Genomic DNA, 51,471 nt, shown 5'->3' with positions numbered 1-51,471 from the left:
GGCAGGGCGTGTGAATGGGGGGAAGGCCGTAAGCAGGGCTACTAGAAAGACAAAGTCCGTCGGGAAGAAGACGCAAAAGAAGCGGAAGGGAAAGGCCACCAGACAGAAATCCGCCCGCATCAGAAGATAATCAAAGCTGGAAAACCCTGTGCAAAATAGTGCCACTTCCCAAACCCAGTCCTGATTATTAAATCCCTCCATACGATTCCTGGCAAGACCAAGCCATAACTCACACCCCTCAGCCGCCCAGGAAACCTCCAAAACAAAATTCAAGATATTTTACAAAAGTAAAACAGAGCATATAAATTTACTTAATTATTATGGAACTGGAAGAGCTTTTGGATATTATCGATTCTGAAGACCAAGTTATCGGAACGTCCTGCCGCGAGGAAGTTTACAGGGAATGCTACTTTCATCGGGGCTCCCACGTCATAATCACAAATGAAGAAGGGGAGATGCTTTTATCCCTCAGGTCTTCCAACAAGACAATTTACCCCGGCACGCTTGACTGCTCGGTCACAGAGCACGTAAAGGCAAACGAGGGCTATGAAGAGGCGGCCAAAAGAGGCGTTCGGGAAGAGCTTGGGCTTGAAGACGTGAAGCTTAAGCCGCTTCTAAAATTCCGGCTCTGCAGAGAGCCGCACGGAAAGGCGATGTTTGTGCTCTATTCCGGAAAAATCAGGGAAAGCCCAAAAGCCGCAGAAGACGAGATACAGAAAGTCGAGTTTGTCTCCCCTGAGCGGCTAAAGGAAATCCTGGAGACGAATCCCGAAACATTCTCCCCCTGGACGAGGGAAATCATCAAGTGGCACTGCAACCTGCCATCTGCCCTTGAAGTGATTACAGTTTGCCAGTAGATGGTTCTTAGTAAGAAGAGTTTACATAACTCTTGGCATTTGACGCTTGAGACGCATTACCCTCAACAAACCCATTCTGCACCGTTACCTGCTCTTTGGCTCCGGGAAGCCAGAAAATCGCAGATAGGTTTAGAGCGCCCTGGCAGGAATCCTGGCTTTGTGTTTGGTGGTTTGAAGGGCAAAAGCCCGAAATTGAAGCACTAACTAGCAACCCTATGAATGCCAGCAACACAGCCAAAACCACATATAACCTCTCACCATCCTTTCTTTCACAGATAAGTATTTCGATCAGCAGGATAAACAGCACCAGTACCGAACCCAGACCTACTATAAGGATAAGCCGCTCACAAAGCGACAAATCCGTTGACAGTATGTTAATCGAGGATAGTATAAAGGCAATAATCGCAGCGAAGACACCAAGGAATTCGACAAGCTTTACGTTGCCAGCCTCTATTTTTTTGTTTAACTCTTCCTTTGCAGTCTCAATCTTTTCGTTAAGTTTTTTCTCTCGCTCTTCAAGGCGCTCATTGATAATCCTTGAAGTATTCTCCAAGGATTCAGCATTTTTCAAAACATCCTTTGTCTTCAGAAGAAATTCATTTTCAGGAGCATATCTTAACGCTTCCGAGAGAGTTTCCTTTGCAGTCTTTAATTTTCCTAACCCCAGCAAGATATGAACCTTATTCCCTAAAAAAACGGGGCTTTTTGTTTCTCCCTCCACAGCCAGATTTATCTCTTCGAGGGCTTCTTCAGGCCGGTTTAGGTCCTGGAGGATTGCTGCTTTTGTGTTGTGGCTAGCTGGATGATCTTCAATGTTAAGGGCTTTTTCTATTTCCCTGAGGGCTTCTTCAGGCCGGTTTAGGTCTTTGAGGATTAATGCTTTGGTGTTGTGGTAAGCTGGAGAGTCCTTAATCTCCAGGGCTTTTTCTATCTCTTTTAGGGCTTCTTCAGGCCGGTTTAGGTCTTTGAGGATTAATGCTTTGGTGTTGTGGTAGGCGGGATGGTCTTTAAGGTCTATAGCTTTGTTTATTTCCTTGAGGGCTTCTTCAGGTCGGTTTAGGTCTTGGAGGATTGCTGCTTTTGTGTTGTGGATAGCTGGAGAGTCCTTAATCTTCAGGGCTTTGTCTATTTCCCTGAGGGCTTCTTCAGGCCGGTTTAGGTCTTTGAGGATTAATGCTTTGGTGTTATGGTAAACTGGATGATCTTCAATGTTAAGGGCTTTTTCTATTTCCCTGAGGGCTTCTTCAGGTCGGTTTAGGTCTTTGAGGATTTGGGCTTTTGTGTTCAGCAACTCTGGATGCTTGGGATAAACCTTCAGCATATTATTCAAAACCTTCAGGGTGTCTTCTGGCTTTTCGCAGTTGCAGACAATCTCGCTTTTGATAAAATACAGGTTTGGCGTTTTTTTCTTCTTTATCAGCTTGTCGATTTCTGAAATGAATTTTGGGGCAAATTTCTTGCAGGTTTCCTCCCCAAAAACACGCCCAAATTCATAAATCCCATCAGTTTCCTCCAAATTAAACTCCCCCTTAAAATCAAGCAATTTTCGGAATTCCTTCGGGGCAGGAGCCTCTTTTCCTGACCCAATTAGCTCGATTATCTTCTTTATCAGCGGAACGAGCGACTTTCTTGCCATAATTACTATGCATTGAAATTATTATTCTATAGTGAATTATGTCAATTGTAGATAAGATTGAGAAAATGGGACTAATCTTTCGGGGGCTTGAGTATTCTGGGGATGATGACCCTCTAAATCCCATTGAAGGTACTTTACTGACCTATCCCTTATATGCAAATCAGGTAAACCTCATGTTTGAAAACCCAAAAACGAAAGCAAATGTGCCAGTCCACCTGGATTTGGCCAAACGGGAAATTACCTTGTTTCAAGACTTTGATTATGGACTCCTTGGAAAAATGCAATATCCTGCAAAGGACTGGAGCTTAAAAAAATCCAGGTTCAATATTTCCCTGTACCAAAGGCAGCCGATAAGCTCTGAGATTAGTGACATTGTCAGCACAATCAGCGATATCTGTCCAGAACTGGTGACCTGCAATGTATACGAACCCCGCCTTCCTGAAGATATGCAAGAAAAGCTTGAAGAAATATACTCAACGCACCCAGAATGGCAGCCTGCAGAATATCTCAATTAAGCAGTCATTCCTTCTTCTTCTCTTCCTCTCCTTCAACCTTGTACTCAGCGTCAACAACCTTTTCTTCATCTGCCTCCGGCTTCTTTTCTTCCTTCTTTTTCTCCCCTCCTGCCGGGCCTGCTGCACCTTCTGGCCCTCCAGCGCCAAACTGCGGCCCTTCTGCAGATGCCTGGGCTGCCTGCTGGTAAATTGACGCGCCTGCCGCCTGAAGGACCTTCCTAAGCTCCTCGGTTGCGGCTTTCAGCTTTGAAGTGTCTTCAGAATCCAGTGCCTCTTTTGATTTCTTTAGCTCGTCCTCCACATTCTGCTTGTGCTCTGCCGAAAGCTTGTCACCAAGCTCGGAAAGGACTTTCTCAGTTTCGTAGATAGTGGAATCAAGGTTGTTTTTCGCCTCGATTTCCTCCTTTCTTCTCTTGTCTTCTTCCTCGTGGTCCTGGGCCTGCCTCACCATCTTGTCGATGTCGCCCTCAGAAAGCTTTGTCGAAGCGGTTATTGTGATGGCCTGCTCTCTTTTAGTGCCCAAGTCTTTGGCTGAAACATGAAGTATTCCGCTGGAATCAATGTCAAAGCTGACCTCGATTTTTGGCATCCCTCTGGGGGCTGGAGGAATTCCCATAAGGTTGAACTCTCCCAAGCTGGTGTTGTCTTTGGCAAGCGGCCTTTCTCCCTGAATTACATGAACCGTCACTGCCGGCTGCATGTCGACCGCGGTTGAAAAGACCTTGCTTTTCTTTATTGGAATCGTGCTGTTTCGTTCTATAATTGGGGTCATCACGCCGCCTAAAGTTTCAATTCCAAGGGTCAGCGGAGTAACATCAAGCAGGACGAGGTCCTTTATTTCGCCTGCAAGAATTGCTCCCTGTACTGCTGCTCCAAGGGCAACGCACTCCATGGGGTCAACGCCCCTCTCCGGCTTTCTGCCTGTGATTTCCTCGACAAACTTCTGGATAAGCGGCATCCTCGTAGGGCCTCCGACAAGAATCACCTTGCCTACTTCCCCTCTTGAAAGCTTAGAATCCTTAATCGCCTGCTCGACAGGCACCTTGCACTTCTGGACGATTGTGTCTACAAGCTCGTCAAGCTTCGAGCGGGTAATCTTCATCTCAAGGTTTTTGGCACTACCGCCCGACATCGCAATAAACGGCAGGTTGATTTCGGTCTCGAAAACTGCCGAAAGCTCGATTTTTGCCTTTTCAGCCGCTTCCCTGACCCTCTGCATTGCAATCTTGTCGGTTGATATGTCAATATTTTCCTTCTTCTTAAACTCAGAAACAATATAGCCGACAAGCGATTCATCCATGTCCCTTCCGCCAAGGTGAGTGTCGCCTGACGTCGAAAGGACAGTGAAAGTGCCTTCTGCATATTCCATTATCGTAACGTCCAGGGTTCCTCCGCCGAGGTCGAAAATCAGAATCTTGGACTCCTCGTCCTTTTCGAGGTTGTAAGCCATCGCGGCGGCAGTCGGCTCGTTAACAAGCCGCTCAACTTCCAGCCCCGCGATTTTTCCCGCGTCCTTTGTCGCCTGCCTCTGGTTGTCATTAAAGTAAGCAGGGACAGTAATTACAGCTTTTCTTATTGTTTCGCCAAGGAATGCCTCAGCATCCCTCTTTATCTTCTGCAAGATAAACGCCGAAATCTGCTGGGGGGTGTATTCTTTTCCGTGAAGCTTGAATTTGTGGCCTGTCCCCATCTGCCTTTTTGCGCCGCTGACAGTTCCTTCGGGGTTTGAAACCACCTGGCGCCTTGCCGGCTCGCCTACAAGCAAAGTGCCTTCCTTTGTAAATGCAACAATCGAGGGAAACATCTTTCCTGCAACGGTAGCTCCCTCTGCTGAAGGGATAATGGTGGGCTTTCCGCCAATCATTACCGCTGCCTGGGAGTTCGAGGTCCCAAGGTCTATCCCGATAATCTTCTCCTTTGCCATATTCTCAATAATATACATTATTACTTATACAAAAATTTTAAAAGTGAAATTTGCTTGCAAACTCTTTTCGGGGCATTACCAGAATAATGCTGGGGTAGTGCTTTTGTAATGCCTGCCTGACAATCTTCCCTCCAAGGTAAAGGCAAAACGAAACAGGAACGCCGCGCCCGGAATATGAAGTTTACAAAAACTCAAAATTTAAAACGATAGTTTACAGCCAGTTATATGATTAAGGGCTTCTATTGGGTTCATATGCAATGCTTCTCTGAGGTCGCTAAAATAAATCCCTGGCCTATCTGAAGGCCGCTCACTTACATAGGTCCTACCCTGACAAAGTGTGACATACCTGATGCCTGGCCTAACCCTTTCAATACTCTCCTCATCCATAAGACCCGGGTCCTTGCTTTCAAGAGCAGTTACTTCAAAACCGGATACACTGGTGCCACAGGGAATTATTGGAGAACTGCTTACGTCTATTGTGCCCAAATATGTGCCATTATTAGCCATACTTCTCAAATTACTACCCAAATTTGCTTAAGTACTTTCAGAAATCAATCTCCTGGCAAAAAGAACGCATTCCCGCAGCAGTCTTACGCAGAAGCGCTTCCCGGGTTTTCCGGCCTTGCCTTCGAAACAACAACTTTCGAGCTCCGTATGACCTTCCCGTTCAGCTTGTAGCCCTTCTGGAGCTCGGAGAGGACGAGCCCCTCATCGCCCTCGCTTTCCTGCATAAGCATCACTTCATGGAAGTACGGGTCAAACTTGTGCCCGGCCGCCTCGATTCTCTCAAGCCCGTGCTTTTTCAGGACTTTGAGGAGGTTTCCCTGGAGAAGAGCCATGCCTTTCCGGGTTTCCTCGTCGCCTATGGCTTCTATCGCCCGCTCGAACTCGTCTAGCACAGTCAGGAGGTCGCCGACAAGCCCCACATTTGCAAATTTTACAAATTCCAACCGCTCCTTGTCGTAATGTTTTCTGTAATTGTCAAACTCCGCCTGGAGATATTTGAGCTTTGTCAGAGTTTCTTCCTCCCTCTCTTTTGCTTGTTTTAGCTCCTTTTCCAGGTCCCTTGCCGGTTTTACGGTGGGCTTTACTGCTTGCTGCTCCGGCTTTTTTTCCAGCTCTTTTCTGACAATTTTTCTCGGGACTTCCTCGACGTTTTTTGGCATAATCTCTAAAACCATTAAATTACAAATTCCCCTCTAACTTATTATCTTCCAAACCAGCCCCGCTTCTTCTTTGCCTGGTGGCCCTCCATCTCCCTCAGGCATTCCTCCATCTTCCTGCTGACTTTGTCAGGGATTTCTATAATCAGCTTTACCAAAAGGTCGCCTCTTCCGTCCCCATTGATTCTTGGCATTCCCTGCCCCTTAAGCTTAAACACAGTATGGCTCTGTGTGCCCTTTGGCACTTTGATGCTTGCTTTTCCCCCCATTGCGGGAATCTCGATTTCCCCTCCGGTAATTGCTGTCAAAAGGGAGACCTTCTGCTCGAGCCGGAGATTGTCTCCAGCCCGCTCAAACACGTCATGGGGCTTTATTCCAACCAAAACATACAGGTCGCCTGAAGGGGCGCCCATAACTCCTGCTTCCCCCTGCCCGGAAATCCGAAGGTACGAGTTATTCTCGATTCCCGCTGGCACTTTAACAGTAACTTTGCGCTTCTTTCTTAGCCGGCCCCGTCCCCTGCATTCCCGGCAATAATCCTTGGCGACCTTTCCCCTGCCTGCACAGGAAGGGCAGGTAACGATGCTTACGAACTGGCCAAATGGCGTCCTGTGCGCTTTTTTGAGTCTTCCAACGCCGCCGCAGTCGGCACAGGTTTCAAGCTCTCCACCCTTCGCTCCGGTGCCCGAGCATTGATCGCACGGGACTTCCGCAGGAAATTCCACTTCCTTTTCAACTCCGCTAAACGCCTCCTCAAGCGTTATTTCGATATCCTGGCGAAGGTCCGAGCCGGAAAAAGAATTGCTTTCGTCAGAAGAGCCCCTTCTGAACGCGCGGAAAATGTCTCCCAAGCCAAGGTCAGAGAAAATATCGCCAAAGTCAGGCCCTTCGGAAGAATAATCATAGCCCTGGCTTCCAAAATCGGCATTTCCATAGTTATCATAAGCCGCCTTTTTCTGCGGGTCAGACAGGACCTGGAACGCTTCATTAATCTCCTTGAATTTTTCCTCACTTTCCTTTCCCGCGACATCGGGGTGGTGCTTTCTGGCAAGCTTCTTGAAAGCCCGCTTTATGTCATCACTGGAAGCGCTTTTCTCGACGCCCAGAATCTTGTAATAATCCTTTTCAGCCATAAACCATTATCCCCTGAAAATTTGAAGATATATTATCAGGCGCATAAGACACTATTTATAGTAACAGCAGGGAACTGCCTATAATAATCCCCAAAAACCCCCATTCCAGCGATCTGCATGGCTTCGATAAAGTTACAGAAGCATTACAATTGTATGCTCCAGTGAAACTTTTATTATTGCCTACGGATTATAACTATATGGCACTCGAAAAATTTGGCTTATTCGTAAAAACCCTAATATTTCTCTCTCTGGTTCTTGTCCCTTTAGGCATCGCTACGGCACAACAGGCAACGCTTCAAGCCGAACTCGTTGAGCCAGTCTCAGAAACTGTGGTAAGCCAAAACGAGCCATTCACTTTTACGTCAAAAGTTACCTGTGTGCAAGGGACTTGCGGAGATGTGGCAGCAGCGCTTGACCCTGTTGAAGACACGGAGTTTATCGGAGGTGCAATTCCCGCCCAAACCAAGGGCATAGGCAACTGCATCCCTTTTGGCGCGGGAGGCTCATATGGTACGTACAAGGGCTTTGTTTACAAAAATATAGAGCCGTTTGAGGTAAACTCTGGAGACTACGCCTGCTTTGACCTCGGGCGGCCAAATGATGCAGATATCTCCATGGACATTTGGCTATGCCACACAAGCTCAAACGGCGGAACTTCATGCGATGCAGACGGATACCGGCAAATCGTGTATGACGAGCTGGCAACGCCAAGCTTAAGGGGAGACACTTCCTGCGGCACCTGGGAGTTGTGCTTTCCAATAGAAGAAGATTACACTTTCCAGGGCGGAGGGCTTATTGTCAGGTTCAGGTCGACCGGGGCCTTCGCTTCCGACACCTATACCTGCGACCAGGTGCTTTGTTACACCGACAGCTCTGACACCAGCAACAAGTTCGTCCAGAGATGGTACAATGACGGCTCGGGAAGCAGCAATGGCTATATCGGTGGAATCGCGTTTTACGGCAGTTCCAAGGGACTGATTTCAACGGTAACTGGGGCCGAGCCGTTTTACACGACAAGCCCAAACCCACAGACAAAAACTGATGAGTCCTGCCTTGAAAATATGCAGGAAGGGCAGGAATGCACCCAATCATGGACAGTGATTCCAACTGGCGAGCAGGGAAAAACCTATGAGTTTTACACAATCTACTCTTCACCACTTGCGGCAACCAGAAATACCCAAAAAGTGAATATTACAATTTACTGTGATGACACAGATGGCGATGGGCTATGCGCTGACGCCGACAATTGCCCGATTGCTTCAAACTCCGGGCAGGAAGACACTGATGGAGACGGAATTGGGAACTTATGTGACAACTGCCGGTATTTAGCTAACTCCAATCAGGCAGATACTGATAATGACGGCGTGGGGGATGTTTGTGACAACTGCGTAAGCGCCTACAATCCTGACCAGAATAATGCCGATGGAGGCGTGCTTGACGCCTTTGTTATCGTAGGAGATGAACTCGGAAACCGCCATTATATAAAATCAAATAATGACGGAACCTTTGCATCTCCGTTTATTGCAAGCACCCTAGGCAGTTACTCTAGAGGCGCAGCGGCAATTGCCGACTATGATGGTGACAGGGACCTTGACTTCGTGGGCTGCAACAGAGTGGACAACTGGTGCTATTTTGTTGCCCAAACCAGCCCCGGAGTGTTTTCGGCACCCGTAAAGGTCGGCAGCCAGATAAATCTGAATGGTTATGAAATGAGCATGGCCTCTGAAGACTTCAATAATGACGGGCACTATGATTTTATAGTCGGCGGGAATAACCGGCATATCTATTTATTCCTGGGCAACGGGGCAGGAGGGTTCACCACCACCCTAATTACTTCAACTGCTCCAGGAAACTACGGTCGGGGAAAGGATTCCGGAGACATCAACAATGACGGAAACATGGATTTCGTTTATGGAGAATCTTCCGGCGGAAACATCTATGCCTACTACGGTGATGGCGCAGGTGGGTTCTCATCCCCATTCTGGCTTTTCGACACCATCGGGGTCAGCAGTGATCCTTACGGTGTAACCCTTGCAGACTTTAACAATGACGGAAATACTGATGTCATAGCTACGGGCGGCTCTGGCGGGGAATACGGCCTGTGGACCGGAAACGGGGCTGGAGCATTTACATATAAATGGCAGGTGTTTGACACAAACAACCACGGCTCTATAGATAATTACGACTTTGATGAGGATGGCGATCAGGATGTCGTGATAACTACATGGAGTAGCGGCCAGATTAGGTATTACCGCAATAATGGAGACGGACACTTCACGCTTGTGTCTACACTCGCTTCCATTACTTCACTTGGCATTGCTACCCCTCCAACAAGCACTACTGGAGATGAACTGGGCGATGTTTGTGACCCGTGCCCATTCGACCCTTTAAATGACGCTGACGAGGATGGCGTATGCGGAAGTATGGATAATTGCAGGGAGGTCTCCAACCCTGACCAGCTGGACCAGGATAACGACGGCCTCGGTGATGCCTGCGACAACTGTGACTACGCTTATAACCCCGACCAGGCAGATTCTGATAATGATGGCGTTGGAAACGCCTGCGATAATTGCCCTGCCCTTGCCAACCCCAACCAGCAGGATGCAGACAGTGATGGAATAGGAAACTCCTGCGATAATTGCGTTAATGATGCAAACCCCAACCAGGCAGATTCAGATGGAGACGGAATTGGCGATGCATGCGAAAACCTTGAGCCCTACCTTGTGTCTCCGGCTTCAGACCTGGTTGTTTACCAAAACCAGCCCTTCACATTCACCACCGGCGTAGACTGCGTCAGGAATAATTGTGGAGACGTTACTGCAACGCTTGACCCTTTGGCCTTCCCTGTTTCATGCAAGCAGCTCTATGCGAAAGGGACCCGGACAAGCGGAATCTACACCATATACCCTTCGGGAAGCGGATACCCTTATAATGTTTATTGCGACATGGAAACCGATGGGGGCGGCTGGACGCTTGTCGCCTCAACTTACACCGCAACGCTTAATGACATGGGAGGAGCGTATTATAGTGACCTTACAACGCTTAGCCCTGCCTCTGCGCACGAGTATTTGTGGGATGGAATGCTTCCCATAGCTACCGGGGTTGGCGATGACATAAGATTTTCATGCAAGCTAGGGAGAACTGACAGCAACTTTGAAGTTGACCTTGCATTCTACGAACTTGGCTGGTACTCTGAGATAGCCCGCTCCAGCACTGACGCCGGAGTGTGCTTTGAGGATAACAATGGGGCAGGACAGACTATACCGCCGCCAGCCAGGAAAAACATACTTACCGGAGAAACAAGGCCGCTTGGCGACCAGTGGAACTTTGGATACTTTGAAGGGGAAGATATATGCAACGATGATGGAGACTTTACCGTTGACTTCGATGACCGGGGAATGGACAATAACCAGCAGGACGGTACTGACTGGGGTGAAGATGACACCCAAAAAAAATGCGGGAGTGTTTACCCATCAACGGGTGCCTGGTTTATATGGCTTAGGGAAGAAACAAACTACACCGGCGGCTCTGAAAAAGGGGTAGTTCCTATGGCTGAGGGCTCAAAGCCATTCTACACAACAACCCAGAATCCCATGACGCCTGCCGATTTATCATGCCTGGGCGGGATGCAGGAAAGCGATACCTGCGAGCAGAACTGGACAGTAATCCCAACAGGCGAGCAGGGAAAAACTTACGAATTCTTTACATATTATAACTCAACTGCCGGAGGAGACGCGGTAACTGCCAAGGTAAACATCACTATTTACTGCGAAGACTCCGATAATGACGGATTGTGTGCTGACGCCGATAACTGCCCTGAAACAAACAATCCCTACCAAGAGGACTCCGACGAGGATGGAGTTGGAGACGTATGTGACAATTGCCCAACTGCTTCAAACCCCGGGCAGGAAGACGCGGACAGTGACGGAATCGGCGACATTTGCGACAACTGCCCGCAAACTGCAAACCCGGGGCAGGAAGACTCTGACACGGAAGGGAGCGGAAGCAACCTTCTTTTCCAGGACGACTTTGATGACAATACCCTGGACTCCTCCAAATGGACGATGGACCTTGTGGGGGACAGCACTTACCAGGAAACAAACCAGGAAGCAACCTTTAGTATTCTTGGCCAGGGAAGCAGTTCTTCGTACCACATCTATCTTGTTTCAGGCAACATTCACGCTGAAGACTGGGACACCCTTACAGTTGAAGGCAAGTGGGCCTTTAGCAGCTCAGCAACAACTCCTGAAATGCTTTTCCGGCTGATTGACTCTGACACAAGCAATTATGTAGGGGTGGGCTATGCGACCTGGGGCTCCCGGATAATCTATTCTCCCAGCTCATCAAGCCACCCCGAAGAAATAAGGCCTATTCCGAGAGCATATGTACCTTTCAAGCTGGTAATTACAAAAACAAGCGTGCAGTACTGGGAAAGCGAAGTGCTGGTAAATGAATTTTCAACAGCCGCCCTGGCATCAGGCAGTAATTTTAAGCTCAAGATTGGAGGATGGGATTATTCCAGAATTTCAGGGCAATACGCCTATTTTGACGACATAAGAGTGTCAGCCCTCAGAACCATCCAGAGCGATGGAATCGGGGACGCCTGTGACAACTGCCCTTCTGAATATAACCCGGACCAGACAGACTCTGATGGGGACGGATGGGGGGCGGTATGTGAATGCAATGACAACAGCGCAGTTTCGTTCCCGGGGGCAGATGAAATATGCGACGGGCTTGATAATGACTGCAATGAGGAAATTGATGAATCCGGAGATGCTCTTTGTGATAACGGCCTTTGGTGCGACGGGTTTGAGACCTGCGCAGGAATAGACGGCTGCCTTGTGGGGAACGCTCAAGACTGTTCGGGGAACAGCTTTGGGCTCATTGAATCCTGCGACTATGAAGGCGAAAACCCATTCAGGATATTTACCTGGGACTACCGGGCGGCTTTTTCAAGCCACTGCGTTGATGATGGATACAACCTCGGGCACTGCACAACAGGCGACTCGACTGTAACAAGCACATGCAGCAAGGAAAAGTGCAGCGGCGAGTGCGACGCCGAGAACTCCTGCCCCGACACTTCCTGCTCTGAAACCTTCGAGGACTACTGCACTGAAAAGAAGCTTACCGAGTACGATGAGGATAGGGCTATGGGCTCAACAACGATTAAATCTTCCTGCGGCAATTCCTGCCTTGAAGACTGCACCTGCACAGAATGCACGGCCGAGTGCCCTGCGCCTGAAACCAACACTTACTGCGTAAAAGACGTTTGCACGGCCGAGTGCGACACTGATGACCACTGTCCTGAAAACTCTTGTTCAGAAACCTATGGTGACTACTGCACAGGCCTTAAACTCACTGAATATAACGGGAACCGGGAGTTTGACTCGACCACTGTAGAAAATTCCTGCGGCAATTACTGCCTGGAAGAATGCGCTTGTACCAACTGCGAGGTAAGCTGCCCAAGCCCTCCGGAAGAGACCTATTGTGTCCAGGGAATTTGCGAGGCAGAGTGCGACACTGATGACCACTGTCCTGCAACCGAGTGTGACGGGCTTGACAACTGCTACGATAACATTTACAGGGACTATTCTGACAGGGAGAACTCCTGCATTGAGACCTGCATTTGCCAGAGAGAGGAGTGCACGGCTTACGCAGAAGAAGACGACCTTGACAGTGACGGCTACTCCCCAAGCTGCGGAGACTGCGATAACTATGACAGCACAGTTTACCCATTCGCTCCTGAACTTTGTGACGGCAAGGACAATAACTGCGACGGAGAAACCGATGAAACCATTTGCGGCGACCAGACGGACGCTGACTGCGATGCGGTAAATGACTGCTCAGGCGACTTGTGCCTGGGAACAAGCTACTGGGTTGCAATTGTAAAGCTTAACCCCAACCACTTCGACAGCACCAACCTTGACCTAATCCTTACCCATGGGTGCTCTTGCAGCCAGATTCTTGAGATAAAGCCCGGCAAAAACGAAGGGGAACTTCAGATGGGCTGCACAAACGACACCATCAACATCTGGGTAAGCCAAACTGACTGGGCGATAAAAGAGCCAAAGGAGGAAAAAGAAAACCAAGGGAGCAAGAAATAGGGCTTACAAGGATAATACTTCCGAAATCCATATTAATTATGCCAGACCTCTTCGGATTTGGAGAGAGAAAAACGCAGGGGCTCCCTCCAGGCACGATAGTTTACACCGGGAAAAAGAAAGCGGAGAAGGTAAGGATTCAGGTAATAGATTACGATGAAAATTATTTCGATGATAGGTTCGTGAAAATACCGGAAGAATGCGAAAAGTATGTCAAAAGCGACACCATAACCTGGGTAAACGTCACCGGCCTTCACGAAACAGAGATTATCGAGCGGCTTGGAAAAACCTTTGGCATCCACCCGCTCGTCCTTGAAGATATAGCCAACACCGACCAGAGGCCGAAACTGGAAGACTATGAAGACTACCTGTTTGCGGTCTGCAAGATGATTTTCTATAACTCCAGGGGGGAACTGAGAGTAGAGCAGGTGTCATTCGTAATAGCAAAAAACTTCGTCATATCTTTCGAAGAAAGCGAGGGGGATGTTTTCGACCTGATAAGAAACCGCATACGAAGCGGCAAGGGAAAAATCAGGAAAATGAAGTCAGACTATCTTGCCTACGCGCTCCTTGACGCAATCGTTGACAATTACTTCACTGTTCTCGAGAAGGTGGGAGAAGACGTGGAGGACATTGAGGAGGAAGCCATAAATAAGCCGCACCCCGAAACAATCAACAAGATACAGAAGATAAGAAAAGGGCTCCTTTACCTCAGGAAATCAGTCTGGCCTCTAAGGGAAGTCGTAAGCAGCATGGAAAAGACAGACTCAAAAATCATAAGGAAAAGCACAAAACCCTACCTTCGGGACCTCTACGACCACACAATACAGGCAATGGACGTCATAGAGACCTTCCGGGACATAATCTCAGGCCAGGTAGACGTCTATCTTTCAAGCGTAAGCCACAAGATGAACGAGATAATGAAGCTCCTTACGGTAATTTCCACGATATTTATCCCAATGACGTTTATAACAAGCTTATACGGCATGAATTTTCCGAACATTCCTGAATTCGGGCTTAAGTACGGCTACTTTTATCTGTGGCTGCTTCTTTTGCTTATTGCCGGGACTATGATAGCATACTTCAGGAGAAGGGGCTGGATTTAGCCATTCAATAGAGGGCGGCCTTGCAAACAGTCTTGATGGCGCTTTTTTGTTTTCTTTTCTGGTAAGCCAAAGCGCTAAAGCAGGGCGGAAAGATTTGCTATCTCCTTGTTTGCGACGTGCGTGTAAACCTGAGTAGTTCTAAGGTCTTTGTGGCCAAGGAACTGCTGTATATACCTTATATCTGCTCCGCCTTCGAGAAGGTGCGTTGCAAAGCTGTGGCGAAGGGTATGTGGGGTTGTTTTCTTCCTGATTCCTGCCTTTCTTGAGGCATTTTTTACAATCTGTTGTATTGTCCTCTTGTCATACTTCTCTCCGGCATCTGTTGAAAGAATAAGCCCGGACTTACCCATGCAGGAAAGGCCCAAAATCTCCCTGACTTTTGGGTGCAGAAAGACAACCCTCTCCTTTCCGCCCCTGGTAACTTTAAGGTGAATCATATTCCGGTCAAAATCAAGGTCTTCCCAACACAGGCACTTGCTTCATTGAGGCGAAGCCCTGCATAGTAGAGGAGAGCCAGGACCAGCTTATGCTTAAGGTTGGTTTCAGAAGCGTGCATCCTTGCAACCTCTTCCCTGCTCAGAACCACAGGAAGCTTCTGGGAGGGCTTGGCAAGGGTCAGCTTTTCAAAAAACTTTTCTCGAAAGACGTTTTCAAATAGGAACTTTAAGGCAAAGTAGTTGAGGCGCATTGTCGAGTTGCTCCTTTCGGTAAGAGCTAAAAGAAATTCTCTTGGAGTCTTGTTTGAGCTTAGAAACCGCCGCACAATCTTGATGTACGCCTGGCCTGTTTGATAAGAATATTTCCGAAGCTTCAGCTCCTCAATCAGCTTTCCGACAAGGGCATATTTTTCTTCAGAGGAGAGATTCAGATAACGAAAGCCCATATAGATAGTTTAACCGGGATAATATATATTGCAGGAGACATATTCGCTTTATAGCAGATTTGGGTGGGTAAAGCGAATGTTTCGTTTGGGTAATTGGTGTTTTCCCCAGAGGTGATGTCCACATTCCTTAAAATACGCCCCTTCGCTATTTGCAATTCCCCTTAATTCTCCAACATTTCTCTCAAGCACAATTGTTTTCCGGCTATTTTCGGTTATATCATCAATGGCAGTTTTGTAGTTTGTATCAGAACCCCAACTTCCTTTTCTTGGCGCAAATATTGTTTCTGATATATCCCCAAATCGAGTAACCGTTTCCATATAGTGCTTTACTTGTTTGTCGACCACATCAGAATCACCGGCTATCGCCCAGGTGTGTAAAAATGACAGGTATTTCTCATCACCGTCAATAAGGCTAATCAGTGGAGTACAATTATACAGTTGATTAAAGGCAATACTAAACGTTCCGGGAACAATAACTCCTTCATTGCAATATTCTCCTACAACAATTATATCGTTTGATTTATAGATTTCACTTGAGTTGTAATAGTGAACATTAGGAAAGAGATATTCTGGGGGTACATTATCTCTTCCAGAACCAAAGTCAAATGAAGGAATCCTATTAAGGAAAGAATTTCTTATTGAATCGGACCAAGAATCATTATTGAAACTCTGTGTTGCCCGCCTACCCAATTTTACTTCAAGTAATGTTCCGGCCATATTCTTAATTAAGTACTCCGAAACATTTAAATACTAACTAATTAGTAACAACTCATTTGGATTAATGCCTATCTTATCGCATTGGTGACTTCTTCGCCTCGGGCATACCTGAGGCCAGAAAATATGGGCGCTCCAAGTAGAGCCTTCCCAAAAAAGCCCGGCAGGAATGGTGAGAGAGAAGCTTCGCCAAGGTTAAAGGTAGATTGGGGGTATGGGATTCTCAGACAAATATCGTTTGAATTCGGCTCTTTTTGGGCCCAAACCCATTTCGAGAAACTCGGCAATGGGATACTCCTTTAGCGAAGCTACGCACCTGACCTTACTTCTTCTGGATGCGGGTATCCTGGCTCAACAAATTCCTGAGGCACATACACCCTGTCCATAGGAGCAACGTCAAAAGCCAGGAGTAGTGGTGCATCGTCCATCTCCCAACCCTTAAGCTGCAGAGGCAATTCTCCACTGAACAAAACCGGAAATGAGTTGAGGCGGCTCAATCCCCTGGACTTCTCAAAAGCATACCCTAATGCCCTATACGGGCGAGCTGTCCAGGAAATTGCCCTTTCAGTATGTGCGGGCTCTCTTCCTTTGTCAAAAACAGGCATCCCATTTTGAATGTCGGCACAGGTAACCACATTGTCTGCAATCGTACCACTATAGTACCTGAACTTAGGTCCCGGTTCACCCAATTTTTCTATGTTTAGCATATATGTAGTTATTAAAAGCTTTTAACTACCACTTATACATGGTTAATTAATAAACAGTAATAGGTTAAGGAATTTTAGCGGCTCGCCGCAATTCTCCTGAAGCCACATATTAACTCCAAGTGCCTTACAATAATATGGACAAAATAACAAGGTCCACAAAGCCGGAAGAAGACAAGCACATCTTTACGGAGGGGATTGACTATTTCGCTACAGGCAAAGATTCAATCTGGGGGCGTGGCGACGAGGACACGCTTAAGCTTCTGCAAAAAACCGCAATCCAAGGCAGATGGCTAAACCTTGCCGCCGGAGACGGCAGATACAACCAGTTCCTATTGGAAAAAGCTGATTCGGTTACGGCTTCCGACATCGACGAAAGCGCGCTCAGCAAACTATGGCACAATACCCCTGAGAAATACCGGCCCTCTCTTGAAACCAAGGCATTTAACCTCACAGGAAAGTTTCCCTTTGAAGATGCATCATTTGACGGCGTGTTTTGCACAGGCACTTTGCACCTTTTCCCTAGAGACATTCTGCAAAAGGTAATTTCCGAAATTGGCCGGGTCCTCAGGCCAGGCGGCAGGGTAATCCTTGACTTTTCAGCCGACATCAAAAGATTCTCTCCCGATGGAAAATTAGTCACCTTTGGCAAGGAACCCCTCTACACGCTAAACGACGCAAAGAAAACACTGGAGGTTCTTTTCAGGGAGTACAAAACCGAAATGCACGACTCGGCAGTTGTGGAAGATTTTGAAGGGGCAAATCCCCCTTATACGCTGAACTGCAAATTTGTCATTCTGATAGCCAAAAAAAATGAAGGCGCTCGCCCGTGATTATATATTCTGCCAATAGTCTAAATTATGGCAGCAATCAAAAAGAAAAAACCTGAAAGGAGTAGGGAGCTTACCTGGGACCAGATTGGCCAGGCAATTGGGATGAAGATTGAGAAAGGGTGCAGTGACGGCGAATGCGCGCCCTGGAACAAAAAAGAGTGCAAAAGCGGGCCTGGGTGCGGAAGCGCAATTTACGGCCTTGGCTTTCTCGGAGCGCTTGTCTACTACATTACAACCTCGACTGGCTTCTGGATGGCAATACTCGGAGTCATGAAAGCAATACTCTGGCCGGGCTTCCTTGTGTACGGAGTGCTGAAATTCCTCGGAGCATAGTAAGCCGGATGAAAGGCTAACAGGTACATTGTGATGCAGAAATCCAAACTGTCCTTAGCCACTAGTTATTTTCTCTATATTATGGCATTCACAGTCAGGCAAGCCGCAGAAAGCGACATTAAGGCACTGGAAAAGTTCCAGCAAAAGTCCACAGATTATGTAAGGCCCTTCGACCCTACCCTCAAAAAGAAGGGCCGGATTGAATATTACAAGGTTTCGGACCTGATGAAGTCAAAAAAAGTCCTGCTGCTTATCGTCGAAAAAGACGGCAAAATCGTAGCCTGCGGATACGGGGAGATAAAAGATTCGCCCCATTTCATGGAAGAAAAGCAATTCGGGTATGTCGGCTTTATGTTCGTTTTAGAGGAATTTAGAAGGCAGGGCATCAGCAAGCTTATTCTGGATGAATTATTCCAGTGGTTTAGGAAAAAGAAAATAAAAGACGTAACCCTGAAGACCTATTCCAAGAACACCTATGCGATAAAGTCCTATGAAAAATACGGCTTCAGGCCTATGGTTACCGCCATGCACGCTCGGATAAAGTGACTTCTTTTTGGCTTATCTCGAGCAATTAGCTTAATTGAAAGATAGTGGGCCGCTAGAACAGAACTTTGGCTTTAATCTATATACTGATAGGGTAAATATATGGAGCTCGAAATCGCAATATACCTTGCAAGGTTCTGGGGAAGCCTGTTCATGATTCTTGGGGGACTATCGGTTGGAGCGAAGTTTCTTGGGCGTGTCATTAATTACACTGATGACAAAAGCATAACTGTTTCTACCGGCTACATAACCTTTTTGATGGGTTTAGTCACCGTAACGCTGCACAATGTGTGGGCTCCCGACTGGAGAATTGCCATCACACTTTTGGGGTGGGCCACCTTGCTGAAAGGAATCGAAAAGATAGCTTTCCCTGGAAGGATAAACAAGAAAGCGCAGATGTTCAAAAAACATTCTGCACTCTGGGGGGCAGTCATATTCCTAATCGGAGCGTGGTTTTTCTGGATGAGCCTTGGCTAAGGAAACTTATCCCCGAGCCTTTTTGGCCACTTCATCAGAGTAGAACCTGATGCAGATCTCATCAGCAAAGGGGTTGCCAATATTTTCCCGCCTTCCCCTCCTAAAAAATATATATTATGCCAGAGAAAAAAGAGCCTAAGAAAAACGGGATATTCGGCGTGGACTTTAACGTGTTCATGCTTGGTATCGTCAGCTTCCTTACTGACGTCAGCTCAGAAATGATTTTCTCGGTGTTTTCAATCTTCTTTACTGTAGTACTTGGAGCTTCTGCTGCCCTTTTAGGGCTGATAGAAGGCCTGGCTGACTTTGCCTCCTCGTCTCTCGATTACATTTCCGGGGCGCTCTCTGACAAAACCGGAAAGAGAAAAAAGTATGCTGCTATCGGCTACGGCTTTTCTGCGGCTGCAAAGTCCCTGTTGGTTTTCGCCAGCACCGTCCTTTTCGCCTCAGCTTTTCGGGTACTCGAACGCCTGGGAAAGTCTTTCCGGGGGCCGCCAAGGGATGCCTGGATATCATCCCTTTCCACAGACAAAAACAGGGGGCTGTCCTTTGGCCTGCATAAGGCGCTTGACAAATCAGGGGCAATAGTTGGGCCACTAATTGCATATTTTGTCCTTGACTTTTACGGAAGCACAATGGGCACGTTCCAGATGCTTTTTGTCATAGCCCTTGTGCCTGCAATCCTTTCGGTCGCGCTCCTGCTTCTGATTAAGGAAAATCCTGCCTCGCCAAGGAAAAGGGAAAGCATATTCACCGCTCATAAGACCATGAAAAAGGAGTTCCATCACTACCTGAAGTCCGCAGGTATTTTCTCGCTCGTCTATTTCAGCTTTGGCTTTCTTCTCCTCAAGGCATACAGCATCGGCTTTGCAATTAAGGACGTCGTTTTACTGTACGCCCTCTTCAATGTCGCGTTTGTCATCGTCGCCGTCCCGATCGGAAAGCTTGGAGATATTATTGGAAGAAAGAAAATCATAATGCTCGGCTACCTGACTTACGCCATAATGTCGCTCGGTTTCGTCTTTGCCGCAACAAAGCTTGACGTAATCCTTCTATTCCTTCTCTTTGGGGTTTTCTATGCAATCGACGAGGCGCAAAGCAAGGCGTACATTTCAGATATTGAGAAAGACCAGAGGGGAACCGCCATTGGCCTGTACAACTTCGTAACAGGCCTCATTTACCTCCCGGCATCAATTATTGCAGGATTCCTTTGGACAATAAGCCCCTCCTACGCGTTCCTGTTTGCAACAGTCATGTCACTGGCGGCTCTCGCATATTTTTCGCTGAAAAGCTAAAAGACTTGCGACCGATAAATTATGGACACTGCCGATTTGAAAGCCCTGGTGAAAAGCATCGTCGTGAAGGCCAATACTCTCAAGAACAAGCACACCTCTGAAAAAGAGGCATTTGTAAACTATGCCTGCATTTTCTCCCAGAGCAAAGAAAAATACGAGGAACTGCTTGAGGCGGCAGGAAAAATGGGAAAAATCATCAAGGAAACGCCGACAGGACCTCTTTTTCATATTGAGCCGCTGGAAACTGGCTCAGGCACTCTCAGGATCCTGAAGATTCGCGCCCCCGACCTGACAAGGCCAGAAGAGGGAGACGCAGACTTCACAGTTTCTGGCTTTTCGGCTTTTCAGGAAAAATATCTCACCCGGCCCGGATTCAAGCTAATCGAAAGGGAAAAGTTTGTGATGATTGAACTTATGGACCCAACCTTCAGTGTCAGGGCGTACTTTTCAAACCCGCCTCTCGACAGGCAATTGAATATCGGCTGAGGTTTCAATTCCATTCAGCGCTTCTCTCCTTCTTGGCTTTCCGGGATTTTATGTGGCTTTTGGAAAGGCCTGCCCAGGAAAGCATGCCAATTGCAGCCAAAACGGCTTCTCTTTCATCCTCCTCAAGAGGGTACTTTTCCAGCAGTTTTTTCAGGGCGGAAATGGATTTGGCAGGGTCCATAATTATAGAAACAATTGGAAGACCTAACTCAAAAAAGACCTTCCTTAAGAAACACATACCTGCTAAAAGTCTACGCTGAGGAGGAAGAAAACTACGAAGCGTGGGTCAACGAAAAGACTAAAAAAGGATTCCCCATAAGTGCCGCCTCACACCCGGCCCTATACCTCCTCTCCCTTGTGGCTAGCCCGTCTTGCCCTTCTCGCCTCCTTTGTCGGGCCTAGCTTGTCCCATAAAACGCCCAGAAGGACAGCGCTCAGGATGAAATAAATGGCAAGGACGCCGCCCATTGAAAAGGCAAATGAGTAAAGCATTCCCGCGGGTATCAGGACAAGAGCAAGAAGCGATATTGTGATAATGACCGCCAGGTGCAGGAATATGCTCTTGACAATGCTCCCTTTGCCCGGAAGAGTTTCGTAAATGTAGGAGAATATGAGCCCCAAAACCAGGCCATCGACAATCCCCCGGATTATGTTTGCAACAAGCCCCGCGGCAATCACGGGAAAGTACTGCGCGGTGAGTTCCGAGGAGGTGGAAAAGTAAAAGAATGCTACCAGAATTGCAGAGAAGATTTCAATTACGGCGCCCGAGAGCGCTCCGGATTTTATGCCTCTTATAAGGTCTGCCATAAACCAACTAGCAAATTGCAATATTTAAGGCACCCGGGTTAAGCATAACCAATTACAAGCTAGATACCACCAAAAAATAAGTATTTCAATATTAGTCTTTATGGCAGGAAAAGTAGAGTTTCCGCCCCTGAAGGCGGCAAAAATAGCAGACATTTCCGACAGCGCGGGATTTAATACCCTGGCACTGGAGAGAGAAATGGTAGCATATAACGGAGGCATAAATTTATCCCACATAAAGACCCTCTGGAGGCATGACGGCAAGCTCCAACTGAAATATGTCCCCTGCTTTAAAGCCGACGAATTGTATGAAAAAGGCCTGCTCGAAACGGCTGAGCTTTACCCTTCCATCGACGGCCCCTGCTCGATGATAATCAACTCAAAAGAGGAACTTGAAGAAGTAATGTCAAAATGCTACCAGGTCTCCCATCACCACTACATTCTCGGAAAACGGCATAATCTAAAGGGCTTATTTCCAAAGGACTGCTGCGGGACCTCCTCAAGAAGTGTTGCGTTTTCGCTTATGGAGCATGGATTTCCTAATGCCGCTTTTGGCTATTCATTAAAAGCTGGCCATGGGTATGTGTTGCTCCCATTTGTGACAAAAGATGAAGGCATAGAAGGATGCGTAATCACAGACCCTACCTACAACCAGTCTGATGCAGTAGACCCCTGGGTCAGAAATCCCGTATTCATCAAGCTAGGCAGCAAGTGGAAAGACACGACCGAGTGGGGAGATAATGATAACATGTTTCCACAATATGTCCTCGGCCTGGATGTCCTGAAAGAATCACCCCCCCGTATCGACAGTCTCGCCTATTACTGGAATATTGGAAGCCTGTATCTTGGAAATGCGTTTTCAAACCCAATCGATCTGAAACAGTTATGAATGCGGCTCAAAGTCAGTCCTTCATGCTCCTGCTCCTGAGGAGCCGCTGGTACTTTATCGCAAACCTGTGGGCTTCGTCCCTTATCTCCTGGACGAACTTGAGGGCAGTTTCCTTATGGTCCAGGGCAACAGGCGCAGCCCTGCCGGGAAGGTAAATCTCCTCTTCTCTCTTTGCAATCGAAATTACCGGCAAATCAAGCCCAAGCTTCTTTATTTCCGAAAGGGCGAAATTAAGCTGCTCCCTTCCGCCATCAATTACTACAAGGTCAGGCAGTTCGCGGCCTTCCTTAATCAGGCGGGAGTACCTTCTCCTTACAACCTCAGCTATCGCCCTAAAGTCATCGATTCCTGAAACGTCTCTTATCCTAAACCTCCTGTAATTTCCCTTGTCGGGGATACCGCTTCTAAACTGCACCATCGATCCCACCATCGAAGTCCCTGAAAGGTGAGAGATATCAAAGCACTCTATCACTTTTGGCAGTTTCGAAAGGCCCAGCTTTTTTTGGAGGGCCTCTACCTTCTTTGCGTTTCCGTAAAGCATAATCTCGATATTTTTCCTGACAAGCTCCAAAAGCTCGAAGCGCTCACCTTTTTTCGGGACGACAACCTTCACCTTTTTTCCCGCCTTTTCTGTAAGGTAGTCTGAAAGCGCACTGCTTACCTCGTCAGGCACTATTACAAAGCTTGGTATGCGGATTTCAGAGTAGTACTGCACAAGGAACTCCTCCAGGAAATTTTCCCTGTAGTCGAATGAAAACTCCTCCTTGTGGTCAACCGTTCCAAGGCAGGCATTGAAAAGAAATAGGGTGACCCTGCCGCCGTCAATGACATAGTTTAGCACATCCTCATCATAGTCCTTCTGGCGATCCATGTTCTGCCTTTCTTTAAGCTTTTCGAGGGAGTCAAGCTGGTTTTTTAGTTCAAGGGCTCTTTCAAAATTCTGCTGGCGCGCCATCTCACCCATTTCCTCGTATATCTGGGCTTTTGCCTCATCTATGTTTCCGCCAAGGATTTTTCTCACCCTGTCAAATGTGCGCCGGTACTCTGCCGCTGAAATTGTTCCCCTGCAGGGCGCCTGGCAGCGCGAGATATGGTAGCGAAGGCATGGCTTAGTTGGAAGCTTCTTGCACGTTCTTATCCTGAAAGTTTTCCTAAGAAACTTAAGAAGGTAATCTCTCCTTTCCGCTGAAACAAAGGGCCCAAAATACTGCCCACCTTCGCTCTTGTTTCTTGCAACAACAAGCCGGGGGAACTCCTCGTCAGTTATCCTGATATAGGCATACCTTCTCGAATCGCGAAGGTCTATGTTGAACTTGGGCTGGTGCTTTTTTATGAGAGTGTCCTCAAGAACATACGCCTCAACTTCATTGTCGGTAACCACGAAATCCACAGAATCAATATTTTCCACAAGAACCTGGGTCTTGGCATCCAGACCCTTCTTTCGAAAGTAGGACTTGACGCGCTTTCTGAGGTTTTTTGCCTTCCCGACATAAATCACTTTCCCTTCTTTGTCCTTGAAGAGGTAGCTGCCAGGGTTTTCCGGTATAAGCGACAGGTCCATCATAATTGGTCTGGGGCAAGATTTAAGTCAGGCCTTTTTGCAAGCCCCTATGCTCATGCCTTCAAGACGACAAAACTTGCAACATACTCCGAAGTTTCTATTTTCCTTCCCGCAGTAGGATACGGCTCAATTCCGGTAATCTTCACTGAATATCCGGCAATGTTTTTCGTGGCAATGCTTGTGTTTCCGGGACGGTGCGTCAGGTTGAACCTGCTAAAGCTCCTGTTCTCGCGCAAAAGCTCCACGGAAACCGTTGCCTGCCCCATCCAGAAGCATTCCAGCCCGACCGGGCACCTTGAGTCTGCTGTCACATTCAAGAATCTCACTTCAAGCTCTTCTCCCCTTATAAACATGTGCTCTCCCACGCTAAGGTTAAACTCCTCACCCGGCTTGGAAAGTGGGAAATCTACAGGAGAGGATACTTCCTGCCCATACTTCGCTGCAAGAACAATTATTATCAGTGCAATTGCGCCGAAAAGCCAGCAGTACCGGTCTGTTCCCATAATTACCAATACTCTGCTATATTTATGAAAAAGTAGTCCCATCCAACACCAAAATCCCGCTAGTAATACATTTGCGGGTCTATTTCGTATTTGAAACGCTTAAAGGGCTCCGCTGCCGGAATATTGTCTCTTTTTGAAAGCATCTCCTGGAGAATTGCTGCGTGTTGCTTCTCCTCCCCAAGGATTCGGATAATGTCTGAGCGAAAGCTGGTTTCCCTGACAAGGGACAGAATCTCCTCATAAGCATTGATGCACTCAAATTCCGCCGTTATTGCAAACCTCAAAAGCGCCTTTTCAAGCTCAATGTTACTGAGGTGGCGTATATCAGGAGGCAATCTTGCAGGCATATTTCGGCTAAAACTTACCCTTATTAGCCAAATATTATATTTAAACAAATCTGGGATTAGACCTTTACCTTCCTGAAAAGCAGCCCTCCCGCCATGACCATTGCTGCTGAAAATCCGGCCAAAACCGCAAAGCACAGTATAGGATTAATCTGGGATGCGCCAAAAAGCCCGTACCGGATTCCCTCCACTCCATAGGTAAGCGGGTTCAGGTGAGCAATAACCTTCAGGATTTCAGGAGCATTATCTATCGGGAAAACTGCGCCCGAAGAGAAAAATATCGGGAAGAGAACGAAATTCATTATAAGCTGGAAGCCCTGCATATCGTCCATTTTAGATGCGATTGCTATCCCAAAGGCGGTAAGAGAGATTCCGATTAATGCCATAAAGCCGATGCAGATAGCAATTCCCGGCAGGGTGGGCCTAAAGCCGACTATCAGAATCGAGAGGAAAAATATCAGCAGCCCCTGAAGGATTGCTGTTGTTGCGCCTCCGAGCGTTTGCCCAAGCATTATTGCGTTTCTTGAAACCGGGGCTATGAGGGTCTCTTTCAAAAAGCCAAACTGCTTGTCCCAGATAATCTGGATTCCTGAAAAGATTGATGTAAACATGACTGTCATCGCGATAATCCCCGGAACAATGAATACCTGATAGTTCTGCCCCAGCCCCGGAATAGAAAATGAGCTCAGGCCGTAGCCAAGGAGAAGGAGGAAAAACAATGGCTGGCCCAAGCTTCCAAATATCCTGCTCTTGCTTCTAAGATAGCGTTTCATGTTTCGAAGCCATATAGTGTAAACCGCATCCATCATCCTGCCACCTCCAGTAGTTCCTGCAAAGCCAGCGGAAACTCCGTAATCCCGTCTCTTGCTGTAAAGTGCCCCCTGGCGTGCTGAACAATTGTCTTTGCGCCTAGCTTATCCCTGAAAAGCTTTTCCTGTTCTAGCGGAATAAACGGGTCATTATCCGAAAAAATTGCAACAGACGCGCCCAGGATATGCTTCACCTTGCCAAAATCCACATCCCCTTTTATCCAGGATTTTACAATTTCAGATTCCTCCGCGCTCAGGTTAGGCATTTCCAGAATCTGAATCCAGCCGGCAACAAAAACTGCTCCTCCACATCGCTCCTTTTCCTTAAAACTTTCGATAGTCCTCATTATAGTCTGGCACCCCATGCTGTGCCCTATGAAGTAGGTGTCCTTGTCCAAGTGCCCAACCTCTTCACGCAGTTTTTCCACCCATGCCCCCACTTTCGGAAAATTCGTGTCAGGCATCTCGGGGGCAATTACCTTAAATCCATTTTTCTCAAGCTCCCCCTTAATCCAGGAAAACCAGTTCCCATCTGGCTTTTCCCCCCATCCATGAACCAAAAAAACCCTCCTTTCCTTCATCTTCTTCCACCCCAAACCTTATGGCGCATTCTCATAACGTCCGCCGAGCTTGCCTCCTGTTCCCGTATGGTCTTTCCCGTATAATGCAGGAAAACATCTTCAAGTGTCGGCTTGTTTATCGTAAGAAAGCCAATCTTAATCTTGTTTTTGTATGCCTTGTCAAGAATCTCAGGCACACGCTTTCCCGCATCCTGGACGTGAAGCGTAATCTGCCCATCATGGATTTTTACGGACTTGCACCACTTGCAGCCCTTCATAAGAAGCCCAATTTTCTCTCTGTCTTTTGTTTCCATTGTCACAACATCCCCCCCAATGGTGTCTTTAAGCTCCTGGGAAGAGCCAGCAACGATTATTTTTCCGCGGTCGATTATTGCAATCCTGTTGCAGAGCTTGTCTGCCTCGTCCATATAGTGTGTGGTAAGGATTATAGTAAGCCCGTTTTCCCTGTTGAGGCGCTTTACATAGTCCCATATCTTATTTCGGGTCTGCGGGTCAAGCCCCAGAGTCGGCTCGTCCAGGAACAGGACTTTCGGCTCGTGGAGAAGCCCCCGGGCAATCTCAAGGCGACGCCTCATTCCTCCGGAAAAAGTCTTTACCAAAGAGTCCGAGCGGTCATCAAGACCAACGAGCTTAAGGAGCTCATGAGCATTCTTTTTCCTCTCATCAGGCGGCACGCCATAAAGCCGCCCGTGAAAGTCCATATTCTCATAAGCCGTAAGCTCTTCATCCAGGGAGGAGTCCTGAAAAACCATGCCTATAGAAGACCTCACACTATCCCTTTCCAGCACAACATCGAAGCCGTTAACTGCGGCTTTTCCGCCGTCAGGCATCATAAGCGTTGCAAGCATCGAGAGTGTTGTTGATTTCCCTGCGCCGTTAGGCCCTAAAAACCCGAAAATCTCCCCCTCCTGTATCGTGAAGCTGATATTATCCACAGCAGTAAAATCGCCAAATTTCTTTGTAAGCCCCTCTATTTGCACAATGGGCTTTTTCCGTATGGGGCTTCTTTTCCTGGCAGCCATTATTTACTTTGCACGCTTAATACTTCACCATTTCAGCAAGAAACTTTTAGGCAACAGAAACCGGGGCTAAGAGGCAGGGCTAAAAGAAAGCAATATTTCGCTGGAACCGGAATTCCCTCTTTGGCGCCTCATTATTCACAGGTATTACAACCTGGCCGTAAAACTCGGGCATGGGTTTCTTGGAGCCGTCTTTCTCACTTTTCCAGGATATTGTAAGCTCGCAGCGGGCGACCGCAATGCCGTTTTTCCTTCTTGCCTCCCTTATGAGCCCTTCTATCCCTTGCTTAAGGGACTCTCTTGGCGAAAGGTTCTCCTGAACCTGCCTAAAGCAAACAGAATCTATCCTGAAAGGGCCGCTGGATTTGCCGGCCCTGCCGGAGTTCTCCATAAATTCAGATACCGGAACCGACAAAGCAGGGACATCCCCGCCCCGGTACTCCATAAGAACTCCTTCAAAAAGCGACTGGGAATAGGGGCTTTTTAGGTTCGGCCTTCTGGGAAGAGTCGGAGAGTCAATATCCTCTGCCCGGTTCCAACCAAAAATCTTTCCAAGCATATATCTATATACCTAGGTATATTTATATCACAAAATCTGGCAGTAATCCCCTTATAGCTTCTTTTAGAATAGATTTTATGGTTCTAGAGTTCAATGCCGACCTTCATATACACTCAAAGTACGCCCGCGGCACGTCAAATGATATGGAAATTCCTCTTTTGGCAAAGCAGGCAAAGCTCAAAGGAATCACTCTCCTTGGAACCGGCGACTGCATTCACGGGAAGTGGCTTGGCCACATTAAGGAAAACCTGTCCGGGGAAGGCATATATGATAGAGAGGGGACAAAATTTGTCATGCAGACTGAAGTCCAGGACAACCAGAGGGTGCACCACATCATATTTCTGCCTTCAATATCAAAGGCAGAAGAGCTCAGGGAAAAGCTAATGCGCCACTCGTCAAACCTTGACGCAGACGGAAGGCCCTGGCTCAAGCTGAATGGAGAGGAAATCGCAGAATTTGTGATTTCCTGCGGCGGGCTTATCGGGCCTGCCCACGCCTTTACACCATATTTTGGAGTTTACGCGCATAACGACACGCTGCAATCATGTTACGGAAAGAATACAAAAAGCATACAGTTTCTAGAATTGGGCCTGTCAGCCGACAGCATACTTGCAAACGGCATTTTAGAGCTTAAGGGCGTAACGTTTCTTTCGAACAGCGACTGCCATTCTCCATATCCCCTGCGGCTTGCACGGGAGTTCAACCGCCTCCGTTTGGAAGATTTCACCTTTGAGGAGTTTGCTAAAGCCCTTCGGGGTGAAAACGGGCGGGGAGTCATCCTGAACTGCGGATTTTACCCTGAGCACGGAAAGTACCACGCCACAAGATGCAAGACCTGCCTTGCTTTTTACTCGCTTGATGATGCCATAAGGCACAAGTGGCGCTGCCAGAACTGCGGAGGGGTTATTAAGAAAGGTGTTGCCGACAGGATAAGGGAGCTTTCCAGCTATGAAGGAAACCCTAACCGGCCAAAGTACATTCACATCTACCCATTGACCGAAATAATAGCAACTGCCTATGGGATAACAACCCTCTCCTCAAGCAGGGTTTCCAGAATCTGGGAAATGTTCGTGGAAAAGTTCGGAAACGAAATCGAAGTCCTGATTAACGCGCCAATCGAAGAAATTGCCAAAATTGACGAAAAAACCGCCCAATATATCCGGGCGTTCCGGGAAGACAAAATAGAGCATATACCGGGAGGCGGAGGGGTTTATGGAAAGCTTCTTCCGCTCGGCCAGAAGGCAGAAGTCGAGCAGTTTAAGAAAAAGCAGATGAATTTAGGGGACTTTTAAAAATACAAGAAAGGCCAAAATAAAACAAACCTGAAAAAAAGTTTCTAGAACAGGCCGAAAAGCTTCTTTCTCTTTGGCTTAGCGTCTATTGCCGCCACAACTGTTACTGCAGGTGTCATTGCAAGGGCTAGCAGAATCAGATCATCACCGTATAGATAAGGCCCTCCAAGGTACTCCCAAACCATAGCCAAGGTTACAAACATCGCCACATAGAGAATCCCAAGCATCAGCCCTTCCCTTACAGGGTCTCCCATTTTGCAGTTCTTGAAGTAGTACCTTACAGAAATCACATAGGCAGCCACCAGCATCACTGAAAGGAGCAGAACCGACAATATCATGTCTGCCTCAGGCCCAAGCCAGCCCACCCTCTGCTCGACTATGGATTGTGGAAGTAAAATCAGCAAAGGAACACCAAAGTACAAAAGCGCGGAAACGATTTCCTTGCGAACGTCCATAAATATTGATTGGATTTAATAGTTATTTGACTGTTACAAGTCTCCCTGCAGAGTTTATGGTTACCAGTCCTTAAACTTGCCCGTAAGCCGGTTTTCGGGGCGCAGGTTTATGATTTTCCCGTCCACCAAAATCTTCTCTGAAACGAAAAGGAACTTGCAGATTTTCTTCTGGACTTTCTTTGTGCCTGCGGGGGTTTCAATCTCAAACATATTTCTTGTTTCATCGACAAGCCGACCCTCAAGCCCGATAAGGTCTTTATTTGAGCTTTCCACTACCCGGACAGTTTTCCCTATGAACTCTCCCCTTAGAAAATCAATTATTTCTTCCTTTGCCATACTTGCCATACCCTTAAAAAAGAGATAAAGCAGTTAAACAAAACAATCCTGAAGCGAAATGATAAATCCCGCATAAGATGATTCAAACGCTAAAAAATTCGGGTTTGGCTGGTTTTATTCACTCTTCTGCTCGGCTTCTGCCGACACTTCCTCCTGCTTTGCCTCAGACTCGACCCCTTCTGTTTCCGCTTCCTTTGGTTTTTCCTCTGGTTTTGGCTTTAGCTGTTTTGCCCTAAGCTTTATGTTTGCCTCCTCTTCGACATTTACAATGTAGTTAGGCATATCGACGATTGTATTTCCAATGAGAATCCTCCTGTGCACAATGAACTGCCTTGCCTGCTTAAGTGTTGTTGCGATGCCCTTTTTCACGACAAGGGTCTGAAGCCGCCTTTCACAGACATCCTCAAGGTTCAGGTTCAAAACGTCATCAAGCGTGAAGCCCTCGCTTCCGATGCCAAGCCGGGTCAGTTTTGCCATAAGGACCTTTTCATCATTGATGTCGTGTGTTGCAAGAATGTTTCTTGCACGCCTCTTGAGGTTTTTAAAGTACTGGCTGAGCTTCCAGATTTCCCTTTTTCTCCTAAAGCCATACTCTTTCTTAAGCCCTGCCTCGTACTCTATTCTGGCCCTGTCGAACGGCTTAAGCGGCCTTCCAAATGAACTCCTTAGTTTCCTTGGGCTTCCCATATTACTTCTTACCTCCCGCCTTGCCTGGCGCTTCCTTCTTCTTTGAGACTCCTATCGCAGAGCCGCCCCTGAAGTGGGACTTTGTCCGCTGTCCTCTTACCGGCTGGCCCTGCTGGTGCCTTATTCCTCTCCAGCATCTAAGTTTTTTGACAAAATCAATGTCAATTTTCTTCTTGAAATCAAGGTTTGCCTCAACATAATGAGCATCCTCACCGGTTTCCCTTTCTTTTCTGTGGTTTAGCATCCAGACAGGCAAATCGTATTTTGAAGGGTTAAATATAATATCCTCAAGCTTTTCTATCTCTTTCTCCGTAAGATCGGCTACTTTCTTCCTGGAGTCTGCTCCAAGCTGAACCCTTATTGCGTGCGCATACGCTTTTCCGACGCCCTTAATGCCCCAGAGAGCCCTCTCTATGGGTAGGGCGGAATCAACGTCCTTTCTTGCAATTCGGATAATCTTCTTGGTTTCTGCCATAACAATCAATTGAAAAGTTTAAATTAAGGGAGCTTTGGAAAGAAGAGAGTCTAAAATGGCAATTAACCCGAAAGGGAGTGACTTTAGGCAAAAATTAATGCTTAGAAAAGCTTATATAGTATTAATCATTATCTATTAGTGGTAATATGATTAAAGAAACTGGCTCGGAAAATCTCTACAAGGATTCAAGCCTTGTCAGAGCGCTTAATCCCGTTAATGGATGGAAAGACTTGTATCGGGACCTGACTTACTATGACCTATTCCCCGAAAGCCTGCCTGGCGGGAAAACCACTCAAAAGGCGCTTAATGTCGCTGCGATTCCCGCTTCCTTTTATGCCCTAATGGGGACCCCTTTAATAAAGCCCTATGTTGTAGCGCATGAACTTACTCACGCAGCCACTAATATTGCAACCGGAGGCACAAACGAAGAGATAGTGATAGATAGTGCTCTTGGGGGCGACTTCCTTCGTGAGATTTTCCCACTGATTGAATCCAAAGACCTCTCCCAATTAGACATTGCGGGTTATGTAAATCCAGACACTTTTGGCCCCTGGCCTTCTGATGCGCTAGTTGCTATAGCCCCGAACGCCATATCCATGGCGCTGGGAGCTGAATTGCTTTATGAAGCTAAAAAAAGAAAGTCCCTCCCGCTCGCTATTGCCGGAAGCTCTTTAGTTGCGGTTCCTGTTTATCAGCTACGCATTTCATCGGTAGATGAAGAAGTTGTAAAAGCAACGGATATGTTTAAGGAACTTCCAGAAGGGGTCCCCGCCTTTAATGTAGGCGATTTCAGCGCAGCTGGCGGAGAACTGGTCTTTGAACCCTTGAATGCCCTAAGCCGTATTTTTGAAGAAAATGGAGCAGAAGCTGCAGAATTAGTTTACAGCCCGGAAATGTATCCTTATGTAATTGCTATGCTGGGTATTTCTTTCCTTGCAGGAATTGCTGTGGCGGGAACTACCTATGGCCTCGGTCGGGCCGCAGTGAATAAGCTAAGAAGGTGGAAAGGGGGACCTTCTGAAGATGCTCCCGAGCCCTCGCAAGGAACCAAAACCGCAAAAGCAGCCGACTATGCATCGGCTTAATCGGGGAAGGGCAAAAAGATATATTATTTAAACCCTAGTTAATCTATGGCAGATATGGACTTACCTAGCCAAATGGGTTATGACAGGGCGATTGTAGTATTCTCACCAGAAGGGAGGATTTACCAGGTAGAGTACGCTCTCCAGGCAGTAAAGCTTGGAAAGACCTGCGTTGGAGTGGTATTCAAGGATGGAATAGTCCTTGCCGCATATACCCCAGACACAAAACTCCAGCTGAAGGGAAAGGCGACAAAAGTTGCCGCAATCGACAAGCACATGGGCGCTACCGCCTGTGGGTTTACTGGAGACGCAAGGGCCCTAATTGACATCTTAAGGGTGCACGCGCAGATACACAAGATGACCTTCGGGGAGCCGATTGACGTTTTTGTCCTGGGAAAGAAAATCGCAGACAGGATGCAGCTCTACACTCAGTTTGCAGGAGCAAGGCCTTATGGGGTTGCAATTCTCCTGGGTGGCGTAAACGAAGAATCGATACTTTACGTAATAAACCCTTCAGGAACTCTTGACCGGTGGCTTGCAAAAGCCCTTGGAAGAGGGGAGGAAGATGCGCAGAAATACCTGGAAAGCAACTACAAAGACGATATGACTGAAGAACAGGCAAAAAAGCTCGTCGTTTCGTCAATCGAGGCCGGAGAGAAGAAATTCGGGCAATTCGACAAGAAATCGATCGAGATGATGGTTATCCGAAGGGGAGAGCCAATCCACTACTAAAGCCAAAAGAAGCAAAAGCCAATCCAAAATCGACCATTTTTATAAATTTTAAAAGTTTTAAAAATCTTCTCGCCGGCAAGGCCATTGCTTTTACGAAAGGGGGCTTATTTTGGCCTATGCCCGACTTTTGACCTTATCTCAGAAATTATGCTTTCCCGCCGCTCATTTAATCCCTTCATAAATTCGGGCTTGAAAAAGCCGGACCGGTCTGCAAGTTTGAATATGTCCTCTCCAATCTGAACGGAAACTTTAATGCGATTCATCGCCGACTCAGTTCTCCAATCAAGGGTTTCGCGGTGGTTGGTATTGATTAGCTCCAAGAGCTTTTCAAAAGAGTTCATTGCGCTATTTACCAGAATCTCCAAATCTTCCTCTTCGGGAGCTGTCCTGAACCCATCCTCATTATCTTTTGGAATTATGAGCTTGACTCTTAGCAGGTTCTCCTCGAAAGAAGCAAGATATCTCGAAAGGTCATTAAGAGACCTTTTCTTAAGCGCCCCTTCTTCCATCCGGATAATAAAGTCATCGATATTCTGCCTGAAAAGCCGTAATGCCGTCCTAAGGCCCGAAATCTCGCTTCTGAGCGATGCCTTATAAAGCTCTCCGATGATTATATCCTGCTTTACGGAAATAAGCCGTGTTGTTACCGCAGCCAGAAGCAGCCACCCGCAGACAACTTCAATAATGGCAAGTATCTTGAACAGCCCAAAAGGAAGAATGTCTCCATAGCCCGTGGTTGTGGCTGAGATGAAACTAAAGTAGATTGTATCCATCAGGTTATTCACCGAGCCACCATTTTGGTAGATAAGGCTGTTTTCGGGAGTCTGGCCATAGAAATAAATCAGGCCAAATGAAAATATTACGAAGAACCACAGTGCAAAAATTCTCGTAAACGTGAGCTTGTCAACCCAGGTTTGAAGCCGGCGGACGCGCCGCTCCATCCTCTGTTCGTCAACGATAACCTGCAGCTTGTTGGCATCGACAAGGTGCTTTATGAATTGTATGCCCTCTCGTCTGCCCTCTCCGGAATGAATCGCTTCCCTTATCAAAGTGGACTTGTCCACAAATTGGCGGAAAAAGCTTATCCAGAACGGGCTTATTATAAGGGAAAGGGCAATCAGCTGCAGGGTCAACTGGTAAGCGCTTGATGAAATAAGCCCCAGGCCAAGCCCCATTGCGATAAGCACAAAGCTGAACTCTCCAATCTGGGCCAGGTAAGAGCCGCCATAAAGACTGTTTCTCCAGGATTCCCCGCTCCACCTGAAGATAAAGGCATTCAGAATGCTGTTGACAAAGAAAAGGGCAAGCAGAAGCAGGCCAAGCTCAAAAGCGTGGGCGCTTAGGTATTCCAGGTCAACCATCATGCCAATTGAAATGAAAAAAAGCGCAATGAAAAGAACCTTAAATGGCTGAAGGTTTTGGGTAATCCATTTCATCTCCCTTACTGAGGAAATGGACATTCCTGCAATAAATGCGCCAAATGCTGCAGAGAGCTGAAATGACTCGCTCAGAACTGCAATTCCAAAGCACATGGCAAGAGCTGCCAAAACCTGAAGTTCAGGGTCCGATTCTATCCTTTTCCCAAATGGAAGCTTCAAAAATCCGTTCCTGACAATGCTCAGGACAAGAACAATTACAAATATCCCTCCGGCAAGGTTCAGCAGAAGCCCTGTTACGTTTGTCGCTTCACCCGACAGGGCTGACAAAATCATTATCATTGGAATTACTGCCAGGTCCTGCATTACAAGGATCCCAATCACATCCTGCCCAAGCTTTGTGCCAATCTCCTCTCTGGACTCAAGAATCTTGACGATTACTGCAGTGCTGCTCAGGCTTATCACAAAGCCCATCAAAACCATCTGCCCAAGAGGCCAGGAAAATATATGGCCTATAAGAAAAACCACGCCAAGACTGAGAATAATTTGGATGAGGGTTCCAAAAATCGCAAGCTTCCAGCGCTTCACGAGCGTCGAAAGGGAAATGCTTGCTCCTACAAAAAACAGCAGCAGCATAACGCCGAGGTTTCCCAGGCCGGAAATCATGCTCCCTTCAGAAATAAGCTTAAGCCCATATGGGCCAACCAGAACCCCGGCAAGCAGGTAGGCAATTACAGAGGGCTGGCGCATAAATCCCATTATAAGTCCAATTACGAGGGCAGCAAGCGTAATCATTACGAAACCAAAAAGGTAAGGGTCAGCATGGACCATAAAGAATATAGGCGAGAATTTATAATCCGACAGTGCCTGGAAAAAGGGATAAGAAATATCTATAGGTTATTTTATGGAAGGCATAAGAATAGGGCTTGAAGTCCATGTGCAGCTAGACACGCGCTCAAAATTATTCTGCTCCTGCGCAAACGAAAACGCAGAGCCAAACACAAATGTATGCGATGTGTGCCTCGGCTTTCCGGGAACCAAGCCGCGGCTAAACGAAAAAGCGATAGAGCAGGGCATAAAGATAGCACTTGCCCTCGGCTGCAACCTCAACAGGAGATTTCTGTTCTCGAGGAAAACTTACTTTTACCCGGACTTGTCCAAGGATTACCAGATTACCCAGCAGGAGGTAAAGCTTGCAAGAGGTGGGTCAGTTAAAATCAACAACAAAGAGATTCGGCTCCGGGGCATTCACCTCGAGGAAGACCCTGCAAGGATTGTAAGAAAAGATGACTGCTGCCTTCTTGATTACAACCGCTCCGGAACTCCCCTGGTCGAGATAGTGACCGAGCCGGACCTGTCAAGCCCCGCCGAAGCGCGGCTTTTCCTGCAAAAGCTCCAGCAGATTATTGAATACCTTTACGTAACTGACTTTAGAAAAGAGGGATGCATGAGGATGGACGCAAACATTTCCGTCACCCGATTTGAAAACGTTTTCGACCCATTCCTCGGAAGGATGGTCGAGCAGAAAAAAGATGGCGAAAGGGTTGAAATCAAAAATATCTCCGGCATAAAGGACGTCGAAAAGAGCCTGAGCTTTGAGATAATACGCCAGAAAAACGTGCAGGAAGTAAAGAGGGAAACCCGGCTCTGGAATGAGAAGACCAAGACCACCACAAGCGCCAGGGCAAAGGAAGAGGAGGAAGACTACGGATATATATTTGAGCCGGACCTGCCCATCATGGAAATTGATGACGAGCTTCTTAACAAGGTCCAGTCAAACCTCCCGGAGCTTCCTGACCTGAAGAAAAAGAGATACCTGAAAATGGGCACGATTTCTGAGGAGATTATTGACACAATTCTTACGGAGCCCGAAATGGCAAATTACTTCGAGTACCTTTGCGAAACCCACAGCGAAAAGCCAGCCGCGACAATACTTGCAAAATACGTGAAAAAGACCCTCAACTACCACAACATTTCGCTTAAGGACAGCGGAATCGAGATAAGGCACCTGAGGAGGCTTCTCGACCTGCTCCAGGATTACAAGATAATGGACGATGTTGCCGAGCTTGTCATCAGGGAGATGGTTTACGACGCCGTCAAAAAGCAGAAGGTAAGGGAGCCGGACCATGTTCTGCGAGACCTGAAGCTTGACAAGCCCCTGGAAGAAGAGCAGCTCGAAAAGTATGTCCGGGACGTCATACGGGGCAACGCAAAGGCGGTTCGGGACTACGAGAACGGGCATGAAGAGGCATTCAACTACCTCGTCGGGCAGGTGATGAAGAAATCCGGGCGTCATGCGTCACCGGGAAGGATAAGGGAGATGATTAAGGATATGATTTAGTCTAAAGCCAGACTAACACCATTAACGCCTAGAATATACTCTGCAAAAAAGAATTATGGAGAATGATTTTACGATTGCATTCTTACTTGGAATAATCGCCACATTTATTGCAGAAGCAGTTATAGTCCTCTTCAAGCGTGAATTTTATGATAAACGCTATCTAAAAAGAAAGTTCAAAAATATTATTGGTACTTATGTGCACGACAATGGAAAGGTACGAGTAGTACATTTAATCGGAAATGATTTTAAGGCAATAGGTCGGGAACGTAACGGGATTGAATGGGAAAGCCACCTGAGATATCTTGGAAATTCTGTTCTTACCGGATTTTATGACTGGAGACCTACTTCAAATTTGAACGCTTGGGGAGAACATACTTTGCACATACTGCCCAATGGAAATATAAGCGTCATTTGGGTTAACAAGGGTATAGATCACGAACAAAAAGGACGGCTTATTTGGAAAAAGGTGTCTTAAGCTGCCAATAGCTTCTCTTGCGCTTATCAGACCGCTGTTATTCCTGCGAAGCAGGAATAGGGTTCTTTTGGGGGTGTCGGCCCTTTTCTTTCCTAAAGAAAAGGTCTGACAGCGGAGGGAGGGAGTCGCACCCTCTTGGTCCGGTAACCGCTTTTGTTTCTGCGAAGCAGGAATCTGCTTTCTTTGGGTGAACCTCAGCCTTTCTTTTGCAAAGAAAGGGTAGGACTGCAGCCGGATGCATAGCTGTTCTGCCACCTCCGCGTAATTCTATTTGAATTTAAATCAATTAATGCCAGATCTACCGGTGAGCCCTGGAAAAATCATAAAGAAATCGTGCTAAAACTACCTTATTAAATTCAAGTTCGCTTTCTCCGCTTCCTCTACCAGCATCCCTTATCCTTGCAGGGATAACTCTTATCTCGCCAGGAGATGCTTCTATGTGAAATTCAGCAAAATACCTGACTGAATTGGGATAAGGGGTGTCTAGCTCAACAAAAACTCCTGGAGATACCTCAAACGCATTGCAGACCGCAAGGGAAAATTCCAGGTTGGTACTTCTTGGAGTTCTCTCAAGAACCTCCAAAACTGACCTTCTTTTGGAGCCTGAAGGATTTTTGCCCAGATTTGTAAGAATATACCCCTTAAGAAAGTGTTCCTGTGGATCATTAGGCGGAGTCAATATCTCACGGGACAGTTGATCAGCATAACAATATAGCAGATCATGAGCTTCTTTATACGGTTCTGAGGAGGCGCTAAATTCCAAGGAACCTGCATCCCGATACATTTGTGTTCCAGTTTTGCCACCACGAGTCTTCCTTGAGCGTATTTGTTCAACATTTCCAAGAAGAAGGGTTTCTGGCATCTCCAAGTAAACAGAAGTGTCTCTATACCGGCCTTTCTCGTCCAAACAAAGACCGATTGGAAACCTATCTGGAAGACCAGAATTAACGCTACTAAGTCCAGTGCCCATGAAAGTAAAAAGTAATTATTTAAAAAAAACAATAATCTATCTAGGAGAGTATTCTGGAAAATCCTGGGAAAGGCGCTCCATAACCACCTGAAGGTCTTTCTCCAGTTGAGGCGTTTTATATCCTACGGAACTTTGCTTGATGTAAATTCTGCGAGGATAATTCCTAAAATCACGGTCAGAACTAAGTATATAAGCCCCTCCATAAAGAAAGGCGATATCTTCAATATCCATATCGAGCATACGACGCTTTAGCCCAAAAATAGGCTCTTCTCTGACAACACTGGAAATCCTGTGCGCCGTAGCATTTTCGCCAACTGCAGCTATCAGCATCTGCGGTATATTCTCATCTGCAAAGATCAAGTAACTTGGCGGAAAATCCAAGACAGCAGAATAATCCGATCTGCCTGAACTTCCCCCGTTGCATCCTTCCAGTACTTTGAAAAAGAGCAACTCCCCACGATAGAGGTTAGAACCGGGAAGAGTTTTCCTGAAAGGCATAACTAGAGAAAGCAATGCTTTTTTTTAAGCTGGAAAAAAATACGATTGTCTGGCAAAAGCATTACAAAAAACGTACAAAGTTCCAGAAAAAGAAAATAGAGTATCCGTTCGCCCATCACCAATCATCGCCGAAATCGGCTCAATTTTTTGTTTTCGTCATCTAAATGTACTTGTTTTAATAGCAATACTTGAGAAACTTAAATTCCAAAAAACCTAAGGGTATGCATGGCAGAATTGGGTTATCTGGGCCCGGCTTACAGCCACGACTTCTGGGTTGAAAGAGACCCGGAACTGGTATAACTGATTGTAAGCGGAGCCAAAGACTATGAAGCTTCAAAACGGCTGAACGGGTCCAAAAGAATTAGTGCCCTTGAGAGAGCAATGAAAAATTACGAAGACGCGAACAAAAGGGCAGAAAAGCTTCATCCAGACATACACTGGAACTTCTACCCCCAGCTGGCCCGTCGTCTGGTTCCCGTCTACTCTGCGCTTGGAGAAATTTATTGCAAAAGCCCGGACCCAAAAGCAGCCCTAAAAGCGAATTTTTACTTCAGAAAGCACGAGCTTGCCCTGTCAGTATCAATGGGCATCATATAAGCCAAAAACAAACAGCAAACTGTGTCTAAGCAAGGGTTACGCCCATGCTCTTCACCGAGCCGACTCCCTCTACTTTCTCAAGGTTTGTCTCGATTTCGTCGGTGTTGCCTGCAGCCCCTTCCGCATCCTCGATGATAAAGGTCACCTCAAATGCGCTGAGCCCGAAGGCAATCGGCTTTTTTTCGATTTTTCCGGGATTAAGCTTTTTGAGCCCTTCCTCCACCAGGTCAACTGACTCAATGCTTTCCGGCATTATTTCGTAACAAAGAATTGCTTTTCCCATTTAGAAAGAAGGGCTAAATGTTAAATATGGCTCAGCAGGGGTCCGGCTGCAGCCCAAAGAGCGTATTTAAGCAAAAAAAGAGGAAAAACGCGGCACTTTCAAAACCTTATAAAATCTAGGTATTTTATGGACCTTAAGGAATATCTCGAAAACCCCAACCAGGGGGAAGTATTTGAAAAGATATGGAAGGAAGTTGACAGAATTCAGGGCAAATTCGGGCCCTTTATTACAGTTTCAAGAGACGAAGCGCTAAGCCACTGCGAGAAAATGGGCGCAAAGGAAAGCTTTCCAGGAGTCCCAATTTCCGTAAAGGACTGCCTCTGCACAAGCGGGATAAGGACGACCGCAGGGAGCAGGATACTTGAAACTTATGTCCCCCCATTTGACGCCCACGTGGTTGAAAAAATAAAGAACTTCGGTTACATCATAGGAAAGACCGCAATGGACGAGTTTGGCTTTGGCACTTTTTCCATGAACTGCGCTTTCGGCGTTCCCAAAAACCCGCTTGACCCCAGAAGAAGCTGCGGCGGCTCTTCGGGCGGCGCCGCATGCCTGACTGCAGCACTCCAGAACCTGCCACACGTTGCAATGGCAGAATCAACCGGCGGCTCCATATCCTGCCCCGCCTCTTTTTGCGGAGTGGTCGGAATAACACCCACATACGGAAGGGTTTCAAGATATGGAATGATAGACTACGCCTCTTCCCTCGACAAGGTCGGCATAATCGGCAAAAACTGCTTTGAGGCCGCATGGGGCCTATCGAAAATTGCCGGATTTGACGAAAGGGATTCCACCTCAATAAACCGAAAAGATGAGGATTATACGAGCTTTCTTGAAAAAGATCCCTCGAAAATGAGGGTGGGCGTTCCCAAAGAATATTTCGAGGGTGTCAATGAAGAGATTAAGCAGGAAATCTGGAGGCAGATAAAAAAGCTAGAGTCTGCCGGGATAAAGTACGAAGAGTTCTCCCTTGCTTCCACAAAGTATGCGCTTCCGTCATACTACATAATCGCGATGAGCGAGGCATCTACAAACCTTGCCAAGTTCTGCGGCATAAGGTACGGCTCAACCCTTGAGATTGAAGGAGGGTACAACGAGTTTTTCTCGAAAGTCCGCGGGAAGTACTTTGGGCTCGAGGCAAAAAGGAGGTGCATTCTTGGGACATTCTACAGGAAATCCGGCTACAGGGACAAGTATTACCTTAAAGCCCTGAAGGTCCGAGCACATTTGATAAAGGAATTCAAGTCTGCTTTCCAGAAGTTCGACTGCATCGTTACGCCCACAATGCCGATTGTCGCTCCCAAGTTCACAGACATCGCAGAGCTTACGCCTGCCCAGCACTACGCAATGGACATCCTGACTGTGGGGCCAAACCTTTGCGGAGTGCCTCACCTGTCCGTTCCTGTCGGCAGAAGCGAAGGAATGCCAATAGGGCTTCACATAATCGGCGACCATTTGCAGGAAGGAAAAGTTTTCCAGCTTGGAAGCTGCATAGAGAAGCTTAACTAGAAGCCAGACCTTAAAAATGTGCGGGAGAAGGGATTCGAATTCAAGGAAATCTTCTTCCCCGACCTTCAGGCATTATTCCGCGAAGCGAAATATTTGTTTTCTTTTTGGTCCTGGAGCTTTTTCTTTTTCAAAAGAAAAAGATTCACCCTCGCAGCGACTAACGCACAGGATTTCTTAAAAGAGCTTTTTCGGCAGTCATCGCCGTTTTTCGGCTCCAAACTTAATTTCTTAAGTCCTGCTCCTTTAACCATCATTCCGCCCCATTCCTTCATGGGATTTAAAGGCAGAAAAAGCGTTGGCCAGACTCGGACACTCCCGCAATATAATTTGGATTAAAATAAAGCATCGGCTCTGTCAGAAAATATCAAAACAAGACAAAACAAAAGCCCAAGAGCCATCCTTAAGGCGTGCGGGCTATACTGGCTCCGTCACCTCGGTATATCATTCCCAGAGTATCCACGCACTCCTTGATGCGGCACACAGGACCCAATCCCAGCGCCTCATTCCAGCCCGGCACACAAAATCCGCAATCGCCCCCCATTCTTACGTATCGGCTATCTCCAGACCCCAACCATGCCCCATCAGATGAAGCCCTGTAAGCAGGACAATCTTTGCAGCATCCGGCCAAGTCCAGAATCTCCCGACTGGAGCGTCCGGCTTCCAAAGCATTGACAACGTCTCCACAAGACAATCTCCCAACGGGGCACTCGGACAGCGCTCTCCTCTCAACAATAGCTTCTCCCATAGAGCCGTTTACCCCTCCAGATATTTAATCAAAATGCAAGAATGTAGCCGCAAGAATTATGAAAAAGTAGAAAGCATATTTAAAAGGGCAGAGTTAACCTACTGTCTTGAGCGCCAAAGAATCGTTTCATCGTACCTTTCAAAAATTCCTCATCGCTTACCTGAAAAAGGTGGCTATGGCACCGGCAGTCAGAACAGCCAAACCCCATAACAGGAGTGCCGTGTTTTGCCACAAGACCTGCTATTTCGCACTCCTCCTTTCGGGAGGACTCCCGAAAGTAAACCGCTCTTACATTTACGAAAGGCGAAACTGTCAGGTAATCTATGTGCCAGCGCAGAGTTTTCTCTTTTCTCAGGTGCCGCCTAGTCCGCTTTTCCAAATTGTTCATCGCAGAGCCGACATACAGGTAAATCCCTTTCCTGAAATGCAGTTCGCCTAAAGCCCCCACGGCAAGCGAGCAGTCTTTTTCAACTTCGAGGACAATAACATAAGCGCCCTTCATACACCTACGCTAAATTTATATTTTATATTATGGAACAGAAGGTTTTCAAGAGGAAGGTGATGCCTCTCTTTGCTACAACTCTCGTAGTGAGCACAATAGGCTCTCTCATAGGGCTGCTTTTCCTTTTGCCATACCTGTCAAACATCTGGGTGCTCCTTGGCCTGGGCCTGATGGGTTTTGTGGTAATGTACGCTATATACTCGACAAAAAGCCTGCCGCTTCTGTACTTCTTCAACATTCTGATGGGCGCACTTATGGCGCCAATTCTCGGGCTTGCTATATACATTGACCCGGGGCTGATACTCCAGGCATTCGCCATAACCACAGTTGTCTTTGCAGGGCTTGCCGGATACGCGTATTTTTCAAAGAAGGATTTCACGTTTCTTGGGGGGATGCTGTTTGTCCTCCTGATATTCGGAATTGTCGCATCCCTTGCGGTAACTTTCCTGGGGCTCACCGGGTACGGCCTTATTATCAGCGCGTTTTTCACGCTTCTTTTCGCGGGCTTTGTCCTCTACGATATGTCATCAATTTTGAAGAACTACCCAAACGAGGATTATGTCCCCGCAGTTGCCGCGCTTTACATCGACTTCATAAACCTGTTCATAAACATCCTGATGATCCTGATTAACCTTCGGGGGCAGGATTAGCGAAAAAACATATTATCTCTTGCCAACTGCTCTGTAGCATGATGGTTAAGTACTTTTTTAAATACCATTTATGAGAGTCAAATGCAAAATCTGCGACAAGACTATAGACACGAAATCCTCCTCTGAGTCAGGAATAAAACTGAACTTTGCAACAGACAATGAAGACATGTTCAATGCCGCAATGATGAGCAAAGAGCTTTTAGCCCTGGTAAATCACATTATGACCGAGCACCCCCAGCAGGCGATGGCACTTTATGCGGGGCTTGTATCAAAGCTCTATTCCATGTTTGAAATAGAGGAAAATGAAGATCCTGACATGTCTCTTTAGCCCCAATTAGCTGCAGGATTTATATTCAAGCGGGTATATAATATATGCTTTACTCCAAAAAGCTGAAATTCGAACGAAACCACATTGAAGAGCAGTTTAGAGCTAGAAAAGAACGCCTGTCCCAGCTAAAGGATAAGTTCCAGAAGCGTGCGGTAATGCTCCTTGCCCTTGCACTCCTCATTCTTGTGCCGATTGTCGCCTACAGGAATGGTTATCTTAATGTGCCTGAGATAATAATCAATATTGCCGACATTTTTTTCGTAACTGTAATATCCTTTCTTGCAGCCTCTCTTTTTGTCCGTCTGACTGTCGACAAGATTTTTCACCTGTTCGAGGGGGAGTTTGAAGTCGAGCAGAACATCATATTCACCAAACTCTACTCCAGTTTTATTTATATGGTTGCCCTAGGGATCATACTCTGGCGACTTGGGGTTTCCCAGGAAAATATCGCGATATACCTCGGTTTCGTAACAACAGGCGTCGCCTTTGCAATCAGGGAAATAATACTTTCCTTTTTCATATGGCTGATAGTACTGCAGAAAAAGCCCTTCCGGATAGGGGATGTTATAAAGATGGGCGAGGATGTTGGAATGGTCACCAAAATCGGAACTTTCTTCATCACCATCGAGTCGGTTTCAGACCCCAAGGAAACCGTAAAGATACCCAACAAGCAAATCCTGGAAAAGAACGTCCTAAACATGGGGCGCGACAGAATGTACCAGGAGATAAAGCTTGAAATCTCGAGGGTACCTAAAGACATAGATGCAAGAATAAAGAAGATAAAATCCTTCGTAAATTCCGGTCTTAAAGACGGAGAAAGCGCGAATGTCCAGATTGACGCCGACGGCCCTCACTGGTACCTGAAGATAAAGCTGATAATCCATCCCGAAAACGAATCCGAAAAGTCAGATATACTCAAGGCCACATATTTCCTTACAAAAGACATTCTTAAAAAAGCAGACTAGCCAAAACCATAAACACAAAATTGCACCCTAATCCAGTTGCTTTGTCTTCATCTTTTTCAAGTTTCCCTTAAGAAAATTGCTTACTGCAGATTTGGCTGTGGCTCCCCTCGAGGAGTATATTTCAACAAGCCCCTGCTCTTTTAGAAGGTGAAACGGAGGTACGCACATCCGGGAAACGATGAGAACATCCGGCTTTTCCTTTAGAATCATCTTCGCGGCTTTTATGCACTTTTTCTCCTTAAGCCCAAGCGCAGGATTCTTTCGCACATAATGCCTATCTATTTTACCTCCATCACGGTCGACATCCACAAAAAGTATGCATGGCGCTTCGGCAATATCCGGGTATATTTTGGACTCAAGGCCGACGCAAGAGCTTACGGGAATTGCAATCCTGCTTTTGCCTTCATTGTCTGGCTCTATATGGACTGTCACTGAAGCGATTTCGCCCAATTTCTCCTTAATCTTCATTTCTACAGTTTCAGCTATCTCATGGGCTTTATATACGCTTGCCAACTTTTTAACCCTGATGCTAAGCTCGCAAAACACGAAGGGCCCGCTCTTTCTCATGCGAAGGTGATTGTAAGACGACACGCCCCCGACAGACATAACCGCCTCGCCGATCTTTGACGCAAATGCCTTGCTGGGGGACACGTCCATCAGCACCAAAACCGAATCCTTAACAGATGCCATGCCCACCCTGAGAATAAGAAGCGAAATTCCAATTACCACAAGCCCCTCAACATAAGGAACCTTAAGGTAGCTTGTAAGGACCGCGATAAAAACAACAATGCCCGAAAGGATGTCCGTTAGGCGCTCCCTTGAGGCAACTGTAAGAAGTGGAGAGGAAGTTTCTTCTCCCACCCGAGCCAGATATCGGGAGAGAAAAAAAGAGGCCAGGATATTTACTGCCGCAACAGCAAGGCCCAAAAGGGGATAGCTAATGTCCGCTGCAGAAAAGAGGCGGGAGTACCCCTCCAGGAGCAACCTTAATGCCGCATAAAGGATGATAAAGGACATGAAAAGCGTTGCAAGCGTTTCGGCGCGGTAATACCCGTAATGGAATCTTTTGTCCGGCTTTCTCTGGGCGATTTTAAGGCCAAGCCAGCCCGCAAGCATCCCCAGGGTGTCGACAAAGCTGTCAAGCGCGCTTGAAAGAAGGGCTATACTTCCGGACAAAAGCCCCGCCGCCGCCTTCAAAACAATAAGCACTATCGAAACTGCCGCAGAAACCTGTACCGCCCGCTCCCCCTTCCTTAGAACCTTTTGTTTTCTGTCCGGCTCCATAAATTTAGCTACAATCAATACTAGTGGGAGGTTATCTCAGAAATCTGCCTTTCTTTTTCTTTTCCGGATTCAGCTTTTTGTAACCAAGCCACAGCAGAACTGCCAGGGCAATTCCGGTCATCAAAAACTTAATCATGTCTGTTGCAAGCCCCCAGTACTTGACTATCCCGTAGAGAATTACCAGAAGGCCGCCGCCCATTATCCCTGCTCCAACGTTTTCAAGCTTCAGGACGGCTCCTCCAAGGACAAGAACAATTATGCCTAAAAAGGCGGAAGCGACAAAAAAGTTCCTCCGGTAAATTTCATTTGCCGCCTCGAAATCTTTTGAGCAGTAATAGTCGACTTCGCAGTACCCGCTCCTTTCGGGTGCAACTGTGCATGAAAGGCGAACCTCGGTCTGGTTGTCCGAAGGCATGCGCGTACAGACATACTGCTCCTGAAGGGTGGGAATCTGCAGAGCCGTGTAATTCATCCACTTCCCTCCATACTCCTGGCACTGGCTTTCCGACTCTATTGCAAAGCCCAAAATTCCCTGCGTGCAGAAGTCGGAATACTCCGGGGCGGGATAAAAAGAGCCAATCCCATAAGAGACAAAAAACACCATCAGAATGGCGATTCCTGCGGTAAGAATATTCTGCCTGACGCTAAATGCCATAATATAATCTTTTTATACAAAACGCCCGTCAAAGATACTGCTGTCAAAATTCGGCCCCTTTTTCTTGGAGACTTTAAGGACTTCAGGAGACCCTTCAATATAGACTTCAGGATTATTTTCGGTGCGGACCCCAAGCGCAAGGTAAATTGAGGCATTGCCTGACAGCATACGTCCGGCAACGCATGTAAACGGGCTGGGGCAGTAAACTTTGCTGCCAAACTCGAACCTAATCCCCCTTCCCGAAGTTGGGCAAAGAGTTGCTTAGTCCACCCCAGTCACTTCAAGTGGTTGTCTAAAGCCCTTCCAGCCGCTATCCCACGGGTCAAAAATTCCTTTTGAAGGAAGAAAATAAACGTGGTATTTGTTTCCAGTCATCTGAGCATTCAGTTCCCCAGCAAGTTCCCTCGCCACACCATAATCTATTTCCGCCAACTCCAACGGCTGCCTTAGCCCAACCCATTCAAGATAGCCCGGCTTTAAGTCCACCGGCTTAAGCTCTGCGCGCATACTCGAACACCCGGGAAGCCCTTTTTAGCGGGTGATTCCTCCCCTTACAATTTCATATAATTCCCGCGCCTCAGGGTTGTTTTCAAAATGCACTCTTACTGGCTCAAGTATCTTTGCTAAGTCCCTTGAAACCGCAGTTTTAAGGTCCATGGGGTGGACTAATCCCTCCCTGAAGGCGTTTTCAAGCTCGCTGTAGCTTGAGTACTCTGTGTTTCCGCCAAACTTTTCCGGCCTCTCAATCAGCAGGGTTTTCTGCTTCCTGAATATTATGTAGCGCGAAAGCTCAAGGACAGGGTTTCCCTCGACAACTTTTGTAAGGCAGTAGGCATTTTTCAGCTTCTTTGCAATGTCTTCAGGCGAATCATGGACATATATGCAGGTTTCTGGCTTTGACTTGCTCATCTTCGCGTCAATCTCCTTATTTTCCTCCTCGCCTTCGCCGTAATTCATCTTGGCTGCTCCCTGAAGACCCATAAGAAGGTGGTGGTGGGCGCAAACCGGCTTATTGTAGCCAAGCTTCGGGGCGATTTCCCTTGCAAGGATGTTGACTTTTCTTTGGTCTATTCCAAGCTGGCAGATGTCGACTTCAAGCTCGAAAATGTCAGATGCCTGCATCGCGGGGTAGAAAAGCTGGGAAACATACTGCATTTCACCCTCGCTTCTCCCCATTATCGTCGAACAGCGCACCATCCTGCTCACAGTGGTAAGCTTTGCGATTTCCAGGACGCGCTTCCAGTAGTCGGGGTTTTTGACCATTTCAGACGCCCATACGACCTCGACCTTGCTCGTGTCGACTCCGCAGGCCTTCCAGACCTCGATAAGGTACTTTCCCGCCTTCTGTATCCTTTCAAGGTCGCCGCCCATCTTGTTGTTAAGCATTGCGTGCCAGTCAGCCAGAAGAAGCTTGAACCGGCAGTTCGCATCAAGAAGGTCCTGAATCTTTATCGCCCGGAGAACTCCTGTCCCAAGGTGGGCTACTCCGCTAGGCTCAAAGCCGTCATAGACAATGGGCCGCTCCTTTATCTTCAGAAGCTCCAAAAGCTCATCCTCAGTTATAATTTCCTCTATAGGGTCAAGTTTTACCAGATCCATCCTCTGCATGGCGTCCATAATCAAATGAGTTTAAAGTAGATATTTGGTTTTGCAATTTTCATGGGCTTGCGTTCAGGTAAATTGGGTCTGAGGGCTTTAATTTATTACGGGTGGCATAATCAATCAAACTATACACCAAGCCCAATCCGCATCTAAAATTAAAGGGCTTTGTTTCCCAGGCAAGTTCCTTGCCAAAATGGCCAAAGGGCTTCAATACGCTCATAACCGGCTTTTCAGGCAGTTTGAATGAATTTTTCAGGAAACCCGGCAAACCTTCCTTAAGCTCACCACTGCCTGAAGGTACTTTAATCCAGGCAAAAGGAGAATTCTCCTTATATACCATCATACCATTTCCAAACGGGCTGTTGGGGCCGGCGTCAAGCAACTGAACCTTGTAAGTTCCTTCCATAAAACTACTGAAAAATAAATAAAATTCTAGATAACCTAGAAAACGCTAAATAAGACCCCTCCTTTGTTCTCGTAGCAGAGAAAAGAGCGATGCGTGTTTCTGTCAAGCTTTATGAAGATGGGAATATTGAATTCCATTGCCGCCTTGTTGAAAGCACGCATAAACATCTTGAAGTCCCCTTCACGGTACTTGAACCTGCCCATAAGTCCCTTGGGGTCACCTATGGGCATTGCCTGCTCGCCTTCGCCAAAAGAGCGGAATTCGGAATAAAGCCGCTTAAGCTCATTTCTTGAGATGCCCGCATCAGTTACAGAATCCTTTATTGCGGTGGGCCTTGTTTCAGGGCTGTCCATAAATAGCTATTATTTATAAGTTATTTTTCAGGAAGCCCAGAAAAAGTCAAAAGATGGGCTTTTGGAAATCATTCCCTCTGTTTTGCAGCTTCGTAGCAGAAAAGGGTTGCCGCCACCGCGACATTGAAGGACAGGTCAGCGCCCTTCATTGGAATCGTGAGCATATAGTCCACCCTGTTCATCAGCCCCGGCCTTATCCCCTGGCCTTCCGAGCCGAAAATCAGGCCAAGCGGAAAATTCAAGCGGGCTTTGGCAGGGTTCACTCCCCCCTCTACGACTGTTGCGCCAATCCAGTAGCCCTCCCGTTTAGCGCGGATAATCGCATTGCTGAGGTTTGAAACCTGGCAAATGGGCATGTGGCTTTCGCCGCCGCTAGCGACCCGGAGAACCGTCTCATTTACGTCAACGGATTCTCTTCTGGGAAGGACAAGGCAAAAGCCGCCCAGGCACGCCAAGCTCCTGATAATCGAGCCAAGGTTCTGCGGGTCAGTGACCCCGTCAAGAAAAACCAGTATCGGCTTTATTTCGTCAGGCGCGGAGACTATGTCCTCATAATCGTTGTAAACAAAGTCCTCGACCTCTGCAATCACACCCTGGGTGTTAAGCCCCCTCGACATGCGGTAGAACTTGTCCCTCGGTATTTTGTTAAGGCGAAAGCCGATTTCATGGGCAATCCTTGAGAGCTCCTCGATATGGGTTCCTCCCTCAACATAGATTGCCCTTATGCTTTCGGGGTCAACCCTCATTCTTTCGATTACCGGCCGCTTTCCGTAGAGGTTCATAACTAAATCAATAGATAACTAATCACAAAGCAGAATATCAACGACAGGTAATATTTCATATTACCGGGGGATATATCCCAAAATGGAAAGATTAGGTATGGCCGCAGATAACGCCGGAAAAACAGAAATCACGGAAACCTACGGCGAGAATTCCTTTGGGCTTAATGCAATGAGCGCATATCTGCCAACCCCCGCTTTTACCGCGCTCAAAAACACCCTGGACCGGGGAGACCCTTTCCCTGAAGAGCTGCTGGGTGACGTCGCTGAAGGCATGAAAAACTGGGCGATTTCAAAAGGCGCAACGCATTTCACCCACTGGTTCCAGCCGATGACGGGACTCACTGCAGAAAAACACGAGGCATTTTTGGAGCCCCTTTCGGACGGAAGGGCAATAATGAAATTTTCGGCCAAAAACCTCGTTTCCGGGGAGCCGGATGCTTCAAGCTTTCCCTCAGGCGGACTTCGCGCAACATTCGAGGCAAGAGGCCACACAACCTGGGACCCGACAAGCCCGGCATTCATAAAGTACATCGGCGAGAGCCCGACACTTTGCATTCCTTCCGCGTTCTACTCTTACAACGGGGATGCGCTTGACAAGAAAACCCCTCTTCTAAGGTCTGCCGAAGCGCTTTCCAAGTCCACGAGGCGGCTTCTGAAGCTATTCGGCGAAGAACTTCCAGACAAGAAAGCCGTCCCGATGGTGGGAATAGAGCAGGAGTATTTTCTAATCGACAGGGACTTTTACCTGGAAAGGCCGGACATCATACTGACGGGGAGGTCTCTTTTTGGAAGAATCGGCTCAAAGCACCAGCAGATGGAAGACCATTATTTCGGAAGCATAAGGAAAAGAGTCATTTGCTTCATGGAGGAAGTTGACAAGGAGTGCTGGAAGCTTGGCATACCCGCAAAGATGAGGCACAATGAAGTCGCCCCCGCCCAGTTCGAGATAGTGCCCCTCTATGAGGAGCAAAACCTTGCGGTGGACCACAACATGCTGATCATGCAGATACTGAAAGAAACCGCAGAAAAGCACGGCCTTGTATGCCTGCTTCACGAAAAGCCATTCAAGGGAGTAAACGGCTCCGGAAAACACAACAACTGGAGCTTGTTTGGCCCTGACGGAAAAAACCTGCTTGACCCGGGGCACAACCCGCAGGAAAACGCAAAATTCCTCACAGCCATTTGCGCGGTCATTATGGCTGTTGACAAGCACGCAGACCTTCTTCGCGCGTCAGTTGCTTCAAGCGGAAACGACCACCGGCTCGGCGCAAATGAAGCGCCTCCAGCAATAATCTCCATCTCGCTTGGCGACGAGCTTACGGAGATAATTTCTCGGATTGAAAGCGGCAGAAATGGCACCGGAAAGCCAAAGGAAATGCTGAAAATCGGTGTAAGCTCAATTCCACCGATACCAAAAGACACGACAGACAGAAACAGGACTTCTCCATTTGCTTTTACCGGAAACAAATTCGAGTTTCGGGCAGTTGGCTCAAGCCAGTCATGCGCGGGAGCAAACACGGTCCTCAATACAATTATCGCAGAAGCGCTGGACGAAATATGCAGCCAAGCCGAAGCCCTTACCAAAAAAGGGGAAATCTTCAATCAGGCGCTTCAGAAAGTGCTGCTTGAAACAATACGAAAGCACAAGAGGATAATCTTCAACGGCGACAACTACAGCCCCGAGTGGCAGGAAGAGGCAAAAAGAAGGGGGCTTTTAAACATCAGGGCAACTCCCGAAGCCCTTGAATACCTCAGGTCCGAAAAAGCCCAAAAGCTTTTTGAAAAGTACGGGGTCTACTCAAAAAGGGAGCTTGAGTCAAGGTACCACATACTCTGGGAGATGTATGAAAAAACAATCGACCTCGAGGGAAAGTGCATGCTCGACCTTGCAAAAACAATGATTCTGCCTGCCGCCCTTCGCCACCAGAGAAATCTTTGCAGAGAGGTCTTGCTCCTAAAAGAAGCAAACAAAAACGCCAAAAGCATATCCGGAATGGAAAAGAGACTGAACAGGGTTTCAAACCTCATATCAAAGGCCATGCATGAATCGGAAAACCTTGAAAGAATTATCGAAGCAGGAAAGACCAGCGAAGTGCTGAACGTAATGGCAAACCTTCGGGAAGCAATCGACGGGCTTGAAGGAGAAGTCGAGGACAAGCTTTGGCCTGTGCCCAAGTTCAGGGAGATGCTGTTTGTGTATTAAGTTAACCGCTTATTTCGTTAATACTCATAAAAGACGAGGCAAAGGAGAATAAAGTTCGTTAAACAGTTGTTAGTTTCAATCGGGAGAAAGGGCTAAAAAATAGAAGGGGGCGTTTA

At 47.2% G+C, this 51,471-nt stretch carries 58 protein-coding genes and 5 pseudogenes; 26 read left to right on the top strand and 37 right to left on the bottom strand.

The window, feature by feature from the left end; genetic code table 11:
- Positions 1 to 320 precede the first annotated feature (320 nt).
- On the top strand, positions 321 to 857 hold the full coding sequence (locus JW727_06665; GenBank protein ID MBN2095703.1) for an NUDIX domain-containing protein: 537 nt from the start codon (positions 321 to 323) through the stop codon (positions 855 to 857).
- A 7-nt stretch (positions 858 to 864) separates the two neighbouring features.
- On the opposite strand, the gene JW727_06660 is transcribed toward JW727_06665, so the two are convergent.
- A complete protein-coding gene (locus tag JW727_06660; protein MBN2095702.1) occupies positions 865 to 2,493 on the bottom strand; it encodes a tetratricopeptide repeat protein in 1,629 nt (542 codons plus the stop codon).
- 38 nt (positions 2,494 to 2,531) lie between these two features.
- Here JW727_06660 and JW727_06655 point away from each other — a divergent pair, with 38 nt between their 5' ends.
- Positions 2,532 to 3,008, top strand: a complete 477-nt coding sequence (locus JW727_06655; protein ID MBN2095701.1) for a hypothetical protein — start codon at positions 2,532 to 2,534, stop codon at positions 3,006 to 3,008.
- A gap of 4 nt (positions 3,009 to 3,012) precedes the next feature.
- On the opposite strand, the gene dnaK is transcribed toward JW727_06655, so the two are convergent.
- The 4 genes from dnaK to dnaJ form a co-directional block, all read right to left on the bottom strand.
- A complete protein-coding gene (dnaK, locus tag JW727_06650) occupies positions 3,013 to 4,932 on the bottom strand; it encodes a molecular chaperone DnaK (GenBank protein ID MBN2095700.1) in 1,920 nt (639 codons plus the stop codon).
- Positions 4,933 to 5,130: 198 nt separating this feature from the next.
- Positions 5,131 to 5,439, bottom strand: a complete 309-nt coding sequence (locus JW727_06645) for a hypothetical protein (protein ID MBN2095699.1) — start codon at positions 5,437 to 5,439, stop codon at positions 5,131 to 5,133.
- Positions 5,440 to 5,522: 83 nt separating this feature from the next.
- The gene (locus JW727_06640; GenBank protein ID MBN2095698.1) at positions 5,523 to 6,098 is read right to left on the bottom strand and encodes a nucleotide exchange factor GrpE; all 576 of its coding nucleotides are present in this window, start codon (positions 6,096 to 6,098) and stop codon (positions 5,523 to 5,525) included.
- A 41-nt stretch (positions 6,099 to 6,139) separates the two neighbouring features.
- Positions 6,140 to 7,228 (bottom strand): molecular chaperone DnaJ, encoded by a 1,089-nt coding sequence (dnaJ, locus tag JW727_06635; protein ID MBN2095697.1) that lies wholly within the window; start codon positions 7,226 to 7,228, stop codon positions 6,140 to 6,142.
- 197 nt (positions 7,229 to 7,425) lie between these two features.
- On the opposite strand from dnaJ, the pseudogene JW727_06630 reads away from it, so the two are divergent.
- The 6 genes and pseudogenes from JW727_06630 (at position 7,426) to corA (ending at position 14,435) form a co-directional block, all read left to right on the top strand.
- Positions 7,426 to 8,652, top strand: a pseudogene (locus JW727_06630) (thrombospondin type 3 repeat-containing protein).
- A gap of 285 nt (positions 8,653 to 8,937) precedes the next feature.
- Positions 8,938 to 9,297, top strand: a pseudogene (locus tag JW727_06625) (VCBS repeat-containing protein).
- A 144-nt stretch (positions 9,298 to 9,441) separates the two neighbouring features.
- Positions 9,442 to 9,633 (top strand): annotated as a pseudogene (locus tag JW727_06620) (hypothetical protein).
- 18 nt (positions 9,634 to 9,651) lie between these two features.
- Positions 9,652 to 9,936, top strand: a pseudogene (locus JW727_06615) (thrombospondin type 3 repeat-containing protein).
- Between the two features lie 300 nt (positions 9,937 to 10,236).
- Positions 10,237 to 11,232, top strand: a pseudogene (locus JW727_06610) (thrombospondin type 3 repeat-containing protein).
- A gap of 2,138 nt (positions 11,233 to 13,370) precedes the next feature.
- Positions 13,371 to 14,435 (top strand): magnesium/cobalt transporter CorA, encoded by a 1,065-nt coding sequence (gene corA / locus JW727_06605; protein ID MBN2095696.1) that lies wholly within the window; start codon positions 13,371 to 13,373, stop codon positions 14,433 to 14,435.
- Positions 14,436 to 14,509: 74 nt separating this feature from the next.
- On the opposite strand, the gene JW727_06600 is transcribed toward corA, so the two are convergent.
- The 4 genes from JW727_06600 to JW727_06585 all read right to left on the bottom strand — a co-directional run bounded on the left by JW727_06600 (position 14,510) and on the right by JW727_06585 (position 16,739).
- Complete coding sequence (locus JW727_06600; protein ID MBN2095695.1) at positions 14,510 to 14,872, bottom strand: tyrosine-type recombinase/integrase; 363 nt, start codon at positions 14,870 to 14,872, stop codon at positions 14,510 to 14,512.
- A complete protein-coding gene (locus JW727_06595) occupies positions 14,869 to 15,318 on the bottom strand; it encodes a hypothetical protein (protein ID MBN2095694.1) in 450 nt (149 codons plus the stop codon). The genes JW727_06600 and JW727_06595 overlap by 4 nt, the downstream gene beginning before the upstream one ends.
- A 48-nt stretch (positions 15,319 to 15,366) precedes the next feature.
- Positions 15,367 to 16,035, bottom strand: a complete 669-nt coding sequence (locus JW727_06590) for a hypothetical protein (protein ID MBN2095693.1) — start codon at positions 16,033 to 16,035, stop codon at positions 15,367 to 15,369.
- Positions 16,036 to 16,340: 305 nt separating this feature from the next.
- Positions 16,341 to 16,739, bottom strand: a complete 399-nt coding sequence (locus JW727_06585; GenBank protein ID MBN2095692.1) for a hypothetical protein — start codon at positions 16,737 to 16,739, stop codon at positions 16,341 to 16,343.
- 134 nt (positions 16,740 to 16,873) lie between these two features.
- On the opposite strand from JW727_06585, the gene JW727_06580 reads away from it, so the two are divergent.
- The 6 genes from JW727_06580 to JW727_06555 all read left to right on the top strand — a co-directional run bounded on the left by JW727_06580 (position 16,874) and on the right by JW727_06555 (position 20,703).
- Entirely contained in the window at positions 16,874 to 17,569 is a 696-nt protein-coding gene (locus JW727_06580; protein ID MBN2095691.1) for a class I SAM-dependent methyltransferase, read from the top strand.
- Positions 17,570 to 17,596: 27 nt separating this feature from the next.
- Positions 17,597 to 17,902 carry a hypothetical protein gene (locus JW727_06575; protein MBN2095690.1) on the top strand — a complete coding sequence of 102 codons (306 nt, stop codon included), beginning with the start codon at positions 17,597 to 17,599 and terminating at the stop codon, positions 17,900 to 17,902.
- Positions 17,903 to 17,983: 81 nt separating this feature from the next.
- Positions 17,984 to 18,448 (top strand): GNAT family N-acetyltransferase, encoded by a 465-nt coding sequence (locus tag JW727_06570; GenBank protein MBN2095689.1) that lies wholly within the window; start codon positions 17,984 to 17,986, stop codon positions 18,446 to 18,448.
- Between the two features lie 99 nt (positions 18,449 to 18,547).
- Positions 18,548 to 18,922: a hypothetical protein gene (locus JW727_06565; protein MBN2095688.1), complete on the top strand. Its 375-nt coding sequence runs from the start codon at positions 18,548 to 18,550 to the stop codon at positions 18,920 to 18,922.
- A gap of 116 nt (positions 18,923 to 19,038) precedes the next feature.
- Entirely contained in the window at positions 19,039 to 20,217 is a 1,179-nt protein-coding gene (locus JW727_06560; GenBank protein MBN2095687.1) for an MFS transporter, read from the top strand.
- A 21-nt stretch (positions 20,218 to 20,238) separates the two neighbouring features.
- Positions 20,239 to 20,703 (top strand): hypothetical protein, encoded by a 465-nt coding sequence (locus JW727_06555; GenBank protein MBN2095686.1) that lies wholly within the window; start codon positions 20,239 to 20,241, stop codon positions 20,701 to 20,703.
- 4 nt (positions 20,704 to 20,707) lie between these two features.
- Here JW727_06555 and JW727_06550 read toward each other — a convergent pair whose 3' ends face one another.
- Positions 20,708 to 20,884 (bottom strand): hypothetical protein, encoded by a 177-nt coding sequence (locus JW727_06550; protein ID MBN2095685.1) that lies wholly within the window; start codon positions 20,882 to 20,884, stop codon positions 20,708 to 20,710.
- A gap of 158 nt (positions 20,885 to 21,042) precedes the next feature.
- Entirely contained in the window at positions 21,043 to 21,510 is a 468-nt protein-coding gene (locus JW727_06545) for a hypothetical protein (GenBank protein MBN2095684.1), read from the bottom strand.
- 100 nt (positions 21,511 to 21,610) lie between these two features.
- On the opposite strand from JW727_06545, the gene JW727_06540 reads away from it, so the two are divergent.
- The gene (locus JW727_06540) at positions 21,611 to 22,396 is read left to right on the top strand and encodes a hypothetical protein (protein MBN2095683.1); all 786 of its coding nucleotides are present in this window, start codon (positions 21,611 to 21,613) and stop codon (positions 22,394 to 22,396) included.
- 13 nt (positions 22,397 to 22,409) lie between these two features.
- Here the strand turns inward: JW727_06540 and JW727_06535 are convergent, their stop codons facing one another.
- The 7 genes from JW727_06535 to JW727_06505 form a co-directional block, all read right to left on the bottom strand.
- On the bottom strand, positions 22,410 to 23,960 hold the full coding sequence (locus JW727_06535; protein MBN2095682.1) for an excinuclease ABC subunit C: 1,551 nt from the start codon (positions 23,958 to 23,960) through the stop codon (positions 22,410 to 22,412).
- Between the two features lie 50 nt (positions 23,961 to 24,010).
- Complete coding sequence (locus JW727_06530) at positions 24,011 to 24,460, bottom strand: hypothetical protein (protein MBN2095681.1); 450 nt, start codon at positions 24,458 to 24,460, stop codon at positions 24,011 to 24,013.
- A 59-nt stretch (positions 24,461 to 24,519) separates the two neighbouring features.
- Complete coding sequence (locus JW727_06525) at positions 24,520 to 24,807, bottom strand: hypothetical protein (protein ID MBN2095680.1); 288 nt, start codon at positions 24,805 to 24,807, stop codon at positions 24,520 to 24,522.
- Positions 24,808 to 24,863: 56 nt separating this feature from the next.
- Complete coding sequence (locus JW727_06520; GenBank protein MBN2095679.1) at positions 24,864 to 25,610, bottom strand: ABC transporter permease; 747 nt, start codon at positions 25,608 to 25,610, stop codon at positions 24,864 to 24,866.
- Entirely contained in the window at positions 25,610 to 26,194 is a 585-nt protein-coding gene (locus tag JW727_06515) for an alpha/beta hydrolase (GenBank protein ID MBN2095678.1), read from the bottom strand. Before JW727_06515 ends, JW727_06520 begins: the two co-directional genes overlap by 1 nt.
- Positions 26,191 to 27,216, bottom strand: coding sequence for an ATP-binding cassette domain-containing protein (locus JW727_06510; GenBank protein MBN2095677.1), 1,026 nt, complete (start codon positions 27,214 to 27,216; stop codon positions 26,191 to 26,193). The genes JW727_06515 and JW727_06510 overlap by 4 nt, the downstream gene beginning before the upstream one ends.
- 79 nt (positions 27,217 to 27,295) lie before the next feature.
- The gene (locus JW727_06505) at positions 27,296 to 27,772 is read right to left on the bottom strand and encodes a hypothetical protein (GenBank protein ID MBN2095676.1); all 477 of its coding nucleotides are present in this window, start codon (positions 27,770 to 27,772) and stop codon (positions 27,296 to 27,298) included.
- A gap of 77 nt (positions 27,773 to 27,849) precedes the next feature.
- Here JW727_06505 and JW727_06500 point away from each other — a divergent pair, with 77 nt between their 5' ends.
- Positions 27,850 to 29,064, top strand: coding sequence for a TIGR00375 family protein (locus tag JW727_06500; protein ID MBN2095675.1), 1,215 nt, complete (start codon positions 27,850 to 27,852; stop codon positions 29,062 to 29,064).
- A gap of 44 nt (positions 29,065 to 29,108) precedes the next feature.
- On the opposite strand, the gene JW727_06495 is transcribed toward JW727_06500, so the two are convergent.
- From JW727_06495 to JW727_06480, 4 genes are all read right to left on the bottom strand, one after another.
- On the bottom strand, positions 29,109 to 29,519 hold the full coding sequence (locus tag JW727_06495; GenBank protein MBN2095674.1) for a hypothetical protein: 411 nt from the start codon (positions 29,517 to 29,519) through the stop codon (positions 29,109 to 29,111).
- Between the two features lie 60 nt (positions 29,520 to 29,579).
- Positions 29,580 to 29,855, bottom strand: a complete 276-nt coding sequence (locus tag JW727_06490) for a ribonuclease P protein subunit (GenBank protein MBN2095673.1) — start codon at positions 29,853 to 29,855, stop codon at positions 29,580 to 29,582.
- 114 nt (positions 29,856 to 29,969) lie between these two features.
- Positions 29,970 to 30,542 carry a 30S ribosomal protein S4 gene (locus JW727_06485; GenBank protein ID MBN2095672.1) on the bottom strand — a complete coding sequence of 191 codons (573 nt, stop codon included), beginning with the start codon at positions 30,540 to 30,542 and terminating at the stop codon, positions 29,970 to 29,972.
- A gap of 1 nt (position 30,543) precedes the next feature.
- A complete protein-coding gene (locus JW727_06480) occupies positions 30,544 to 31,017 on the bottom strand; it encodes a 30S ribosomal protein S13 (protein ID MBN2095671.1) in 474 nt (157 codons plus the stop codon).
- 146 nt (positions 31,018 to 31,163) lie between these two features.
- Between JW727_06480 and JW727_06475 the strand changes: the two genes are divergently transcribed.
- Entirely contained in the window at positions 31,164 to 32,102 is a 939-nt protein-coding gene (locus tag JW727_06475; GenBank protein ID MBN2095670.1) for a hypothetical protein, read from the top strand.
- A 45-nt stretch (positions 32,103 to 32,147) separates the two neighbouring features.
- Entirely contained in the window at positions 32,148 to 32,831 is a 684-nt protein-coding gene (locus tag JW727_06470; GenBank protein ID MBN2095669.1) for an archaeal proteasome endopeptidase complex subunit alpha, read from the top strand.
- A gap of 104 nt (positions 32,832 to 32,935) precedes the next feature.
- Here the strand turns inward: JW727_06470 and JW727_06465 are convergent, their stop codons facing one another.
- Positions 32,936 to 35,038: a cation:proton antiporter gene (locus JW727_06465; protein ID MBN2095668.1), complete on the bottom strand. Its 2,103-nt coding sequence runs from the start codon at positions 35,036 to 35,038 to the stop codon at positions 32,936 to 32,938.
- 73 nt (positions 35,039 to 35,111) lie between these two features.
- Here JW727_06465 and gatB point away from each other — a divergent pair, with 73 nt between their 5' ends.
- Positions 35,112 to 36,548, top strand: coding sequence for an Asp-tRNA(Asn)/Glu-tRNA(Gln) amidotransferase subunit GatB (gatB, locus tag JW727_06460; protein ID MBN2095667.1), 1,437 nt, complete (start codon positions 35,112 to 35,114; stop codon positions 36,546 to 36,548).
- Between the two features lie 55 nt (positions 36,549 to 36,603).
- Positions 36,604 to 37,023 carry a hypothetical protein gene (locus JW727_06455; GenBank protein MBN2095666.1) on the top strand — a complete coding sequence of 140 codons (420 nt, stop codon included), beginning with the start codon at positions 36,604 to 36,606 and terminating at the stop codon, positions 37,021 to 37,023.
- Positions 37,024 to 37,321: 298 nt separating this feature from the next.
- Here the strand turns inward: JW727_06455 and JW727_06450 are convergent, their stop codons facing one another.
- Both JW727_06450 and JW727_06445 read right to left on the bottom strand, forming a co-directional pair.
- Positions 37,322 to 37,930: a hypothetical protein gene (locus tag JW727_06450; protein MBN2095665.1), complete on the bottom strand. Its 609-nt coding sequence runs from the start codon at positions 37,928 to 37,930 to the stop codon at positions 37,322 to 37,324.
- A gap of 99 nt (positions 37,931 to 38,029) precedes the next feature.
- Complete coding sequence (locus JW727_06445; GenBank protein MBN2095664.1) at positions 38,030 to 38,491, bottom strand: hypothetical protein; 462 nt, start codon at positions 38,489 to 38,491, stop codon at positions 38,030 to 38,032.
- A 381-nt stretch (positions 38,492 to 38,872) separates the two neighbouring features.
- On the opposite strand from JW727_06445, the gene JW727_06440 reads away from it, so the two are divergent.
- Positions 38,873 to 39,088 (top strand): hypothetical protein, encoded by a 216-nt coding sequence (locus JW727_06440; protein ID MBN2095663.1) that lies wholly within the window; start codon positions 38,873 to 38,875, stop codon positions 39,086 to 39,088.
- Between the two features lie 25 nt (positions 39,089 to 39,113).
- Here JW727_06440 and JW727_06435 read toward each other — a convergent pair whose 3' ends face one another.
- Positions 39,114 to 39,371 (bottom strand): elongation factor 1-beta, encoded by a 258-nt coding sequence (locus tag JW727_06435; GenBank protein MBN2095662.1) that lies wholly within the window; start codon positions 39,369 to 39,371, stop codon positions 39,114 to 39,116.
- Positions 39,372 to 39,497: 126 nt separating this feature from the next.
- Between JW727_06435 and gatA the strand changes: the two genes are divergently transcribed.
- A complete protein-coding gene (gatA, locus tag JW727_06430; GenBank protein MBN2095661.1) occupies positions 39,498 to 40,880 on the top strand; it encodes an Asp-tRNA(Asn)/Glu-tRNA(Gln) amidotransferase subunit GatA in 1,383 nt (460 codons plus the stop codon).
- 65 nt (positions 40,881 to 40,945) lie between these two features.
- On the opposite strand, the gene JW727_06425 is transcribed toward gatA, so the two are convergent.
- The 3 genes from JW727_06425 to JW727_06415 form a co-directional block, all read right to left on the bottom strand.
- Positions 40,946 to 41,152, bottom strand: coding sequence for a hypothetical protein (locus tag JW727_06425; protein MBN2095660.1), 207 nt, complete (start codon positions 41,150 to 41,152; stop codon positions 40,946 to 40,948).
- 128 nt (positions 41,153 to 41,280) lie between these two features.
- Positions 41,281 to 41,625 (bottom strand): hypothetical protein, encoded by a 345-nt coding sequence (locus JW727_06420; protein MBN2095659.1) that lies wholly within the window; start codon positions 41,623 to 41,625, stop codon positions 41,281 to 41,283.
- A gap of 79 nt (positions 41,626 to 41,704) precedes the next feature.
- Positions 41,705 to 42,127: a GIY-YIG nuclease family protein gene (locus JW727_06415; protein ID MBN2095658.1), complete on the bottom strand. Its 423-nt coding sequence runs from the start codon at positions 42,125 to 42,127 to the stop codon at positions 41,705 to 41,707.
- Positions 42,128 to 42,156: 29 nt separating this feature from the next.
- Between JW727_06415 and JW727_06410 the strand changes: the two genes are divergently transcribed.
- From JW727_06410 to JW727_06400, 3 genes are all read left to right on the top strand, one after another.
- Positions 42,157 to 42,777, top strand: coding sequence for a Bax inhibitor-1 family protein (locus JW727_06410; GenBank protein MBN2095657.1), 621 nt, complete (start codon positions 42,157 to 42,159; stop codon positions 42,775 to 42,777).
- Positions 42,778 to 42,847: 70 nt separating this feature from the next.
- Positions 42,848 to 43,105, top strand: a complete 258-nt coding sequence (locus tag JW727_06405) for a hypothetical protein (GenBank protein ID MBN2095656.1) — start codon at positions 42,848 to 42,850, stop codon at positions 43,103 to 43,105.
- A 44-nt stretch (positions 43,106 to 43,149) separates the two neighbouring features.
- Positions 43,150 to 44,070 (top strand): mechanosensitive ion channel, encoded by a 921-nt coding sequence (locus JW727_06400; protein ID MBN2095655.1) that lies wholly within the window; start codon positions 43,150 to 43,152, stop codon positions 44,068 to 44,070.
- A 27-nt stretch (positions 44,071 to 44,097) separates the two neighbouring features.
- Here JW727_06400 and JW727_06395 read toward each other — a convergent pair whose 3' ends face one another.
- The 8 genes from JW727_06395 to JW727_06360 all read right to left on the bottom strand — a co-directional run bounded on the left by JW727_06395 (position 44,098) and on the right by JW727_06360 (position 49,152).
- Positions 44,098 to 45,354 carry a cation diffusion facilitator family transporter gene (locus JW727_06395; GenBank protein ID MBN2095654.1) on the bottom strand — a complete coding sequence of 419 codons (1,257 nt, stop codon included), beginning with the start codon at positions 45,352 to 45,354 and terminating at the stop codon, positions 44,098 to 44,100.
- Positions 45,355 to 45,385: 31 nt separating this feature from the next.
- Positions 45,386 to 46,009: a hypothetical protein gene (locus JW727_06390; GenBank protein MBN2095653.1), complete on the bottom strand. Its 624-nt coding sequence runs from the start codon at positions 46,007 to 46,009 to the stop codon at positions 45,386 to 45,388.
- Between the two features lie 12 nt (positions 46,010 to 46,021).
- The gene (locus JW727_06385; protein MBN2095652.1) at positions 46,022 to 46,177 is read right to left on the bottom strand and encodes a hypothetical protein; all 156 of its coding nucleotides are present in this window, start codon (positions 46,175 to 46,177) and stop codon (positions 46,022 to 46,024) included.
- Positions 46,178 to 46,270: 93 nt separating this feature from the next.
- A complete protein-coding gene (locus JW727_06380; GenBank protein ID MBN2095651.1) occupies positions 46,271 to 46,516 on the bottom strand; it encodes a hypothetical protein in 246 nt (81 codons plus the stop codon).
- 24 nt (positions 46,517 to 46,540) lie between these two features.
- Positions 46,541 to 47,626, bottom strand: a complete 1,086-nt coding sequence (locus tag JW727_06375; protein MBN2095650.1) for a tyrosine--tRNA ligase — start codon at positions 47,624 to 47,626, stop codon at positions 46,541 to 46,543.
- A 40-nt stretch (positions 47,627 to 47,666) separates the two neighbouring features.
- Complete coding sequence (locus JW727_06370) at positions 47,667 to 48,017, bottom strand: hypothetical protein (GenBank protein MBN2095649.1); 351 nt, start codon at positions 48,015 to 48,017, stop codon at positions 47,667 to 47,669.
- 35 nt (positions 48,018 to 48,052) lie between these two features.
- Positions 48,053 to 48,370 (bottom strand): hypothetical protein, encoded by a 318-nt coding sequence (locus tag JW727_06365; protein ID MBN2095648.1) that lies wholly within the window; start codon positions 48,368 to 48,370, stop codon positions 48,053 to 48,055.
- A gap of 68 nt (positions 48,371 to 48,438) precedes the next feature.
- Complete coding sequence (locus JW727_06360) at positions 48,439 to 49,152, bottom strand: RNA methyltransferase (protein ID MBN2095647.1); 714 nt, start codon at positions 49,150 to 49,152, stop codon at positions 48,439 to 48,441.
- A 97-nt stretch (positions 49,153 to 49,249) separates the two neighbouring features.
- On the opposite strand from JW727_06360, the gene JW727_06355 reads away from it, so the two are divergent.
- Positions 49,250 to 51,355, top strand: coding sequence for a glutamine synthetase III (locus tag JW727_06355; protein MBN2095646.1), 2,106 nt, complete (start codon positions 49,250 to 49,252; stop codon positions 51,353 to 51,355).
- The last annotated feature ends 116 nt before the right edge of the window (positions 51,356 to 51,471 follow it).

Source organism: Candidatus Aenigmatarchaeota archaeon, assembly GCA_016932615.1.
Taxonomy (GTDB): Archaea; Aenigmatarchaeota; Aenigmatarchaeia; order QMZS01; family QMZS01; genus JAFGCN01.
Note: the sequence above shows the minus strand (reverse complement) of the source record. Positions and strands in the feature narration are given on the sequence as shown.

Bases quoted from the DNA above. Each gene is read 5' to 3' on its own strand.
- JW727_06665 (MBN2095703.1), top strand. From the start codon at position 321: ATGGAACTGGAAGAGCTTTTGGATATTATCGATTCTGAAGACCAAGTT.
- JW727_06660 (MBN2095702.1), bottom strand. From the start codon at position 2,493: ATGGCAAGAAAGTCGCTCGTTCCGCTGATAAAGAAGATAATCGAGCTA.
- JW727_06655 (MBN2095701.1), top strand. From the start codon at position 2,532: ATGTCAATTGTAGATAAGATTGAGAAAATGGGACTAATCTTTCGGGGG.
- dnaK (MBN2095700.1), bottom strand. From the start codon at position 4,932: ATGGCAAAGGAGAAGATTATCGGGATAGACCTTGGGACCTCGAACTCC.
- JW727_06645 (MBN2095699.1), bottom strand. From the start codon at position 5,439: ATGGCTAATAATGGCACATATTTGGGCACAATAGACGTAAGCAGTTCT.
- JW727_06640 (MBN2095698.1), bottom strand. From the start codon at position 6,098: ATGCCAAAAAACGTCGAGGAAGTCCCGAGAAAAATTGTCAGAAAAGAG.
- dnaJ (MBN2095697.1), bottom strand. From the start codon at position 7,228: ATGGCTGAAAAGGATTATTACAAGATTCTGGGCGTCGAGAAAAGCGCT.
- corA (MBN2095696.1), top strand. From the start codon at position 13,371: ATGCCAGACCTCTTCGGATTTGGAGAGAGAAAAACGCAGGGGCTCCCT.
- JW727_06600 (MBN2095695.1), bottom strand. From the start codon at position 14,872: ATGATTCACCTTAAAGTTACCAGGGGCGGAAAGGAGAGGGTTGTCTTT.
- JW727_06595 (MBN2095694.1), bottom strand. From the start codon at position 15,318: ATGGGCTTTCGTTATCTGAATCTCTCCTCTGAAGAAAAATATGCCCTT.
- JW727_06590 (MBN2095693.1), bottom strand. From the start codon at position 16,035: ATGGCCGGAACATTACTTGAAGTAAAATTGGGTAGGCGGGCAACACAG.
- JW727_06585 (MBN2095692.1), bottom strand. From the start codon at position 16,739: ATGCTAAACATAGAAAAATTGGGTGAACCGGGACCTAAGTTCAGGTAC.
- JW727_06580 (MBN2095691.1), top strand. From the start codon at position 16,874: ATGGACAAAATAACAAGGTCCACAAAGCCGGAAGAAGACAAGCACATC.
- JW727_06575 (MBN2095690.1), top strand. From the start codon at position 17,597: ATGGCAGCAATCAAAAAGAAAAAACCTGAAAGGAGTAGGGAGCTTACC.
- JW727_06570 (MBN2095689.1), top strand. From the start codon at position 17,984: ATGGCATTCACAGTCAGGCAAGCCGCAGAAAGCGACATTAAGGCACTG.
- JW727_06565 (MBN2095688.1), top strand. From the start codon at position 18,548: ATGGAGCTCGAAATCGCAATATACCTTGCAAGGTTCTGGGGAAGCCTG.
- JW727_06560 (MBN2095687.1), top strand. From the start codon at position 19,039: ATGCCAGAGAAAAAAGAGCCTAAGAAAAACGGGATATTCGGCGTGGAC.
- JW727_06555 (MBN2095686.1), top strand. From the start codon at position 20,239: ATGGACACTGCCGATTTGAAAGCCCTGGTGAAAAGCATCGTCGTGAAG.
- JW727_06550 (MBN2095685.1), bottom strand. From the start codon at position 20,884: ATGGACCCTGCCAAATCCATTTCCGCCCTGAAAAAACTGCTGGAAAAG.
- JW727_06545 (MBN2095684.1), bottom strand. From the start codon at position 21,510: ATGGCAGACCTTATAAGAGGCATAAAATCCGGAGCGCTCTCGGGCGCC.
- JW727_06540 (MBN2095683.1), top strand. From the start codon at position 21,611: ATGGCAGGAAAAGTAGAGTTTCCGCCCCTGAAGGCGGCAAAAATAGCA.
- JW727_06535 (MBN2095682.1), bottom strand. From the start codon at position 23,960: ATGATGGACCTGTCGCTTATACCGGAAAACCCTGGCAGCTACCTCTTC.
- JW727_06530 (MBN2095681.1), bottom strand. From the start codon at position 24,460: ATGGGAACAGACCGGTACTGCTGGCTTTTCGGCGCAATTGCACTGATA.
- JW727_06525 (MBN2095680.1), bottom strand. From the start codon at position 24,807: ATGCCTGCAAGATTGCCTCCTGATATACGCCACCTCAGTAACATTGAG.
- JW727_06520 (MBN2095679.1), bottom strand. From the start codon at position 25,610: ATGGATGCGGTTTACACTATATGGCTTCGAAACATGAAACGCTATCTT.
- JW727_06515 (MBN2095678.1), bottom strand. From the start codon at position 26,194: ATGAAGGAAAGGAGGGTTTTTTTGGTTCATGGATGGGGGGAAAAGCCA.
- JW727_06510 (MBN2095677.1), bottom strand. From the start codon at position 27,216: ATGGCTGCCAGGAAAAGAAGCCCCATACGGAAAAAGCCCATTGTGCAA.
- JW727_06505 (MBN2095676.1), bottom strand. From the start codon at position 27,772: ATGCTTGGAAAGATTTTTGGTTGGAACCGGGCAGAGGATATTGACTCT.
- JW727_06500 (MBN2095675.1), top strand. From the start codon at position 27,850: ATGGTTCTAGAGTTCAATGCCGACCTTCATATACACTCAAAGTACGCC.
- JW727_06495 (MBN2095674.1), bottom strand. From the start codon at position 29,519: ATGGACGTTCGCAAGGAAATCGTTTCCGCGCTTTTGTACTTTGGTGTT.
- JW727_06490 (MBN2095673.1), bottom strand. From the start codon at position 29,855: ATGGCAAAGGAAGAAATAATTGATTTTCTAAGGGGAGAGTTCATAGGG.
- JW727_06485 (MBN2095672.1), bottom strand. From the start codon at position 30,542: ATGGGAAGCCCAAGGAAACTAAGGAGTTCATTTGGAAGGCCGCTTAAG.
- JW727_06480 (MBN2095671.1), bottom strand. From the start codon at position 31,017: ATGGCAGAAACCAAGAAGATTATCCGAATTGCAAGAAAGGACGTTGAT.
- JW727_06475 (MBN2095670.1), top strand. From the start codon at position 31,164: ATGATTAAAGAAACTGGCTCGGAAAATCTCTACAAGGATTCAAGCCTT.
- JW727_06470 (MBN2095669.1), top strand. From the start codon at position 32,148: ATGGCAGATATGGACTTACCTAGCCAAATGGGTTATGACAGGGCGATT.
- JW727_06465 (MBN2095668.1), bottom strand. From the start codon at position 35,038: ATGGTCCATGCTGACCCTTACCTTTTTGGTTTCGTAATGATTACGCTT.
- gatB (MBN2095667.1), top strand. From the start codon at position 35,112: ATGGAAGGCATAAGAATAGGGCTTGAAGTCCATGTGCAGCTAGACACG.
- JW727_06455 (MBN2095666.1), top strand. From the start codon at position 36,604: ATGGAGAATGATTTTACGATTGCATTCTTACTTGGAATAATCGCCACA.
- JW727_06445 (MBN2095664.1), bottom strand. From the start codon at position 38,491: ATGCCTTTCAGGAAAACTCTTCCCGGTTCTAACCTCTATCGTGGGGAG.
- JW727_06440 (MBN2095663.1), top strand. From the start codon at position 38,873: ATGAAAAATTACGAAGACGCGAACAAAAGGGCAGAAAAGCTTCATCCA.
- JW727_06435 (MBN2095662.1), bottom strand. From the start codon at position 39,371: ATGGGAAAAGCAATTCTTTGTTACGAAATAATGCCGGAAAGCATTGAG.
- gatA (MBN2095661.1), top strand. From the start codon at position 39,498: ATGGACCTTAAGGAATATCTCGAAAACCCCAACCAGGGGGAAGTATTT.
- JW727_06425 (MBN2095660.1), bottom strand. From the start codon at position 41,152: ATGAAGGAATGGGGCGGAATGATGGTTAAAGGAGCAGGACTTAAGAAA.
- JW727_06420 (MBN2095659.1), bottom strand. From the start codon at position 41,625: ATGGGAGAAGCTATTGTTGAGAGGAGAGCGCTGTCCGAGTGCCCCGTT.
- JW727_06415 (MBN2095658.1), bottom strand. From the start codon at position 42,127: ATGAAGGGCGCTTATGTTATTGTCCTCGAAGTTGAAAAAGACTGCTCG.
- JW727_06410 (MBN2095657.1), top strand. From the start codon at position 42,157: ATGGAACAGAAGGTTTTCAAGAGGAAGGTGATGCCTCTCTTTGCTACA.
- JW727_06405 (MBN2095656.1), top strand. From the start codon at position 42,848: ATGAGAGTCAAATGCAAAATCTGCGACAAGACTATAGACACGAAATCC.
- JW727_06400 (MBN2095655.1), top strand. From the start codon at position 43,150: ATGCTTTACTCCAAAAAGCTGAAATTCGAACGAAACCACATTGAAGAG.
- JW727_06395 (MBN2095654.1), bottom strand. From the start codon at position 45,354: ATGGAGCCGGACAGAAAACAAAAGGTTCTAAGGAAGGGGGAGCGGGCG.
- JW727_06390 (MBN2095653.1), bottom strand. From the start codon at position 46,009: ATGGCATTTAGCGTCAGGCAGAATATTCTTACCGCAGGAATCGCCATT.
- JW727_06385 (MBN2095652.1), bottom strand. From the start codon at position 46,177: ATGCTGTCAGGCAATGCCTCAATTTACCTTGCGCTTGGGGTCCGCACC.
- JW727_06380 (MBN2095651.1), bottom strand. From the start codon at position 46,516: ATGCGCGCAGAGCTTAAGCCGGTGGACTTAAAGCCGGGCTATCTTGAA.
- JW727_06375 (MBN2095650.1), bottom strand. From the start codon at position 47,626: ATGGACGCCATGCAGAGGATGGATCTGGTAAAACTTGACCCTATAGAG.
- JW727_06370 (MBN2095649.1), bottom strand. From the start codon at position 48,017: ATGGAAGGAACTTACAAGGTTCAGTTGCTTGACGCCGGCCCCAACAGC.
- JW727_06365 (MBN2095648.1), bottom strand. From the start codon at position 48,370: ATGGACAGCCCTGAAACAAGGCCCACCGCAATAAAGGATTCTGTAACT.
- JW727_06360 (MBN2095647.1), bottom strand. From the start codon at position 49,152: ATGAACCTCTACGGAAAGCGGCCGGTAATCGAAAGAATGAGGGTTGAC.
- JW727_06355 (MBN2095646.1), top strand. From the start codon at position 49,250: ATGGCCGCAGATAACGCCGGAAAAACAGAAATCACGGAAACCTACGGC.